The sequence below is a fragment of the Hungatella sp. genome (assembly GCF_046966825.1).
This window is the reverse complement of record NZ_JBKVCZ010000031.1, coordinates 422-55,508: the sequence shown is the minus strand read 5'-3', so window position 1 is coordinate 55,508 and position 55,087 is coordinate 422. Positions and strand designations below refer to the sequence as shown.

The 55,087-nt window shown below is 48.2% G+C and carries 63 protein-coding genes and 2 pseudogenes; 4 read left to right on the top strand and 61 right to left on the bottom strand.

Annotation, left to right across the window (positions count from 1 at the left end; translation table 11 throughout):
* The 45 genes and pseudogenes from rpsI to ACLTD4_RS12000 all read right to left on the bottom strand — a co-directional run.
* Positions 1–388: 30S ribosomal protein S9 (rpsI, locus tag ACLTD4_RS12220; protein ID WP_412331333.1), on the bottom strand; the 388-nt coding region annotated here is incomplete at its 3' end.
* Between the two features lie 27 nt (positions 389–415).
* Positions 416–850 (bottom strand): 50S ribosomal protein L13, encoded by a 435-nt coding sequence (gene rplM, locus ACLTD4_RS12215; protein WP_002604666.1) that lies wholly within the window; start codon positions 848–850, stop codon positions 416–418.
* A 205-nt stretch (positions 851–1,055) separates the two neighbouring features.
* Positions 1,056–3,056 (bottom strand): KUP/HAK/KT family potassium transporter, encoded by a 2,001-nt coding sequence (locus tag ACLTD4_RS12210; RefSeq protein WP_117622347.1) that lies wholly within the window; start codon positions 3,054–3,056, stop codon positions 1,056–1,058.
* A gap of 504 nt (positions 3,057–3,560) precedes the next feature.
* Positions 3,561–4,295, bottom strand: a pseudogene (truA, locus tag ACLTD4_RS12205) (tRNA pseudouridine(38-40) synthase TruA); the annotation flags it as partial.
* Between the two features lie 16 nt (positions 4,296–4,311).
* Positions 4,312–5,112 carry an energy-coupling factor transporter transmembrane component T family protein gene (locus tag ACLTD4_RS12200; protein WP_117622348.1) on the bottom strand — a complete coding sequence of 267 codons (801 nt, stop codon included), beginning with the start codon at positions 5,110–5,112 and terminating at the stop codon, positions 4,312–4,314.
* Positions 5,106–6,005, bottom strand: a complete 900-nt coding sequence (locus ACLTD4_RS12195) for an energy-coupling factor transporter ATPase (protein ID WP_025532236.1) — start codon at positions 6,003–6,005, stop codon at positions 5,106–5,108. Before ACLTD4_RS12195 ends, ACLTD4_RS12200 begins: the two co-directional genes overlap by 7 nt.
* Positions 5,995–6,898: pseudogene (locus ACLTD4_RS12190) on the bottom strand (energy-coupling factor transporter ATPase). The gene ACLTD4_RS12195 and the pseudogene ACLTD4_RS12190 overlap by 11 nt, the downstream one beginning before the upstream one ends.
* A 188-nt stretch (positions 6,899–7,086) precedes the next feature.
* Complete coding sequence (locus tag ACLTD4_RS12185; RefSeq protein ID WP_055653551.1) at positions 7,087–8,106, bottom strand: N-acetylmuramoyl-L-alanine amidase family protein; 1,020 nt, start codon at positions 8,104–8,106, stop codon at positions 7,087–7,089.
* A 27-nt stretch (positions 8,107–8,133) separates the two neighbouring features.
* Entirely contained in the window at positions 8,134–9,366 is a 1,233-nt protein-coding gene (locus ACLTD4_RS12180) for an N-acetylmuramoyl-L-alanine amidase family protein (protein ID WP_055653549.1), read from the bottom strand.
* 185 nt (positions 9,367–9,551) lie between these two features.
* Positions 9,552–10,619, bottom strand: a complete 1,068-nt coding sequence (locus ACLTD4_RS12175; protein ID WP_055653547.1) for a 5'-3' exonuclease — start codon at positions 10,617–10,619, stop codon at positions 9,552–9,554.
* A gap of 241 nt (positions 10,620–10,860) precedes the next feature.
* Positions 10,861–11,355 (bottom strand): macro domain-containing protein, encoded by a 495-nt coding sequence (locus tag ACLTD4_RS12170; protein WP_117622350.1) that lies wholly within the window; start codon positions 11,353–11,355, stop codon positions 10,861–10,863.
* Positions 11,356–11,682: 327 nt separating this feature from the next.
* On the bottom strand, positions 11,683–12,219 hold the full coding sequence (locus ACLTD4_RS12165) for a bL17 family ribosomal protein (protein WP_002604676.1): 537 nt from the start codon (positions 12,217–12,219) through the stop codon (positions 11,683–11,685).
* 94 nt (positions 12,220–12,313) lie between these two features.
* A complete protein-coding gene (locus ACLTD4_RS12160; protein ID WP_002604677.1) occupies positions 12,314–13,282 on the bottom strand; it encodes a DNA-directed RNA polymerase subunit alpha in 969 nt (322 codons plus the stop codon).
* 117 nt (positions 13,283–13,399) lie between these two features.
* Positions 13,400–13,993 (bottom strand): 30S ribosomal protein S4, encoded by a 594-nt coding sequence (gene rpsD / locus ACLTD4_RS12155; RefSeq protein WP_055653543.1) that lies wholly within the window; start codon positions 13,991–13,993, stop codon positions 13,400–13,402.
* A gap of 16 nt (positions 13,994–14,009) precedes the next feature.
* On the bottom strand, positions 14,010–14,411 hold the full coding sequence (gene rpsK / locus ACLTD4_RS12150; RefSeq protein ID WP_006771855.1) for a 30S ribosomal protein S11: 402 nt from the start codon (positions 14,409–14,411) through the stop codon (positions 14,010–14,012).
* A gap of 98 nt (positions 14,412–14,509) precedes the next feature.
* Positions 14,510–14,878, bottom strand: a complete 369-nt coding sequence (gene rpsM / locus ACLTD4_RS12145) for a 30S ribosomal protein S13 (protein ID WP_002604679.1) — start codon at positions 14,876–14,878, stop codon at positions 14,510–14,512.
* Between the two features lie 28 nt (positions 14,879–14,906).
* Positions 14,907–15,020, bottom strand: a complete 114-nt coding sequence (gene rpmJ, locus ACLTD4_RS12140; protein ID WP_003497809.1) for a 50S ribosomal protein L36 — start codon at positions 15,018–15,020, stop codon at positions 14,907–14,909.
* A 185-nt stretch (positions 15,021–15,205) separates the two neighbouring features.
* Complete coding sequence (gene infA / locus ACLTD4_RS12135) at positions 15,206–15,424, bottom strand: translation initiation factor IF-1 (RefSeq protein WP_002604680.1); 219 nt, start codon at positions 15,422–15,424, stop codon at positions 15,206–15,208.
* A gap of 75 nt (positions 15,425–15,499) precedes the next feature.
* Positions 15,500–16,972: a transposase gene (locus ACLTD4_RS12130; RefSeq protein ID WP_148511015.1), complete on the bottom strand. Its 1,473-nt coding sequence runs from the start codon at positions 16,970–16,972 to the stop codon at positions 15,500–15,502.
* Between the two features lie 99 nt (positions 16,973–17,071).
* Positions 17,072–17,344: a hypothetical protein gene (locus ACLTD4_RS12125; protein ID WP_412331332.1), complete on the bottom strand. Its 273-nt coding sequence runs from the start codon at positions 17,342–17,344 to the stop codon at positions 17,072–17,074.
* A 20-nt stretch (positions 17,345–17,364) separates the two neighbouring features.
* The gene (gene map / locus ACLTD4_RS12120) at positions 17,365–18,129 is read right to left on the bottom strand and encodes a type I methionyl aminopeptidase (RefSeq protein WP_002604682.1); all 765 of its coding nucleotides are present in this window, start codon (positions 18,127–18,129) and stop codon (positions 17,365–17,367) included.
* A 3-nt stretch (positions 18,130–18,132) separates the two neighbouring features.
* Positions 18,133–18,777, bottom strand: coding sequence for an adenylate kinase (locus ACLTD4_RS12115; RefSeq protein ID WP_055653541.1), 645 nt, complete (start codon positions 18,775–18,777; stop codon positions 18,133–18,135).
* An 83-nt stretch (positions 18,778–18,860) separates the two neighbouring features.
* On the bottom strand, positions 18,861–20,183 hold the full coding sequence (gene secY / locus ACLTD4_RS12110; protein WP_055653538.1) for a preprotein translocase subunit SecY: 1,323 nt from the start codon (positions 20,181–20,183) through the stop codon (positions 18,861–18,863).
* Position 20,184: 1 nt separating this feature from the next.
* The gene (gene rplO / locus ACLTD4_RS12105; RefSeq protein ID WP_002604685.1) at positions 20,185–20,625 is read right to left on the bottom strand and encodes a 50S ribosomal protein L15; all 441 of its coding nucleotides are present in this window, start codon (positions 20,623–20,625) and stop codon (positions 20,185–20,187) included.
* 25 nt (positions 20,626–20,650) lie between these two features.
* Entirely contained in the window at positions 20,651–20,833 is a 183-nt protein-coding gene (gene rpmD, locus ACLTD4_RS12100; protein WP_002604686.1) for a 50S ribosomal protein L30, read from the bottom strand.
* Between the two features lie 13 nt (positions 20,834–20,846).
* The gene (gene rpsE / locus ACLTD4_RS12095; protein ID WP_055653535.1) at positions 20,847–21,356 is read right to left on the bottom strand and encodes a 30S ribosomal protein S5; all 510 of its coding nucleotides are present in this window, start codon (positions 21,354–21,356) and stop codon (positions 20,847–20,849) included.
* 19 nt (positions 21,357–21,375) lie between these two features.
* The gene (gene rplR, locus ACLTD4_RS12090) at positions 21,376–21,744 is read right to left on the bottom strand and encodes a 50S ribosomal protein L18 (protein ID WP_055653533.1); all 369 of its coding nucleotides are present in this window, start codon (positions 21,742–21,744) and stop codon (positions 21,376–21,378) included.
* A gap of 18 nt (positions 21,745–21,762) precedes the next feature.
* A complete protein-coding gene (gene rplF, locus ACLTD4_RS12085) occupies positions 21,763–22,305 on the bottom strand; it encodes a 50S ribosomal protein L6 (protein WP_002604689.1) in 543 nt (180 codons plus the stop codon).
* 66 nt (positions 22,306–22,371) lie between these two features.
* Positions 22,372–22,773: a 30S ribosomal protein S8 gene (rpsH, locus tag ACLTD4_RS12080; protein WP_022031107.1), complete on the bottom strand. Its 402-nt coding sequence runs from the start codon at positions 22,771–22,773 to the stop codon at positions 22,372–22,374.
* A 23-nt stretch (positions 22,774–22,796) separates the two neighbouring features.
* Positions 22,797–22,982 carry a type Z 30S ribosomal protein S14 gene (locus ACLTD4_RS12075; RefSeq protein WP_002604691.1) on the bottom strand — a complete coding sequence of 62 codons (186 nt, stop codon included), beginning with the start codon at positions 22,980–22,982 and terminating at the stop codon, positions 22,797–22,799.
* Between the two features lie 15 nt (positions 22,983–22,997).
* A complete protein-coding gene (gene rplE / locus ACLTD4_RS12070) occupies positions 22,998–23,537 on the bottom strand; it encodes a 50S ribosomal protein L5 (protein WP_002604692.1) in 540 nt (179 codons plus the stop codon).
* Positions 23,538–23,558: 21 nt separating this feature from the next.
* Entirely contained in the window at positions 23,559–23,864 is a 306-nt protein-coding gene (rplX, locus tag ACLTD4_RS12065) for a 50S ribosomal protein L24 (RefSeq protein ID WP_002604693.1), read from the bottom strand.
* 13 nt (positions 23,865–23,877) lie between these two features.
* A complete protein-coding gene (gene rplN / locus ACLTD4_RS12060; protein WP_002604694.1) occupies positions 23,878–24,246 on the bottom strand; it encodes a 50S ribosomal protein L14 in 369 nt (122 codons plus the stop codon).
* Positions 24,247–24,272: 26 nt separating this feature from the next.
* Positions 24,273–24,527, bottom strand: a complete 255-nt coding sequence (rpsQ, locus tag ACLTD4_RS12055; protein ID WP_002604695.1) for a 30S ribosomal protein S17 — start codon at positions 24,525–24,527, stop codon at positions 24,273–24,275.
* 65 nt (positions 24,528–24,592) lie between these two features.
* Positions 24,593–24,799, bottom strand: a complete 207-nt coding sequence (gene rpmC / locus ACLTD4_RS12050) for a 50S ribosomal protein L29 (RefSeq protein ID WP_006771873.1) — start codon at positions 24,797–24,799, stop codon at positions 24,593–24,595.
* The gene (gene rplP / locus ACLTD4_RS12045) at positions 24,789–25,226 is read right to left on the bottom strand and encodes a 50S ribosomal protein L16 (RefSeq protein ID WP_006771874.1); all 438 of its coding nucleotides are present in this window, start codon (positions 25,224–25,226) and stop codon (positions 24,789–24,791) included. The genes rpmC and rplP overlap by 11 nt, the downstream gene beginning before the upstream one ends.
* Complete coding sequence (gene rpsC, locus ACLTD4_RS12040) at positions 25,226–25,882, bottom strand: 30S ribosomal protein S3 (protein WP_055653532.1); 657 nt, start codon at positions 25,880–25,882, stop codon at positions 25,226–25,228. Before rpsC ends, rplP begins: the two co-directional genes overlap by 1 nt.
* Positions 25,883–25,893: 11 nt before the next feature.
* Positions 25,894–26,280, bottom strand: a complete 387-nt coding sequence (gene rplV, locus ACLTD4_RS12035) for a 50S ribosomal protein L22 (protein ID WP_002604699.1) — start codon at positions 26,278–26,280, stop codon at positions 25,894–25,896.
* Positions 26,281–26,311: 31 nt separating this feature from the next.
* Positions 26,312–26,593, bottom strand: coding sequence for a 30S ribosomal protein S19 (rpsS, locus tag ACLTD4_RS12030; RefSeq protein WP_002604700.1), 282 nt, complete (start codon positions 26,591–26,593; stop codon positions 26,312–26,314).
* Between the two features lie 19 nt (positions 26,594–26,612).
* Positions 26,613–27,461 carry a 50S ribosomal protein L2 gene (gene rplB / locus ACLTD4_RS12025; RefSeq protein WP_055653530.1) on the bottom strand — a complete coding sequence of 283 codons (849 nt, stop codon included), beginning with the start codon at positions 27,459–27,461 and terminating at the stop codon, positions 26,613–26,615.
* A gap of 152 nt (positions 27,462–27,613) precedes the next feature.
* On the bottom strand, positions 27,614–27,913 hold the full coding sequence (gene rplW, locus ACLTD4_RS12020) for a 50S ribosomal protein L23 (RefSeq protein ID WP_002604702.1): 300 nt from the start codon (positions 27,911–27,913) through the stop codon (positions 27,614–27,616).
* Positions 27,913–28,533 (bottom strand): 50S ribosomal protein L4, encoded by a 621-nt coding sequence (rplD, locus tag ACLTD4_RS12015; RefSeq protein WP_002604703.1) that lies wholly within the window; start codon positions 28,531–28,533, stop codon positions 27,913–27,915. The genes rplW and rplD overlap by 1 nt, the downstream gene beginning before the upstream one ends.
* 29 nt (positions 28,534–28,562) lie before the next feature.
* Entirely contained in the window at positions 28,563–29,198 is a 636-nt protein-coding gene (gene rplC / locus ACLTD4_RS12010; RefSeq protein WP_055653528.1) for a 50S ribosomal protein L3, read from the bottom strand.
* 189 nt (positions 29,199–29,387) lie between these two features.
* Positions 29,388–29,705, bottom strand: a complete 318-nt coding sequence (gene rpsJ / locus ACLTD4_RS12005) for a 30S ribosomal protein S10 (RefSeq protein WP_002604705.1) — start codon at positions 29,703–29,705, stop codon at positions 29,388–29,390.
* Between the two features lie 455 nt (positions 29,706–30,160).
* Positions 30,161–31,519, bottom strand: a complete 1,359-nt coding sequence (locus ACLTD4_RS12000) for a cell wall-binding protein (protein ID WP_055653523.1) — start codon at positions 31,517–31,519, stop codon at positions 30,161–30,163.
* Between the two features lie 257 nt (positions 31,520–31,776).
* Here ACLTD4_RS12000 and ACLTD4_RS11995 point away from each other — a divergent pair, with 257 nt between their 5' ends.
* Positions 31,777–32,646 carry a class I SAM-dependent methyltransferase gene (locus tag ACLTD4_RS11995; protein WP_055653521.1) on the top strand — a complete coding sequence of 290 codons (870 nt, stop codon included), beginning with the start codon at positions 31,777–31,779 and terminating at the stop codon, positions 32,644–32,646.
* Here ACLTD4_RS11995 and ACLTD4_RS11990 read toward each other — a convergent pair.
* From ACLTD4_RS11990 to ACLTD4_RS11930, 13 genes are all read right to left on the bottom strand, one after another.
* Positions 32,629–33,666, bottom strand: coding sequence for an acyltransferase family protein (locus tag ACLTD4_RS11990; RefSeq protein WP_117622351.1), 1,038 nt, complete (start codon positions 33,664–33,666; stop codon positions 32,629–32,631). The genes ACLTD4_RS11995 and ACLTD4_RS11990 overlap by 18 nt on opposite strands.
* A 296-nt stretch (positions 33,667–33,962) precedes the next feature.
* Positions 33,963–34,847: a carbohydrate ABC transporter permease gene (locus ACLTD4_RS11985; RefSeq protein WP_002604711.1), complete on the bottom strand. Its 885-nt coding sequence runs from the start codon at positions 34,845–34,847 to the stop codon at positions 33,963–33,965.
* Between the two features lie 14 nt (positions 34,848–34,861).
* The gene (locus ACLTD4_RS11980; protein ID WP_002604712.1) at positions 34,862–35,818 is read right to left on the bottom strand and encodes a carbohydrate ABC transporter permease; all 957 of its coding nucleotides are present in this window, start codon (positions 35,816–35,818) and stop codon (positions 34,862–34,864) included.
* Between the two features lie 97 nt (positions 35,819–35,915).
* The gene (locus tag ACLTD4_RS11975; RefSeq protein WP_002604713.1) at positions 35,916–37,250 is read right to left on the bottom strand and encodes an ABC transporter substrate-binding protein; all 1,335 of its coding nucleotides are present in this window, start codon (positions 37,248–37,250) and stop codon (positions 35,916–35,918) included.
* 177 nt (positions 37,251–37,427) lie between these two features.
* The gene (locus tag ACLTD4_RS11970) at positions 37,428–38,282 is read right to left on the bottom strand and encodes a MurR/RpiR family transcriptional regulator (protein ID WP_055653517.1); all 855 of its coding nucleotides are present in this window, start codon (positions 38,280–38,282) and stop codon (positions 37,428–37,430) included.
* Positions 38,283–38,511: 229 nt separating this feature from the next.
* Positions 38,512–40,140 carry an FAD-binding protein gene (locus tag ACLTD4_RS11965; RefSeq protein WP_117622352.1) on the bottom strand — a complete coding sequence of 543 codons (1,629 nt, stop codon included), beginning with the start codon at positions 40,138–40,140 and terminating at the stop codon, positions 38,512–38,514.
* Positions 40,112–41,164 (bottom strand): ABC transporter ATP-binding protein, encoded by a 1,053-nt coding sequence (locus ACLTD4_RS11960; protein WP_055653513.1) that lies wholly within the window; start codon positions 41,162–41,164, stop codon positions 40,112–40,114. Before ACLTD4_RS11960 ends, ACLTD4_RS11965 begins: the two co-directional genes overlap by 29 nt.
* The gene (locus tag ACLTD4_RS11955) at positions 41,154–42,173 is read right to left on the bottom strand and encodes an ABC transporter ATP-binding protein (RefSeq protein WP_002604717.1); all 1,020 of its coding nucleotides are present in this window, start codon (positions 42,171–42,173) and stop codon (positions 41,154–41,156) included. The genes ACLTD4_RS11960 and ACLTD4_RS11955 overlap by 11 nt, the downstream gene beginning before the upstream one ends.
* 10 nt (positions 42,174–42,183) lie before the next feature.
* On the bottom strand, positions 42,184–43,113 hold the full coding sequence (locus ACLTD4_RS11950) for an ABC transporter permease (RefSeq protein ID WP_002604718.1): 930 nt from the start codon (positions 43,111–43,113) through the stop codon (positions 42,184–42,186).
* Between the two features lie 12 nt (positions 43,114–43,125).
* Entirely contained in the window at positions 43,126–44,088 is a 963-nt protein-coding gene (locus tag ACLTD4_RS11945; RefSeq protein WP_025530777.1) for an ABC transporter permease, read from the bottom strand.
* Positions 44,089–44,157: 69 nt separating this feature from the next.
* On the bottom strand, positions 44,158–45,864 hold the full coding sequence (locus ACLTD4_RS11940; protein ID WP_055653511.1) for an ABC transporter substrate-binding protein: 1,707 nt from the start codon (positions 45,862–45,864) through the stop codon (positions 44,158–44,160).
* A 306-nt stretch (positions 45,865–46,170) separates the two neighbouring features.
* Positions 46,171–47,073: an ROK family protein gene (locus tag ACLTD4_RS11935; RefSeq protein WP_242353352.1), complete on the bottom strand. Its 903-nt coding sequence runs from the start codon at positions 47,071–47,073 to the stop codon at positions 46,171–46,173.
* A gap of 77 nt (positions 47,074–47,150) precedes the next feature.
* On the bottom strand, positions 47,151–47,834 hold the full coding sequence (locus ACLTD4_RS11930; protein ID WP_002604722.1) for an N-acetylmannosamine-6-phosphate 2-epimerase: 684 nt from the start codon (positions 47,832–47,834) through the stop codon (positions 47,151–47,153).
* Positions 47,835–48,034: 200 nt separating this feature from the next.
* On the opposite strand from ACLTD4_RS11930, the gene ACLTD4_RS11925 reads away from it, so the two are divergent.
* The 3 genes from ACLTD4_RS11925 (at position 48,035) to ACLTD4_RS11915 (ending at position 51,187) form a co-directional block, all read left to right on the top strand.
* The gene (locus ACLTD4_RS11925; RefSeq protein ID WP_002604723.1) at positions 48,035–48,952 is read left to right on the top strand and encodes a dihydrodipicolinate synthase family protein; all 918 of its coding nucleotides are present in this window, start codon (positions 48,035–48,037) and stop codon (positions 48,950–48,952) included.
* A gap of 147 nt (positions 48,953–49,099) precedes the next feature.
* Positions 49,100–49,750: an SGNH/GDSL hydrolase family protein gene (locus tag ACLTD4_RS11920; protein WP_181988670.1), complete on the top strand. Its 651-nt coding sequence runs from the start codon at positions 49,100–49,102 to the stop codon at positions 49,748–49,750.
* Between the two features lie 99 nt (positions 49,751–49,849).
* Positions 49,850–51,187 carry a S8 family peptidase gene (locus ACLTD4_RS11915; protein ID WP_117622354.1) on the top strand — a complete coding sequence of 446 codons (1,338 nt, stop codon included), beginning with the start codon at positions 49,850–49,852 and terminating at the stop codon, positions 51,185–51,187.
* Positions 51,188–51,515: 328 nt separating this feature from the next.
* Here the strand turns inward: ACLTD4_RS11915 and ACLTD4_RS11910 are convergent, their stop codons facing one another.
* From ACLTD4_RS11910 to ACLTD4_RS11900, 3 genes are all read right to left on the bottom strand, one after another.
* Positions 51,516–52,130 carry a GNAT family N-acetyltransferase gene (locus ACLTD4_RS11910; protein WP_117622355.1) on the bottom strand — a complete coding sequence of 205 codons (615 nt, stop codon included), beginning with the start codon at positions 52,128–52,130 and terminating at the stop codon, positions 51,516–51,518.
* Positions 52,131–52,222: 92 nt separating this feature from the next.
* Positions 52,223–53,923 (bottom strand): DUF5722 domain-containing protein, encoded by a 1,701-nt coding sequence (locus tag ACLTD4_RS11905; RefSeq protein WP_055653500.1) that lies wholly within the window; start codon positions 53,921–53,923, stop codon positions 52,223–52,225.
* 169 nt (positions 53,924–54,092) lie between these two features.
* Positions 54,093–54,899, bottom strand: a complete 807-nt coding sequence (locus ACLTD4_RS11900; protein WP_117622356.1) for a M55 family metallopeptidase — start codon at positions 54,897–54,899, stop codon at positions 54,093–54,095.
* Positions 54,900–55,087: the final 188 nt, after the last annotated feature.

The window sequence follows — 55,087 nt, the reverse complement described above, 5'->3', positions numbered from 1 at the left end:
GCTTGCTGAACTGCGGAGCGCGACGAGCTGCTTTGAGACCGTACTTCTTTCTTTCTTTCATTCTCGGGTCTCTTGTTAAGAAACCAGCTTTCTTGAGGATCGGACGGTAATCAGCGTCTGCCTGAAGAAGAGCTCTGGAGATACCGTGTCTTACAGCACCTGCCTGTCCTGTAAAACCACCACCATGAACGTTAACCAGTACGTCAAACTTATCGTTGGTCTCTGTAGCAACTAACGGCTGACGAACAACAACTTTTAATGTTTCAAGACCGAAGTACTCATCGATGTCTCTCTTATTAACTGTGATCTTACCTGTACCCGGTACTAAATATACTCTGGCGATAGATTTTTTTCTTCTGCCTGTTCCATAAAATTTTGCATTAGCCATGATAACTTCCTCCTTTCAGTACCTTAATTAAAATTTGATTTCTAAAACTTCTGGTTTCTGAGCCGCATTATCATGTTCCGGTCCAGCGTAAACGTGAAGTTTTGTCATCATGCTTCTTCCTAAAGGTCCTTTCGGAAGCATACCCTTAACTGCTAATTCCATAACCTTCTCTGGCTTCTTAGCCATCATTTCCCTTAAGGTTGTTTCCTTCATTCCGCCTACATAATCAGAGTGATTGTAGTAAATCTTCTGGTCTAATTTCTTTCCAGATACGTTCACCTTATCTGCATTTACGATAATTACATAATCGCCGCAATCCATGTGTGGTGTGAAGATCGGTTTATTCTTTCCTCTTAATACTTTAGCTACTTCTGAAGCCAAGCGTCCTAATGTATGTCCTGTAGCGTCAACTACGTACCATTTTCTCTCAATTGTTGCTGGACTAGCCATAAAAGTTTTCATTGGTTAACCTCCTGTTAAATTGCTGTTATTATTCATAACTATATCGTAAAATGCTCACTCCGGGGCTTTGGCTTAAGCATTTTCGTCTAACGTCACAGTTATACATTATATTACATTCAGCCGGGTGTGTCAACCTCTTTTTCCCATAAAATCAAGGTTTTTTCGATGTTTTTTACAAAATATTATTTTTCTTATTCCCCGTCTCTCATACCCTCGTGAGATGACTTACCGGCTTCATCTGGATAAAGAGCGGAACATACTCGATGATCAGGGACGAATTCTCCAGTCCATACCACCGGTCCGGTGTGCCTGCGAAATGGCGGATCGCGTATTTCAGCGATATCGCCGCCCGTTTAAAGGGACCGATATCGCTTTCCGGAACCAGAAGCTTTCGGATCATACAGAACTTAAAGGTCCCCACGACGCCGGGCTCATAGATGGAATACCGGCGCTTCTGAGACGGCAGCTCCCCGCTCTTCACCATCTCGTCCACGATCTGCCTCAAGTAGACATTCACCCGCTGATTTTCCCGAAAGCCCAGCCTGAGCTGCACACGGAACATGTAATTCGTCCCCATGCTGTCCACGCTGTATTCCCGGGTATAGGGCTCATCCGTGACGGTAATGCCCACAAACCAGTATGCATTGGCACGCTTTGGCTTCTTGTCAAAGATGGAATACAGAATATCTCTGTCCAGCTTATTTTTGTCGCTGTCCTTTGTGATGAAGACCAGATTGTCGGCCAGCAGCTCCTGGGAACTGTCATTTTTTAATTTTTCCAGCTGGGGCAGATATTTCCGCAGGGGCAGGAGCACCGCCTGGGAAGACTCAATGCCGGTCCCCTCATGCCATACGACCATGATCCCAAACAGAATCAAAGCCATAAAGAGCGCCACGTATCCCCCATGGCTGAACTTGCTTAAGCTGGATATGAAAAAGCTCCCCTCCAGACCGCCGAAAAAGGCCAGGAAAAGGAAAGGCACCACAGCCAGCTTCTTCACCTTCCGCAGATAGAGAAAGAGCAGCACCGTTGTCATCAGCATGGTCAGCGTAATCGCCAGCCCGTAAGCCGCTTCCATATGGGCGCTGGTCTGAAACAGAAGAACCACTCCGGTACAGGCAAACCACAGCACCTGATTCACCAGCGGAATGTAAATCTGCCCTTTTCGCTGGGATGGGTATGTAATCTGCATATGAGGCATTAAATCCAGCCGGCTCGCCTCCGATACCAGCGTAAAGGAACCGGAGATAAGCGCCTGGGACGCGATAATCGCAGCGGCCGCGCCGAGGAACACGGCAAAGGGCCGGATTCCTTCCGGCAGCATCTGAAAAAATGGATTCATATCCGGTATCGCCGCCAGCGCCCCATTGGATTTACAGGCCATCAGCCAGGCCCCCTGCCCGAGATAATTGATAATCAGGCAGATCTTGACGAAAGGCCAGCTCAGGAAAATATTGTTCTTTCCCACGTGCCCCATATCCGAGTACAGCGCCTCCGCGCCGGTTGTCGCCAGAAATACGCTGCCTAAGATCATAATCCCCGCATCATTGGCCGGACTGGTCAGGATCTTCACCGCGTAGACCGGATTAAAGGCTTTCAGTACCGCCGCATTCCCGCCTATGTTCCCCAGCCCCGCCGCGGCCAGAAACAGAAACCAGACTGCCATAACAGGGCCAAAGGCCCTTCCGATGGAACTGGTGCCCGCTCTCTGAACCAGGAACAGCAGCGCAATAATTGTAATCGTTATAATAATGATCTTATTCTGCCCGTCTCCCAGCAGCTCCCCCATGGAAGAGATGCTTCTAAGACCCTCGATCGCCGTCGTCACCGTCACTGCCGGTGTCATCACGCCATCCGCCAGCAGGGCCGCTCCGCCGATCATGGCCGGAAAGATAAGCCATTTTCCAAAATGCTTTACCAGACTGTACAGGGAGAAAATACCGCCCTCACCGTGGTTATCCGCCTGCATGGCCACCACCACATATTTCATCGTTGTCAGCAGGGTGATGGTCCAGATGACCAGGGAGAGCGCGCCTAAGATCAGTTCGTCGCTGACTCCTCCCAATCCTCCGTTGCCGGCCACGATTGACTTCATTACGTACATGGGAGAAGTCCCGATATCCCCGTACACCACACCCATCGTGATCAATACAGCACCGGCGCTCGTCGGTATCTCATGTGTCTTTTTTGTTCTGTCCGCCGTCATATCAAAACCTCTTTTTCGGCAGTGCCCTTATCTCCCTGCGCATTCAAAGGCCCGCCGCAGAATATTCATTTGCACGAAAAAAGACGGCTGTATCACAACCGTCCCGGCATTCCTGCCATGGAGATTTTAGCAAGTATATCAAAAACCTCCGCCGTATACAAGTAACAATTCCGTTAAAAATCAGGTCTCCTCCCCGCTCTTTCCCCAGACTCGCGTGTCGTGGGTCACATACCATCCGCCCTTCTCTTCCGAAGGCAAAAACACGTAATAGCCGTATGCCTTGCCTGTTTCGATCCGCCCAGCGGCTTCCTGATCGTTTACATAAACCGTCTCCGCTCCGTTCCTGACGGCCTGGTGCACCACCCGGAACAGGAGGCGTTCAAACTCCTCAGGGACGCACCGCTCTATGGTAAGAAACGACTGCTTCTCTTTTGCCGTCTTCGTCTGATCCAGAGTATATTTCCACTCCTTATTTTCAGCCGCTATGACAGGGCGAAGCTCCGTCTCTTCCTCCAGACTGATTAGCGTCAGTCCCCGGGCCACCGCGGTAGGGCCTGCTGCCGCCCGGTTTCTGGCATCCAGAATCTCCTCCACATGCTCCGGCGGATAGACTCCCAGCCCCACCTTCATCAGTGTCCCCGCGATGATGCGGACCATATTATAGAGGAACCCGCTTCCGCTGACCCGTATCGTAATCATATCGCCCGTCTTCACGACGTCCAGGCTGTAGATGGTACGCACCATGTCCTCCGCCTGAGTCCTCGGTGCGCAGAAGCTGGTAAAATCGTGTTCACCCACCAGATACGCCGCCGCCTGCTTCATCTTCTCTGCATCGAGGGGAAAGTAACAGAAATAGGCGTACAGCCGCAGCGTCGGTATCTCGATCTTCCGGTTCAAAATTCTATATTCGTACGTCTTTACGCAGTTGCATTTTCTGGGATGCCACGTTAAGGGAACCTCCTCCGATGCAAGGACCCGGATGTCCTCCGGCAGTCTCTGGTTGAGTGCAAAACAGACCTTATCCGCCGGCATCCGGCTCTCCGTATCGAACACAGCCACATTACCTTCGGAGTGGACGCCGGAATCCGTCCGGCTGGCCCCGATTACCGCCACCTTCTCGTGAAACAGGGCGGTCAGCGCCTCGTTTAAGACTTCTTCTATGGTCCGCCCGTTGTTCTGTATCTGCCATCCGCAGTAATTTGTGCCGTCGTAGGCCACTATCAGCTTAATCCGTTTCATCTTCTCAAAAACCGCCTTATATCAGGATTCTTAAAACAACTATCACAGCCAGGTAAAAGACGTAAACCAGATACGTCACACCGTCCCGCTTTGCATAGTGAAGCGGCTTCATCTTCGTTCTTCCCTCGCCGCCGCGGTAGCATCTCGCCTCCATGGCCATAGCCAGATCCGTAGCCCGCCGGAACGCGGAGATAAACAGAGGCACGAGGAGCGGAATCATGTTCTTCGCTCTCTGAATAATATTACCGCTTTCAAAATCAGCGCCTCTCGCCATCTGCGCCTTCATGATCTTATCCGTCTCCTCTACCAGAATCGGGATAAAACGAAGTGCGATGGACATCATCATGGATACCTCATGTACCGGCAGTCCTATCTTCTTTAAAAATCCAAGGCTCTTTTCCAGTCCGTCTGTCAGCTCATTGGGCGTGGTCGTCAGCGTCATAACCGACGATCCCACCACCAGATAGATGAGCCTGACTCCCATGAATCCGGCCGTCATTAAGCCCTCCTTCGTCACCCTTAAAAACCACAGCCTAAAGACCACTTCACCCGGGGTCAGAAATAAGTTAAAGCTGACACTGATTAAGAGCAGGAAGATGATGGCCTTAAGGCCCCGCACCATGAACTTAAACGGAACGTGGCTCAGTCTGATCGCCATGGCCAGAAAAAGCGTGGCCACCAGATAAGCCCAGATGCTGTCTGCGACAAACAGGGAAATAATAAATACCATGGTTCCGAACAGCTTTGTCCTCGGGTCCATCCGGTGAAGTACGGAATCCACCGGATAATACTGCCCCAGTGTAATATCTCTTAACATAATGTCTCCTGTCCGCGGCTTCCGTCACCGCAGGCCGCCTGTCCTTCCTTTTTTAACAGCGCAAGGATCTCGTCTCTCGCTTCCTCCACCGTCGTAATATTATTGTCAATAGGAACTCCATGATCCCGCAGCGTATGCACCACATAGGTGATCTGCGGTGCGGCCAGACCGATGGCCTCCAGTTCCCTGTAATGCTTAAATACTTCCTTCGGCGTGTCGTCAAACACCTTCTCCCCGTGGTTCATCACGAGAATCCGGTCCACGTATTTTGCGATGTCCTCCATGCTGTGGGATACCAGGATGATCGTCATCTTTTTCTCATGATGAAGACGTTCAATCTGATCCAGGATCTCATCGCGTCCCCTCGGGTCCAGTCCCGCCGTAGGCTCGTCCAGAATCAGCACCTCCGGCTCCATGGCCAGCACACCGGCAATGGCCACCCGGCGCTTCTGGCCGCCCGACAGTTCAAAGGGCGACTGCTTATAAAAGCTCTCATCGAGCCCTACCATCGTAAGCGCTTCCCTTGCCCGGCTCTGCGTCTCCTCCTTCGACAGTCCCTGGTTCTTCGGCCCGAAGCAGACATCGGTAAACACATCGATCTCAAACAGCTGGTGCTCCGGATACTGAAATACCAGTCCCACACGGCTTCGCAGCGCCCGCATGTCATAGCCGTCGTCATATATATTCTTTCCATTATAATAGATCGCACCGTCCGTCGCCCTGATCAGCCCGTTTAAATGCTGGATCAGCGTGGACTTCCCGGAACCGGTATGGCCGATCAGTCCGATAAACTGCCCATCCTGGATCTCCAGATTCACGTCCTTAAGCGCCTGCTGTTCAAACGCGGTGCCCTGTCCGTAAACGTAATTTAAATGTTCTATCTTAATTGCCATTGCATCCTCCATCTCCCAGAGTCACTCTGTCCGGGTAACGCTCCGCAAATATGGGGAGCAGATATTTCATCAGCTCCTCCAGAGTCAGAATCCCATCCGGTAAATCCACGCCGTTCTTCTGAAGCTCATAAGCCAGCTCCGTCACCTGCGGCACATCCAGTCGGTAAGACTTGAGTTCTTCCACCCTGGAAAATATCTCCCTGGGCGCTCCGTCCATCACCACCCGTCCGTCGTCCATGACGATAACCCGGTCGGCATGAATGACTTCTTCCATATAATGAGTAATGAGCACCACGGTGATCCCTTCCTGGCGGTTTAACTCATGGACGGTCTTCACCACTTCCTGGCGCCCGTTGGGATCCAGCATGGCGGTAGGCTCGTCCAGAACGATGCACTGGGGTCTCATGGCCATGACACCTGCGATGGCCACCCGCTGCTTCTGGCCACCCGAAAGCTTGTTGGGCGACTTCATGCGGTATGCCGTCATGCCCACCGCCTCCAGGCTCTCGTCAACCCGTTTCCAGATCTCGTCGGTCGGAATCCCCATATTCTCCGGTCCGAATCCCACGTCCTCCTCGACAATATTACCGATAATCTGGTTATCGGGATTCTGGAATACCATCCCCGTTTTCTTTCGAACCTCCCACAGATTCTCCTCTTTGGAGGTATCCAGCCCTTGGATCCACACCGTCCCATCCGTCGGAAGCAGAATCGCGTCCAGCTGCTTGGCAAAGGTGGACTTTCCGGAGCCGTTGTGGCCTAAGACCGCCACAAACTCGCCCTCCTTAATCTCGATGCTGACGTCGTCGATGGCACGGTTTACTTCTTCTATATTTCTTTTCATCTCTTCTGATATAATCGAAAATCAGCTTTGATGTCTTTATAATTCCCATGGCTTACCTTTCTGCGATAAACGCGGACAATGTCACGTCATATACTGTCTTTATATGTCACATAATTTTAGATGAAATTTGCTTAACAGTCAAGCCGGATTTCATAATCAGCCCGATTCTTCTTCGTCAGACAGGAAAAAAGAAAGACATGGCGCCTTTCACCATGTCTTTCCTGAATTACGAATCCCTTACGGCACCCACTGTCCAGACGCATCTACCCGGTACGTACCGTCGATCACTGTGTCCGCAGCCATGCTGCCGTCTTCATACAGGTAATACCATTTCCCAGGCTCTGCCTGAAGCCAGCCCGTAGCCATGTCGCCGCCCGTGTTGAAATAGTACCATTTGCCGCCGATCTGCTGCCATCCGGTCACCATCTCTGCGTTATCATTCATATAATACCATTTGCCGTTCAGATTCTGCCATCCGGTCAGCGCGTAGCTGTCCTGATTGAAATAATACCACTTGCCGCTTATCATCTTCCAGCAGTTCGCCGCATAATTTCCATTCTCATCACGGTACCGTTTGCCGTTCTGTGTGTTGGACCACCGGCCCGATGTGTCTCCCAGCTCCTGAACCACGGAATCATTGGAAACGGTAAATTCACCGTCTTTTAGATACTTCTCCTCGGAGCTGTCCTTCGCAATGGCTCTTACCTCATAGTAATAGCTGTAGCCATCCTGTAAATACTCCAGTAAATCGATGGAGGTAGAACTGGTGGTCAGCGTCTTGATCCACTGATCTTCCCGGTAAAGGCGAAGCTGATACTTCGAAGCGTGAGCAACCTTTTTCCAGGAAGCCTTCGTCTTCGCGGCATCGCTCCATCCGGCAGATTCCGGCGCTCCCAGCTGTGCAACCGGTACGTAGGTGGCCTTGATGGTCGTCTCGCCGTCCAAAGCCTTGGCGGAGACCAGTTCGCCGCCGTACACGCTGCAGTTGCTCTTCACATAGTCCCCGGAGATCGTGAAGGTAGCAGTCACCTTCTTTCCAGGAACCCAGTCCTCAGGAGTCTTGCTCCACTCCGGTGATACTTCATCGTAATTGACCGTGACCTTCGGTACCTTGATATCTTCCGTCCATTCACTTCTCGTATCATTATCAAATCGAATCTTAACACTTTTCGCCGCCATGGACGTCATGGCGGTACCGAGCGTCAACACCGCTCCCAGAAGTATCAGCCATCTGCCCTTTCCCTTTATTCCTCGCATTCGTGTCATCTTCCTTTCCTGATGATTTTACTTATGCCACACGCCGTTGCCGTCAACCGGGAAACCATCGATGGTGGTATTCACGGCCTTGGAGCCTTCACCTGGATAGAAGTAGTACCAGCTGCCGTCTACCTCGCGCCATCCCTCAAGCATCGCGCCGGAAGCGTCCGTGCAGTACCACTTATTGTTGTAGGCGATCCAGCCTGTAAGCATCGCGCCTTCTACACCTGTAGTCGTGGAAGGATTTAAATAATACCACTTGTTGTTCGATACGACCCAGCCGGTTACCATGGCTCCCTGGTCGTTCAAATAGTACCATAAATTATTTCTCTGCTGCCATCCGGTGAGCATCGCACCGTTGGAATCAAATAAATACCATTTCTCATTGATCTTGGCCCAGTTGTTCTTCTGGTAAGTTCCGTCCGGATACTTGAAATACCAGTTATTTCCGTCCTTAATCCATCCAACCTGACCGGTGGTTCCAGGCGTTCCGCTTTCCTGTCCCGAGCCGTCAGATACCTTCTCCTCCGGCAGATAAACCTCATCGGATTCTGTCCAGTCGCTCTTCTTTCCGTACTTCTTCTCACTCTCGGTATATGGAACCGTGCGTACCTTGAAGGAATACGTGCCGGCCTTCGTCATGTAAGGATAGAAGTTATAGGACGTAGCCTTAAGCCCCTCAACCTTCTTCACAACCGTACTTCCGCGGTATAAATAGACGTCATAGGCGTCAGACGCATTGTCAACCTTACTCCAGCGGGCGCCGCCGTAGCCGGAATCCTTCCAGTAGGCATCATCCGGGGAGCTGTACGTACCCTTGATCGGTTTGAACTTGAATGTCACGTATAAGGTGTCGCTGCCGGAACGGCTGGCTGACACATAGGTTCCGCCCTTCACCGTCACGTTGCTGGACTGATAGCCGCCTTTAAACGCATACTCGTCAGAATCGGTGGCATGCAGTTCCACTTTCATCTTGGGCTCATATCCGATCGTCATCTCTTTCGACCCAGAGGTAATCCACTCTACACTGCTGACCTCGTATCTGCTGTTGTTGGTATATACATAGTTGCCCTTGGAATTTTCCTTAAGTTCAAAGGCCGTCTCCTCCGGAAGATTCTCTCCGGATTCCAATTCCTCAAGCCCCGCATAGATCGTTACCGATGATATCGTCTTCGACGCGGCAAATGACTGAAATGGTATACTCACGCCCAACACACTCACAATTGCGGTCAAAGCCAATAGTTTCCCAAACCGTTTCATAAAAATACCTCCCACTCTTTATAATCAATCCTCATTTTCCTTTTTCTACTATTATTATAGCCCCTGGGGTAATTCACCGTCAACTTACGATATTCTTTCTTTATTCTTGCGTTTGGGAAAAATTGAGTAATTAATTTGCAAGAATGGCAATTTTTACCAGAAATTCTTGCCGGAGCTGAGATGGCTCAGCCGAATACAGAGGTCTCCTTGATATCCAGTTTCTTACACCATTTGCGCAGAACCTTCTCCTTGTACTGTTCCACGGAAAAATCAGCGAGTTCCAGATCCAGCGGAATATCCGTCTTAATGGTAGCCAGACGCTTCGACAGCAGGGCCGCGGCTTCCCCGCACAGTTCGCCGTCCTCCCCTGTCTTCGTCAGCGCTTTGTAGGGAGTTCTGGATATCCCCAGCTTCTCCTTCCAAAAATCCTGGAGCTCCTTCAGCTGTTTTTTGTCCGTCTCTGCGTCGTGGATCGCCTCATACATCGCCTCCACAGTACCATACTCAGCCAGGAGAGGCGGCACCGCACTGCTCACGCCTTTTACTCCCGGAATATTATCCGAGGTGTCACCCTGAATTCCTTTTAAATCGGTAATCTGCTCCGGCCACACGCCTTCCTCGGCAAACACATGCTCTGAGGTAAACTCAAACGTCTTCTCCGGAAGGTTCACGTCTTTTTTCGTCAGGCCGTATGGGCCGTAGTATTTTTCGTACAGTTCGTCTGCCTTCTCCTGCTTCGCCTGCACCATCCAGGCCCTGACGTTGTATTCGTCATTGACCAGCTGCAGATAATCGTGATCCTTCGTCATGACCACCACAGGAAGCTGGCTGCGGAACTTCATAACCAGGGATCCCGCGTAATCATCAGCCTCGTAATCGTCGCTGTAGAGCACCCTAAATCCGGCTTCCTGAAGGATTGACTCAATCAGGACAAACTGCTGCTTCAAAGGCTCGGGAGTCGCCCCCCTCGTCCCCTTATATTCCGCGTACAGTTCCCGCCGGAACGTGTCTCTCGTCTTGTCAAACACAAAGGCGATATATCCGGGTTCCTGTTTCCTGATGAGAGACGCAACGGTCTTCAGCATGCCGAAGATCGCATTGGTGTATGTTCCGTCCGCGGCGTGCAGAATCTTTCCGTAGTGCTTCTGCTTTTCCTCTTCGGTTTTAGCGAACATGATTTCCCGCGGAAGCACGGCGTAGTAACAGGTGGACAGCATGGAAGAACCATCCACGATCACAAATTTATTTTTCATCCAATATCCTTTCTGATGCTGTAGATTTCCCCGGTTGGTGGTGTGGGGAACTGGGGTGTTATTTTTTACCAGGGGCCGGGCAGGAGGGGCGTTTTAACGGCTGTAGCGGGCCGTATGACGGGGAGAATGCGGGGCAGGCATAAAGTATGCCTGCGGGGCGGTAACGCCTTCTGTGGCCGGTATATGGGGGGTTATGGTGGTTGATGGGGAGTATGTATCGATATTTCTATTTTCCGTATTTTTATTTTCCGTCGTATTTCCAGATCTGTACTTCTCCTGGGTAATCTTCAAATACCCGCTTGATGATGGATTCTACAATCTGCCAGTCACCGCCCGCAAAACCGCAGCCGATTCCCTGCGGGAATGCGGCTGTCTCGTTTCTGCCGCGTACCGTCAGAAACTCGCGGATCTCTTCCATGGCTTTTTCTAAAGCCTCGTAATCAGTGTAGACTCCGCCTTTTCCATAGTCGTCCTGGCCGTAGAGGTTCGCAATCAGGAACCAACGGCCGTCTTTCTCTACCGGCTGGGCCGATACCCGCCCCAGCAACGCCGACGTCTTGCCTCGCGCTTCTTCTGTCCACTGCTTTGTCAGAATTTTATAGGACTTTTCTACCTCCGGAAATAACTTCTTTACCTGACCCGCCATTCCACGACCAAACGCACCCTGGCAGTTTACCTGGTGGCAGATGATGTCCGCACTGGAGTTGAATATGTCGCCTTCGTAGTATTTTATCATTGTAACCGCCCTCTTTCTTTTTTCAATTGCTCTTTGTCGTTCTTCTGTATCATAACACATTTGGGGGGATGGGGGAATATGTTGGGGGGAGAAAAATGTGGTGGTGGGGGAGGAGGAGGATGGGGGGGGAATTGGGACGACTCGCTTGCGCATCGTTGGGAGATTCGTTAGTCGTTCTCGGCCGGTACCCCGCAGTGCACACCTCACTTCCGCTGCGCTCCAGTTCGGTGTGGGGCGTTCGCCCTACAAAAAAAGCCAGGAGAAAATTTTCTTATGTGCTAGCACAACGAAAATTTTCTCCTGACTTTTTTTGACACTGCTCAGTGCTTAGACAAGCTCTAACACCACTTCCATCGCTGCATCGCCTTTACGCTGGCCAATCTTTACGATTCTTGTATATCCACCATTTCGGGATACATACTTCGGTGCGATTTCCTCAAATAATTTCTTCGGGAGATCTACGCTCTTTGTATTTTTCTTCTTTCCAGCAGCTGCCTGCGGTACTTCTGTTACATCGTACAGTACCTTTAACATCTGTCTTCTTGCGTGAAGTCTGGAAGGAAGATCCTTCTTGATTTCTTTTTCTACTTCGTCGTATACGGTAACTTTCTTGCCGTTCACCACTTCTTTGACTCTCTTGCCGTCTTTGTCCTTGCGGGCAACCTTAGCGGTTACTTTAACGGTTTCGAAATTGTCTTTCTCTTTTACGGCCAGAGCAATCAGTCCTTCTGCTACTTTACGGATCTCTTTTGCTCTCGCTTCTGTTGTAACGATCTTGCCATTGTGTAATAATGCTGTTACCTGGCTTCTGATCAGTGCTTTTCTCTGGCTGGAAGTTCTTCCCAGCTTTCTATATCCTGCCATGTCTTATTTCCCTCCATTTGTGGAACGCCGGCGCATGCTTCTTCGGTCTTACTGCATCCTGCGCTTAATCTCCATAAATTCCTGTAACGAGTAATTAGCTGTTCGCGTCATCACTCGGGTTAAGCTGTAAGCCTAACTCCTTTAACTTTGCCAGCACTTCTTCTAAAGACTTGCGGCCTAAGTTACGAACCTTCATCATATCCTCAGAAGTTCTGTTGCACAGCTCTTCTACTGTATTGATTCCGGCTCTCTTTAAACAGTTGTATGAACGTACGGAAAGTTCCAGTTCGTCGATATTCATCTCCAGAACCTTTTCTTTCTCATTATCCTCTTTCTCTACCATGACTTCTGCAGTCTTGGCATTCTCGGATAAGTCGATGAACAGATTTAAATGTTCACTTAACACCTTCGCAGCAAGGCTGACTGCCTCGTCTGGTGCCAGTGTTCCGTTTGTAAATACATCTAATGTCAGCTTATCGAAATCGGTAACCTGACCTACTCGGGTGTTCTGTACCGTCATGTTGACGCGCTCTACTGGTGTATAGATGGAATCAACGGCAATCACGCCAATCGGTAAATCTTCACTCTTGTTTTTGTCTGCGCTTACATAGCCGCGGCCCTTTGTGATAGTCAGCTCCATGTAGAACTTACTGTCTGTGCCGCCGCTGAGTGTCGCGATCACCTGGTCCGGATTCATGATTTCAATATCCGGGTCCGCCTGAATGTCAGCAGCCGTTACCACACCTTCGCCTTCAAACTCGATGTATGCAACCTTTGCTTCATTGGTGTCGCTGTTATTTTTGATTGCTAAGCTTTTGATGTTCATAATGATCTCAGTTACATCCTCTTTAACGCCTGGGATAGAACTGAATTCATGCAAAACGCCGTCGATTTTTACCTGACTGACTGCGGCTCCCGGTAAAGAAGAAAGCATGATTCTTCTCAAGGAATTGCCTAAAGTCGTACCGTAACCTCTTTCAAGCGGTTCAACTACAAACTTGCCATATTTCTTGTCCTCAGAGATTTCAGCAATCTCAATGTTTGGTTTTTCAAAATCGAACACTAATAGCCCCTCCTTTTGGGTAATTTGTATCGAGGGTCTTATACTCAAATCCTTGCCCGGAGTACAGTTTCCCATACTCCGGGCGAAAGTTGTTGTTTCTCTTTAACAGACTTTCAATTATTTGGAGTACAACTCGACGATAAGCATTTCATTCACTGGAACATCAATCTCATCTCTTGTTGGTAACTCTTTAACAGTACCACGTAAATTCTCATGGTCAACGTCAACCCAGGCCGGAGTTAAACGTCCTGCTGTGGTCTCTACTACATCTTTAAATCTGGCGTTTCCTTTGCATTTCTCTTTTACTTCGATTACGTCGCCAGCTTTAACTAAGTAAGACGGAATGTTTACACACTTGCCGTTTACTAAGATGCTCTTATGGTCAACCATCTGTCTGGTCTCTCTTCTTGTTCTTCCAAAGCCCATACGGAACACTACGTTGTCAAGTCTTCTTTCCAGAAGGATCATCAGGTTTTCACCGACCATACCATTCATCTTTTCAGCCTTTGCATAGTAGTTACGGAACGGTTTCTCAAGAACGCCGTAGATGAATTTGGCTTTCTGCTTTTCTCTTAACTGAAGGCCGTACTCACTCATCTTTCTGTTAGCTCTTTTTAATTCTCTGTTGGATTTTTTATCTATTCCTAAATAGATTGGATCAAGACCAAGGGATCTACATCTTTTAAGAACAGGAACTCTATCTACTGCCACTGTAATTACCTCCTAATTAGACTCTTCTACGTTTTGGCGGACGACATCCGTTATGTGGAACCGGAGTAACATCCTTGATACTGGTTACTTCTAAACCGCATGCCTGAAGTGCACGAATAGCTGCTTCACGGCCTGAACCAGGACCCTTTACCATAACGTCTACTGATTTTAAACCATGTACAAGAGCTGCTTTAGTAGCAGTTTCTGCCGCCATCTGAGCTGCATATGGAGTAGATTTTCTTGAACCTCTAAATCCCAGACCACCAGCACTTGCCCAAGATAAGGCATTACCCTGAGTATCTGTTAACGTCACGATTGTGTTATTAAAAGATGACTGGATATGTGCTTGTCCGCGTTCAACGTTTTTCTTTACGCGCTTTTTTGTCACTTTTTTAGTAGTGGACACTTTTTTAGCCATTTTAAACTAACCTACTTTCTTCATTTCTTGAATCCTGTTATTCCTGTTTTTAAAACATGTAACGTGATTCACTGTTTTAGTTTCATTAAGTTTAATGCTTATTTCTTCTTGTTTGCTACGGTCTTTCTCGGGCCCTTGCGAGTTCTTGCATTGGTCTTTGTCTTCTGACCACGAACCGGCAGGCTCTTTCTGTGACGAATTCCACGATAGCAGCCAATTTCCTGAAGTCTCTTGATGTTCATAGCGATCTCTCTACGTAAATCACCTTCAACAGTCTGACTGTCAGCAATTACAACTGATATTCTCTTTACTTCGTCATCGGTTAAGTCCTTAACACGAGTGTCAGGATTAACGCCAGCTTCTTTAAGAATGCGGTTTGCACTTGTTCTACCGATACCGTAGACATAAGTTAAGCCGATCTCAACACGTTTTTCTCTTGGTAAATCAACACCTGAAATACGAGCCATTTGTGTAGTACACCTCCATTAATAATTTTTAACCTTGTCTCTGCTTATGCTTAGGATTTTCACAGATTACTCTGATACTGCCTTTTCTCTTAATGATTTTGCATTTTTCGCAAATCGGTTTGACTGATGATCTAACCTTCACAGCAATTCTCCTTTCCGTTATGCGTCCCCAAAATGAGGACATCCAGGTATACCCGCAATGTGTTTTATATAAAACCAACCAGTGCTGCCGTTTGGGCATAATACACCCGGTATTTCAACAAAGTCGCTATAGCATTATAACACTTTCCATATACGAATGCAAGCATTTTTTCCTTGTTTTTACTTTTATTTATCTCTCCAGATAATTCTTCCCTTAGACAAATCGTAAGGGGATAACTCAATGGTTACCTTATCACCCGGTAAAATACGGATATAGTTCATACGAAGTTTTCCGCTGATGTGTGCAAGCACCTGATGGCCGTTCTCCAGTTCTACCTGGAACATGGCGTTCGGAAGCTTTTCAACAACGGTTCCTTCAATTTCAATAACATCTGCTTTCGACATAAAATCTTACCTCCTGACAACCTGTGTCTTTACTCACTACTTTAATCTTTTCTTGAGAGTATAAAGTTTGTACCACTAAGAAGCCAGTGAATCCCAGTAGATTCCTGACTCATCCTGTTGTTCTTGAATTATTCGCGTTATACGCAATTCCGGCGTTTGCCCTATAAGGCGGAAAAAATGTTTTCGGAAATATTGCATGAGGGCACCTTCCGATACACGGTCCCTTGAAGGGGTTCTCTGGTAACGGAGCTGATTGGATTTGATCTTCCCCATAAAGAGGATGGAAAGACTCTGAAGGATCCCCATTGCTATGCAGGACAAGGCGATATGCATTTCAGTGGCGCGTACCGCTCCCAGGATTCTTTTACGGGCCTTCTCACTTTCAACTTGATCCAAGGGGGCTGGTTCCTCTTTTTTCCTGTAGTAGCTCAGCTTTGGCATATACTTTGACCAGAAATGGTAGCAAAATGCCCCTGTTTGCTGTTTTAACTCCCTGAACATACATTCGATCCGGAACCGATAGCTGTAAAGACGGATGATTGCCAGCGGATCCAGGTTCAGGCTGGTGCTGGCCAGTATGCTTTGGACTCCTCCCATTTCCACCAGCACAAACCGCAGCTCCTGGTACAGTTTTTGCCCCCAAAGCAGGTCAATGCTGTAGTAGCGTATAGTTTCCTGTTTCCCATAAAGTTCCATTTTTGTTTCCCGGAACTGATCTTTATGGGAAATAAACAGTTCCTTCAGGTGGACGGCTGCCCCCTTTTTTGGCGGCCGTCCCCTGCCTGGTTTGCGGGGGGCCGGTTTTTCAAACGCGGTACAGGATTTTTTTGCCTTAGTGATGATTTCCATGCGGGCCGCTGTGCCGCGGTTCAGGCATTCCAGTTTTACCAGCGCGGGCACTGTGAGGAAATACCGGTCCAGAAGAAGCAGGCAATCCCCAAAGACTTCACAGGCACGGTACGCATCCTCCACCATCTGGACAACGTGGGAGGAACTGGAAACCGATGCGCCTGCCCACTCACTGGCACCCTGAAGGCCGTCATGGAGCCGGATACCCAAAGGGATGCAGGCCCAACTGTGGATGCGGCCTGCCAGGATGCCAAGGCCGCCAAACATATGTCCATGGATGTACTTGGGTTTTGCGGAATTTTCAGATTCCTGAAAGAGCTTTTTAACCCCGGGCATCCGGCGTCCTTCCTTAGACTGCTTGACCCCGTCCCCGACCAGGACGTGGAAATCCCCTTCCTGATAGAGGGGAGCGTACTCCCTGACGCAAGAGAACCAACGCAGGCGTATCTCATCTAGGGACCAGGAGGAAGCCCGGAAAAAGTGAAGCATGGAAAGGTAACAGTCCGGGCAGAGAGCCAGGTCACGAATAACCGAGGTGACACCAAGTTTGTCGGAACGCAGCATAAGCCCGACGGTAATAGTAACAAACCAACGGAAAGCGGCTTTACGTGAGAAGCATGATTCAAAATAGCATAAAACTTTATCAATATAATTTATCATAATCGTATGGTCAGCCACGAAAAAGTATGGTAAACTCATACACGGAATAGCTTTTTCGGTGGCTTGTATCTTTCTTAAGTCTGGAAACTTAAAGATACCATAACTCCATTCGAAAAAGCTATTCTTTTATTGAAAACTTTATACTCTCAAGAATCTTTTGATACATTTGATGAAACGAGCGATCTCTTCATCGGTGACTCTCTGGTTTTCCCTGATCTTTTTACCCGGACCGTCCATTTCGCAGGAAACAGTCTCCACATGCTTTCTGTTTTTCTTCTTCGGCTTGTCGAGCGTCCGGTATTTTCCGTCCACCAGATAAACATATTCGCCTTCTTCTCTTAATATGAAGAAAACCTCTTCTTTATCGTGTCCGGCCAGGCTTTTTACAATCGTTCCTGTCGTGATCTCCATACTGTCCTCACTCAAATTCCCTAATGGGCTTCCGAAACCAGGCTTAGAAGCTCCGGTTCGCCTTCTGTAATCAGGACCGTATTCTCATAGTGGGCTGATAACGCTCCGTCCTCTGTTACAACCGTCCAGTCATCATCGAGCCATACCACTTCCGGCGTTCCCGCATTAATCATCGGTTCAATGGCGAGTGTCATGCCTGGCCTCAGTTTTAGGCCGCGCCGCCTTCCGGCGAAATTGGGCACCTCCGGGTCTTCATGGAGATGACTTCCGATTCCATGTCCTACCAGATCCCGTACCACGCCAAAGCCAAAGCTTTCCGCATAGGCCTGGATCGCAGAAGATATATCATTCAGATGATTGCCAGCTTTTGCAAATTTAATCCCTTCAAAGAAACTTTGTTTTGTCACCTCGATGAGTCTGCCTGCTTCGGGGGAGATTTCACCGATCCCGTACGTCCTTGCCGCATCGGAATGGTATCCCTTGTAGATCACGCCGGCATCCAGGCTCACAATGTCGCCTTCCTCTATGAAATGCTTCCTGCTGGGAATTCCGTGAACCACCTCGTCGTTCACCGATACACAGATAGAAGCCGGATAGCCGTTGTAATTTTTAAAGGAAGGGATGCAGCCGTAGCTTCTGATGATCTCTTCTCCCAAATGGTCGATATCCCAGGTTGTCATACCGGGCTTTAAGGCTTTCGCCAGCTCCTCGTGGGTCTTCGCGAGGATTTTCCCGGCCTCTCTCATAAGTTCTATTTCTCTTGCAGATTTAATCGTAACTGACATACATTACGCTCCCAGAACAGCGACAATATCGGAGAACACTTTTTCCATATCCTGTGTTCCGTCAACATTTGCCAGTACGCCGGCTTCCTTATAATAGTCAATCAGAGGCTGTGTCTGATCATGATACACGGACAGACGCTTCTTAACGGTTTCCGGCTTATCGTCATCTCTTAAGACAAGCTTATCACCGCAGACATCACAGATGCCTTCCACTTTGCTGGGTTTATAGACAATATGATATGTAGCACCGCAGCTTAAGCAGGCGCGGCGTCCTGACATACGATTCACGATATTCTCGTCCGGAACATCCACATTCACGGCGTAGTCGATCTTCTGTCCTCTCTCATTAAGAGCGTTCGTAAGGCTCTCCGCCTGCGGAATCGTCCTTGGGAAACCGTCTAATACGTAACCATTCTGACAGTCTTCCTTCTGAATGCGGTCCATCAGCATGCCGATCGTCAGCTCATCCGGTACTAAGCCGCCCTGATCCATATATGCCTTTGCCTTCATTCCAAGCTCGGTTCCCTCTTTGATGTTGAAACGGAAAATATCGCCTGTGGAAATGTGTGGAATCTGATACTTCTCAGCAATCTTCTTTGCCTGGGTACCTTTACCGGCACCTGGGGCACCTAACATGATAATCTTCATCAGCAGTCCCTCCCTGCAATATGTTCATATAGCACAAAGACCAAGAGAAACACGCCATAATGTGTTCCTCTTGGATTTGTCCATTAGTCATTCAAAAATCCCTTATAATAACGTACAAGCATCTGAGATTCGATTGCCTTGATTGTCTCTAAGACAACGCTGACAATGATGATTAAGGATGTACCACCAAATGACAGGCGGCTTACATTGAAGAGGCCGGATACCATAATCGGGATAATACATACAATCGTCAGACCACATGCACCGATAAATACTACGTAGTTCAAAATGGAATTGAGGTAATCGCTGGTTGGCTTGCCTGGGCGGATACCCGGGATAAAGCCGCCTGACTTCTTCATGTTGTTCGCTACTTCCAGCGGATTAAAGGTAATCGATGTGTAGAAGTAAGCAAACACGATGATCAGGGCGATATAAACCACCATACCGATCGAATAGACCGGACGCTCCGGCTTGAACCAGTTAGAAGAATTCAGCATCAGAAGGATATGTCCGCCAATGCTGTCATAGTTGATCCGGCTGCCGAAGAACTGGGCGATAACTACCGGGAATGACATGATGGAGGAAGCAAAGATAACCGGGATAACACCGGCTGTATTTACTTTTAACGGGATGTTGGAGGACTGGCCGCCAACCATCTTACGTCCCTGCATCTTTTTGGAATACTGGACTGGAATTCTTCTCTCGCCATCCTGAAGGACAACGACAAATACCACGATTGCAATCACGATGGCCACGATGATGATGGCGGCTACCGCTGACACTGCAACCGACTTGCCAGACATGAATCTGGTATAAAGTGTAGATGCGTCAGAGGGCAAACTGGAAATGATGTTAAATAACAGGACGATGGAGATACCATTTCCCACACCATTCTCAGTGATACGCTCACCAATCCACATCAGAAGCGCACTACCTGCAGTCATAGTAACTACGGCGATAATGACGCTGATTGCGTTGAACTCGCTTAACAGTCCCTGGCCGCCAAATCCAACTGCCATAGCAATGGATTCAATTAAAGCCAGAGCAACTGTTACGTAACGGGTGTATTCTGCTATCTTTTTTCTGCCGTCTTCACCATCTCTCTGCATCTCTTCCAGCTTCGGAATCGCAATGGTCAGAAGCTGCATGATAATGGAAGAAGTGATGTACGGGGTAATACTCAGCGCGAACACGGACATATTGGTAAAGGAGCTACCTGTCATGGCGTTAAAAAATCCGAACGCATCGTTATTCTGCTGAGCGAAAAAATCTTTGAAAAATGCTGTTTCTACTCCAGGAATCGGCAGCTGTGAGCCAATTCTAATAACCACCAGCATCGCGAACGTATACAGAAGTTTCTTTCTGATGTCCTTGATCTTGAATGCATTACGGAGCGTTTTTAACATATTAGTTCACCTCGCAGGTTCCACCTAAAGCCTCGATTTTGGTCTTAGCGCCTTCGCTGAAAGCATCTACCTTTACTGTAAGCTTTTTGGTTAATTCTCCGTTTCCAAGGATCTTAACACCATCGCGCGGATTCTTAACAATGCCGCTCTCCAACAGAGTCTCAACTGTAACAACAGTATCGTTTTCGAACTGCTCTAAAGCACTAACATTGATTCCAATGATAGTCTTGGTATTTCTGTTTGTGAAGCCTCTCTTCGGAATACGTCTGTATAAAGGCATCTGACCGCCTTCAAACCCTGGTCTCGGAGCACCAGAACGAGCTTTCTGTCCTTTATGGCCCTTACCTGCAGTCTTACCGTTTCCTGAACCATGGCCACGGCCTCTTCTGAAGCTATCGCTGTGTTTGGATCCTAATGCAGGCTGTAAATTTGATAATTCCATCGTTTGCACCTCCTTACTGTTTTCCTTAAATTTCTTCAACTTTTACTAAATGTCTAACGTTCTGGATCATGCCTCTTACAGCACCGTTATCCGGCATCTCAACTGTCTTATGAAGCTTCTTTAAGCCTAAAGCTTCAACGGTTGCTTTCTGCTTCGGAACTGCGCCGATCGGGGATTTCACCAATGTGATTTTTAATTTATCTGCCATTTTCTTATCCTCCTTAGCCTAAAATCTCTTCTACAGATTTGCCGCGAAGCTTTGCAACTTCCTCAGGAGTCTTTATCTGAGTCAATCCTTCGATTGTAGCCAAAACTACGTTTGTCTTGTTGTTGGATCCTAAAGATTTTGTACGGATATTCTTAATTCCCGCAAGCTCCACTACTGCACGGGCAGGACCGCCTGCGATGATACCGGTACCTTCCGGAGCTCTCTTAAGAAGTACAGCTGCGCTTCCGAATTTTCCGATTAAATCATGAGGAATACTGTTGTTCTCGTCAATCGGTACAGTTACCATATTCTTAACTGCAGCCTCTTTACCCTTACGGATTGCTTCCGGAACTTCGCCTGCTTTGCCAAGGCCCGCACCTACGTGGCCATTGCCATCGCCTACGACTACTAAAGCAGAGAATCTCATAGTACGTCCGCCTTTTACGGTTTTCGATACTCGCTTGATAGCAACTACTTTGTCGTTTAATTCTAACTGACTTGCATCAATAATTGTATGTTTCAACGCCCTATTCTCCTCTCTACTAGAATTCCAGACCAGCTTCTCTGGCTGCGTCTGCTAATGCCTGAATCTTGCCCTGATATATGAAGCCGCCTCTGTCAAATACAACTTCCTTGATTCCCTTTTCGAGAGCCCTCTTGGCAACTACTGTACCTACATATGCTGCAGCATCAACGTTGTTAGTTTTCTCTAATTCAGCCTTTACTTCCTTATCAACTGTAGAAGCTGAGACTAAAGTTTTACCAACTGTATCGTCAATAATTTGAGCATACATATGATTATTACTTCTGAACACAGCTAAACGCGGTCTTTCTGCAGTGCCTGCAAAACGATTACGTAATCTGGTGTGCTTCTTCACGCGAACTTCGCTTCTTGACTGTTTGCTAACCATTTTTACACTCTCCTTAAATTATTTCTTACCAGTCTTACCAACTTTACGTCTGATAACTTCATCAGCATATTTGATACCTTTGCCCTTATACGGCTCAGGTCTTCTCTTGTCTCTGATTTCAGCAGCGTACTGGCCTACTTTTTCTTTATCGATACCTTTTACAATGATGACGTTCTGGCCTTCCATTGTGGATTCCAGACCTTCCGGATCTTCCATCTCAACCGGATGAGAATAACCGAGGGAAAGAACAAGCTTCTTACCCTGCTTCTGAGCTCTGTAACCTACACCATTGATTTCCAGTTTCTTCTCGTAACCAGCGGTTACGCCAACGATCATGTTGTTGATCAGTGTTCTTGTCAGACCGTGTAAAGATTTCATCTTCTTTAAATCACTGGGTCTTGTAACGATGATCTGGCCATCTTCTTCTTTGATGGACATCTCAGCCGGTAATACTCTTTCCAGAGTTCCCTTTGGACCTTTTACAGTCACTTTATTATTTTCTGCGATTGTGACAGTAACGCCTGCCGGAATCGCGATAGGCATTCTTCCTATACGTGACATGCCGTGTACCTCCTTAAATTTTCGGAAAAAGCGTCTGCGCCTCTTCTGTTTTCAGTAGTTCTTAAATTACCAAACAAATGCCAGCACTTCTCCGCCTACGCCGAGTTCGCGTGCTTCCTTGTCGGTTACAACGCCCTGGTTGGTGGAGATGATAGCTGTTCCTAAACCACCCAGAACCTTCGGTAACTCTTCCTTGTTTGCGTATACACGTAAACCAGGCTTGGAGATTCTCTTGATACCTGTGATGATTTTTTCGTTCTTATCTTTGCCGTATTTTAAGGTGATTCTGATTGTCTGGAATGCACCGTCTTCTACGAGATCATATTTCTTAATGTAGCCCTCTTTTACAAGGATATCAGCAATAGCTAATTTCATCTTGGATGAAGGTACATCTACTGTATCGTGTTTGGCAGTATTTGCATTACGAATTCTTGTAAGCATATCTGCGATTGGATCGCTCATTGTCATTTTGAATTGCCTCCTTCCTTATTTTACCAGCTTGCTTTCTTAACGCCTGGGATCTGACCCTTGTATGCTAATTCACGGAAGCAGATTCTGCAGATACCGTATTTTCTTAAATAAGCATGTGGACGTCCACAGATTCTGCAACGGTTGTATTCTCTGCTGGAGAATTTTGCAGGTCTCTGCTGTTTAATCTTCATTGAAGTCTTTGCCATGGAATATTCCTCCTGTTATTTTGCAAATGGCATATTGAATAATGTCAAAAGTTCACGGGCTTCTTCATCGGTCTTAGCGGTAGTAACGAAAATAATGTCCATACCTCTGACCTTGTCAACTTTATCGTACTCAATTTCAGGGAAAATAAGCTGTTCCTTGATACCAAGGGCATAGTTTCCTCTGCCGTCAAAAGCGTTAGGATTAACACCCCTGAAGTCACGTACACGAGGTAATGCAAGGTTGATCAGACGATCTGCAAACTCATACATTCTCTCACCGCGTAATGTAACCTTACAGCCGATTGGCATGCCTTCTCTGAGCTTGAAGTTAGCAATAGATTTCTTTGCCTTTGTTAAAACTGCCTTCTGTCCGGAGATGATTTCTAAGTCTCTGACTGCAGAGTCTAAAACCTTGGCATTTTCCTTTGCTTCGCCAACACCCATGTTGATGACGATCTTATCTAACTTCGGCACTTCCATGATATTCTTATAACCGAATTTCTTAATCATAGCTTCTACGATTTCGCTCTGATATGTTTCTTTTAATCTAGCCAATTTTTATTCCTCCTCTCCGAATTAGTCAATCGCTTTTCCGGTTGTTTTGGCAACACGGACTTTTTTGCCGTCTTTTACTTCGAAGCCGACTCTGGTTGCTTTTCCGTCTACAACAAGCATTACGTTGGAGATATCAAGCGCAGCTTCTTTCTGAACAATACCACCCTGTGGGTTGCCAGGGCCTGGCTTTACATGCTTTGTAATCATGTTGCAGCCTTCAACCAGAACTTTGTTGTTCTTTGTATCTACATGAAGAACTTTGCCCTGTTTATCTCTATCTTTTCCTGCGATAACCTTTACCAGGTCATCTCTCTTAATTTTATGCACAGTCGACACCTCCCTATAATACTTCTGGAGCTAAAGAAACAATCTTCATGAACTGTTTCTCTCTTAATTCTCTTGCAACCGGTCCAAAGATACGAGTTCCTCTCGGAGTCTTGTCATCTTTGATTATTACTGCAGCGTTCTCATCGAACCTGATATAAGAACCGTCTTTGCGGCGGGCACCTTTTACAGTACGCACAACAACGGCCTTTACTACGTCACCTTTCTTTACAACACCGCCTGGTGTTGCATCCTTAACGGTAGCGACGATAATATCACCAATATTAGCATATCTTCTTGTAGAGCCGCCCATAACACGGATACACAGTAATTCTTTCGCACCGGTATTGTCGGCAACCTTTAACCTGGTCTCCTGCTGAATCATGCCTGTTACTCCTTCCTGGAAATAATTTATTTCGCTTTCTCGATAATCTCAACAAGTCTCCATCTCTTGTCCTTGGACAGCGGTCTTGTTTCCATTACTTTTACTGTATCGCCCATGTTGCATTCGTTGTTTTCGTCATGAGCTTTTAATTTATACGTTCTCTTTACGATCTTGCCGTATAAAGGATGTTTTACATGGTCTACGATAGCCACAACAATAGTCTTATCCATCTTATTGCTGACTACCTTGCCCGTACGGGTTTTTCTTAAATTTCTTTCCACGCTACGTTACTCCTTTCAATGTTACACACGGTCGTGTGTGTCATACTGAGATGAAAAATATCTGCTTAAGCCAGTTTAGCCTTTTCTGTCATAACAGTCTGGATTCTGGCAATGTTCTTACGAACTTCTTTGATTCTACTGGTGTTATCCAGCTGATTCGTTGCGTTCTGGAATCTTAAGTTAAAGAGTTCCTTCTTCGCAGCTACTAATTCTTCGTTCAGTTCTGTGACTGATTTTGCCTTTAATTCTTCTACATATTTATTAATTTTCACTGTTATCACCGCCTTCTAAATCCGCTTTAGCAGCAATCTTACATCTGCATGGTAACTTGTGCATAGCAAGACGTAAAGCTTCACGAGCTGTTTCTTCAGGTACTCCAGCGATTTCAAATAATACACGGCCTGGTTTAACTACTGCTACCCAGTATTCCAGAGCGCCCTTACCGGAACCCATACGGGTTTCTGCTGGCTTTGCTGTTACAGGTTTATCCGGGAAAATCTTGATCCAGACTTTACCACCACGCTTGATGTAACGGGTCATGGCAACACGGGCTGCCTCGATCTGGTTCGATTTGATCCAACATGGCTCTAAAGCGACTAAACCGTATTCACCATTGCTGATTGTATTGCCTCTTAAAGCCTTACCAGCCATGGAACCACGGAACTGTTTACGACGTTTAACTCTCTTAGGCATTAACATTATTTATCGCTCCCTTCCCTATTTCCTTTAGTTGGAAGTATCTCGCCTTTGTAGATCCATACCTTAACGCCAACTTTGCCGTAGGTAGTATCTGCTTCAGCGAAACCATAGTCAATATCTGCTCTTAATGTCTGTAACGGAATGGTTCCCTCGCTGTAGAACTCTGTACGAGCCATATCAGCGCCGCCAAGACGTCCTGCAACTGCAGTCTTGATACCCTTAACGCCAGCCTTCATGGAACGGCCCATGGTGGACTTCATGGCACGACGGAAGGAAACACGGTTCTCTAACTGCTGTGCGATGGATTCAGCTACTAACTGAGCGTCTTTGTCAGGTCTCTTAACTTCTTTGATGTCAACAAATAATTTCTTATCTGTCATCTTCTGAACTTCTGCTTTTAACTTCTCAATTTCAGAACCACCCTTACCGATAACGACACCCGGTTTTGCAGTGTGGATAATAATTTTAACACGGTCAGACGCTCTTTCAATCTCGATATCAGATACGCCGGCACTGTATAATCTCTTCTTCAGGTATGTTCTGATCTTGTAGTCTTCTACTAAATTGTCTGCAAAGTCAGCTTCTGCATACCACTTGGAATCCCAGTCTTTAATAACACCGACTCTTAAGCCGTGTGGATTAACTTTCTGTCCCATTATTTGCCTCCTTATCTTTCATTAAGCACGATGGTGATGTGGCTCATTCTCTTCTCGATTCTATAAGCGCGGCCCTGTGCCCTCGGTTTTACTCTCTTCATTGTCGGTCCTTTGTTTGCGTAGCATTCTTCTACGTAAAGTTTGGACGGATCCATACCGTTGTTATTCTCAGCATTCGCAATCGCTGATTTTAATAACTTTTCTATTAAAGTAGAAGCATATCTGGGATTGTAAGTTACAATACCAAGTGCTGCCTGTGCATCTTTGCCTCTGATGGCGTCTAATACGAAGCATGCCTTCTGAACAGAAACTCTGGCATAAGATAACTTTGCTGACGGTCTTGTGTCCTTCTGAGCATTTCTTTCTCTCTTAATTTGGGTTCTATGTCCCTTAGCCATTGGTGAAGCCTCCTTTCAACTAATCAATCTATTATTTACGTCCGGATTTCTTCTCGTCTTTTCCATGACCTCTGTAGGTTCTGGTTGCAACGAATTCACCGAGTTTATGTCCAACCATATCTTCTGTAACATATACCGGCACATGTTTTCTTCCATCATGAACTGCAATTGTATGTCCAACCATCTGTGGGAAGATGGTAGAACGACGGGACCAGGTCTTAATTACCTGATGCTGTCCTGCTGTGTTCATAGCATCAATTTTTTTCAGTAAAGACGCATCCGCGAATGGTCCTTTTTTCAGTGAGCGAGCCATAGGTTCTAACCTCCTTCAATTATTTAATGGTCTTTCCATCTCTTCTTCTAACGATTAACTTGTTAGACTGCTTGTTTTTCTTTCTGGTCTTTAAACCAAGAGCAGGTTTGCCCCATGGTGTACACGGACCTGGACGGCCGATACCGGTCTTTCCTTCACCACCACCGTGTGGATGGTCGTTCGGGTTCATAACGGAACCACGTACAGTAGGTCTGAAGCCCATATGGCGCTTTCTACCAGCTTTACCAATGTTGATAAGGGAGTGATCTCCGTTGCCTACAACGCCGATTGTAGCTCTGCAGTTGATCGGAACCATTCTCATCTCGCCTGAAGGTAATCTTAAGGTTGCATATTTGCCTTCTTTAGCCATTAACTGAGCAGAGTTTCCAGCGGAACGAACCAGCTGACCGCCCTTGCCCGGATAAAGTTCGATGTTGTGTACCTGTGTACCAACCGGGATCTGGCCTAATGGTAAACAGTTACCAATTCTTGCCTCTGCATTCTCGCCGCTCATGATCTTCATGCCGTCTGTCAATCCAGCCGGCGCGAGGATATAAGACTTTGTACCATCTGCGTAGCAGATTAAAGCGATGTTAGCAGTTCTATTCGGATCGTACTCGATGCCGATTACAGTTGCCGGAATACCATCTTTGGAGTTTCTCTTGAAATCGATGATTCTATATTTTCTCTTAGCACCGCCGCCGCGATGTCTAACAGTGATCTTACCCTGATTGTTACGACCAGCCTGCTTGTTCATTGTAGCGCTGATTAAGGACTTCTCTGGAGTTGTCTTTGTAATCTCGCTGAAATCAGAACCAGTCATATGTCTTCTGGAAGGGGTATATGGGTTATACTTTTTGATTCCCATGTTGTAACTCTCCTTTCTTGCTAAAAGCACTTATACATGAGCCTCTGTTATCATGGCCCGCAAATGCTTCAACGCCGCCTGGCGTTTCATTTTATCGTGATATAATGTTCATCACATAGTTTAGGACCAATACTGCCGTAACGGCGAATATCCTACAGTCCTTCGAAGATTTCGATATCCTTGCTGTCAGCAGTAAGCTGAACGATCGCTTTCTTCGTCTTAGCTGTCTTACCGAAGGTCATTCCTCTTCTCTTGGTCTTTCCTTCTAAGTTCATGGTGTTCACGCTGGCAACCTTGGTTCCCGGGAACATCTTCTCGACAGCTTCTTTGATCATGGCCTTGTTTGCATCCGGATGAACAGTGAAAGTATATTTCTTGGACGCCATAGCGTTCATGCTCTTCTCGGTTACGATCGGCTTCTGGATTACGTCAAAATATTTAATATCTGCCATTATGCGTACACCTCCTCGATTGCTGCAACAGCAGTCTTGGTAGCAACAACTGTGTTATACTTTAAGATATCGTATACATTGATCGTGTTAACAAAAGCAGTCTTAACAGCCGGAATATTCCTTGCGGACTTCACTGCGTTTGCGCTGTCATCGCCAACAACAACAAGTGCTCTGGATACCTTTAAATTATTCAATACGTTCTGGAACTTCTTTGTCTTGATTTCGTCAAACTTTAACTCGTCAACAACGATGAACTTGTTCTCGTTCACTCTGCTTGTAAGGGCAGACTTTAACGCAAGCTTTCTTTCCTTCTTGTTCAGTTTGATCGTGTAATCTCTTGGTGTTGGAGCAAATACTACTCCGCCGCCTGTCCACTGTGGAGATCTTGTTGAACCCTGTCTTGCATGACCGGTTCCTTTCTGCTTCCACGGTTTTCTTCCGCCGCCGGATACTTCAGAGCGAGTTTTCGCTTTCTGTGTGCCCTGGCGCTTATTAGCAAGCTGGCTGACAACTGCTAAGTGTACAAGGTGCTCGTTTACATTCACACCAAACACAGCATCGTTTAACTCTAATGTGCCAACTTCATTACCTTCCATATTGTAAACAGATACGTTTGCCATCTGTGTGTTCCTCCTTTCTTATAAAAGCATTAAACTGCTGCTTTTACTGTTTCCTTGATTGTTACTAAGGACTTCTTCGGTCCTGGTACAGCGCCCTTAACCAGAATTAAGTTGTTCTCTGCGTCGATCTTAACGATCTCGAGATTCTGGATAGTTACACGCTTGTTACCCATCTGTCCAGGCATCTTTTTGCCTTTGAATACCTTGCTCGGGTCAGAACAGGAACCGTTGGAACCTGCATGACGATGGAACTTGGAACCGTGAGCCATAGGTCCTCTGGACTGTCCGTGTCTCTTAATAGCACCCTGGAAACCTTTACCTTTGGAGATTGCGGTTACGTCGATCTTATCGCCTGTAGCGAAGATGTCTGCTTTGATTTCGTCCTTAACGGAATACTCGGAAGCATTCTCGAACTTGAACTCTCTTACGTATCTCTTGTAAGATACACCGGCCTTATCAAAATGGCCCTTAAGTGGCTTGCTTACAAGCTTTGCTCTCTTGTCAACAAAACCAACCTGTACTGCATTGTAACCATCGTTCTCAGCTGTCTTAACCTGTGTTACTACACACGGGCCGGCTAAAAGAACCGTTACTGGAGTTAATACTCCGTCCTCATTGAAGATCTGTGTCATTCCGACTTTGGTAGCTAATATACCCTTCTTCATGTTTTTACCTCCTGTTTGTTAATTCTACAGCGGATTGCCGGGATTAAAGATCCCTTCTGCAATCATCCTAGAACAGTCCAATATAAGTGGAACACTATGAGTCCCTCTCACCGAGGTCCGGCGGAATGGTGTGTTGCTTCTATATCTAAACCCTTCAGGATATTACCTTAATTGATGCGATGAAGAAAATTATTTGTTCTTCATCTTGATATCAATGTATACACCGGCCGGCATTTCCAGTCTGGATAATGCGTCCACAGTCTTCTGACTTGGTGTAATGATATCGATGAGTCTCTTGTGCGTTCTCTGCTCGAACTGCTCTCTGGAATCTTTGTACTTGTGAACTGCACGTAAGATAGTTACCACTTCTTTCTTCGTTGGTAACGGCACCGGTCCGCTCACCTGTGATCCTGTTTTTTTCACAGTGTCGATGATTTTGCTTGCAGACTGATCAACTAACTGATGATCGTACGCCTTTAATGTGATTCTCATTACTTGACTTGCCATAAAAAAAGTCGCCTCCTTTTCGCACTTAGTAGAAGTACGACAAGCGGTGACTGTACACGTTCCCGTGTGTGTCCTCCAGGACCCCACACTGATTTTCCGTTTTTTTGAAACAGAATTCTTTAATTGTACAGTGACTTGTCGCCAGTTTCCTAACTTGACATTCGCTCCACGGAAAACCTGCCTCTTGGGCAGCAACCTCACGCTTCACAGCTATCATGCCACAGCCTTTACAGGATAGCACACTTTTTTTTACATTGCAAGCATTTTTTTCTTTATTTCTTAATTTTTTTTATTTGATGGCTGATCTGCCGCTTTCGAGGGGTTTTACAGTGTTTCTTCCTATTAGTAATAGCTGTCTTACAATCGTTGTGAGGAGGCAGCGAAGAATACAAAAGCAGGATCGAAACCATCCCTTCGGCTCCAATCCTGCTTCCCTGTCATTCTTATTAAAAATTTTATTCTTTCCAAACCGGTTCAATCGGATCCCGGTAGCTTCCGGAGGCGTCTTCGTCATCCACCTTCGTAAGCGATCCGCTGCTGCTCGTCTTGTACTTCACACCGTCCGCGTTCTTGACCGTCGTGTTCTTAGCCACCTTGCCCGATGCATTCACCACATAGGTCGTGTAGCTGTTTCCGGCCGGGATAGTAATCGGCTCATATCTGACGCCGTCCTCCGCCCGCTGCAGCTTGCCCATGTAATAGAGGTATCCGTCTTTAACGCCGGTATAGCCGCGGCCGCTGTCGCTGAAGTAATACGTCTCTTCACCGCCGTCGCCCTCGGTAACCTTGATCTTTCCCTTCTGCATGGTACTCGTCTTCTTGTCACCAAAATAATAGGAGGTATACTCCGAAGTACTTCCAATCCGAACCTTCTGAAGACCGTAGACCGGATTCCCTCTGTCATTGAACAGATACGTCTTTCCGTTGATCTTTGTTAAGTTCTGTGTTGTGGCCTCTCCTTCCTTCGGTCCCGCCTTTGGCGTTCCGTTGCTGGAAAAATAAAACCATTCTACATCACCTTCGTATCCGCTTAAATCCTCCGGCGGTTCGATCGAATACCAGCCGGTCCTTAACTTTCCGCTGGAATCGTAATACTTGTAATTCTGAATGTCATAATCTGCGTTATCAACCCCGACGTTCTTCCAGCCCGTCTGAAGCGCGCCGTCCGAATCGAAGCAGTATGCTACGCCGTCAATCTTATAAGTACCGTAGTCTCCGCTGGTTTCCTTCGGCATATACTTTTTGCCGCTGTCGCTGAAATAATACCAGCGCTTTCCGTCGTCATCCTCGTCTCCAGGAGACATACGGTCCGGATCGTAATCACTGTCCGGCGGAAACAGCTTCTGCCAGCCTGTCCTCATTACTCCATCCGTACCACAGTAGTACATGTTATCCAGAACCCATCCGGTCTGCATCTCACCGTTAGAATCGAAATAATACCATTTATTATTAATCTTGGACCAGTTGTCCATAATCGCTTTTCCGCTGCTTCCGAAGTAATACCACTTATACTCGGAGCTGCCGGACTCCTGAAACTTCATCCACTTATCCGTTACCAGAATCCCGTTAGAATCCATATAATAAGTATTATCTACCCATGTATTGACGGCCATCTCGCCATTGCCGTTCAAATATCTCCATAAGTTGTCCGCGCCTTTTTTCCACACATTGGTCACTTTATATCCGTTGGAATCATAGTATGACCAGGTGTTTCCGGACTGCGCCCATCCCTCCGCTGCCCATGCGCTCATGGTGGCAGTTCCTAATGTCAGTACCGCAGCAACTGCCAGCACAACGAAACCTTTTTTCTTCATATTGTCACTCCTTACAGGATTCTCCTTTTTACACTATTCATTGTAGCAATTTATCTGAAATTATTCAACTATTATTATCTTTCAATTCTATTACAATTTTTACGTAAATTATGGATAATGCACCGCTCCGTAACTATGTAAAAAAACGTCTGCCGTTCAGAACGCTGTTCCCTTGACGCTTTTCCCCTTATCCAGTATAATCATAGAATCATAGAACGCATTATACGGTAAATACAGAAAGGTCAGGGATAAGTGGCATGTGGATTGCAGACGGTTGGAAGGATTATGAAGTGATAGACTGTTCAGAGGGAGAAAAACTGGAGCGTTGGGGTAACTACACGCTGGTTCGCCCGGACCCGCAGGTCATCTGGTCTACCCCAAAGACGGAGAAGGGCTGGAAACACAGGAATGGACATTACCACCGCAGCGCTAAGGGGGGCGGAGAATGGGAATTCTTCGATCTGCCTCAGCAGTGGAGTATTCAATATAAGGAGCTGACATTTCAGCTGAAGCCCTTCAGTTTCAAACATACCGGACTGTTTCCGGAGCAGGCGGCCAACTGGGACTGGTTCGGAAGTAAGATCCGGGAGGCGGGACGGCCAGTCAGAGTCTTAAACCTGTTTGCCTACACGGGCGGAGCCACACTGGCAGCCGCAGCCGCCGGCGCCTCGGTCACCCATGTGGACGCCTCCAAGGGCATGGTGGGCTGGGCCAAGGAAAATGCCAGGTCCTCCGGTCTCGAATCGGCGCCTATCCGCTGGATCGTGGACGACTGTGTCAAGTTCGTGGAGCGGGAAATCCGGCGCGGGAATCACTATGACGGAATCATTATGGATCCGCCCTCCTATGGCCGCGGTCCTAAAGGGGAGATCTGGAAGATTGAGGAATCCATTCATCCGCTGGTCAGGCTCTGTGCCCAGCTTCTCTCGGATGATCCGCTCTTCTATCTCATCAACTCCTACACCACGGGACTGGCTCCCGCCGTCTTAACCTACATGCTGTCCATCGAGGTGGCCAGCAAACACGGCGGCTTCGTTCAGTCGGAGGAGGTGGGTCTTCCGGTTACCAGGACCGGCCTTGTACTTCCGTGCGGAGCCTCAGGCCGGTGGTCATCGACCCCCGTTTAACAGCCTCCATACGGCAGGCGCAAAGCGCCGGATCAGACGGCTTGCCAGCCAGCTGATGACAACGGCGAACAGAGGCATTAAAAAGAACAGAAGAAAAGCAAGAACTGGTACAGGCGGGAGCAGCAATGCTCCCGTTTTGTTGATCAGACGGACAAGTGCAAAGTGAACCGCATATAAAAAAAAGTTATTCTTCATAAAATCTCTGGCTTCGAAAAGCCTCTCCTCCGGCACCATGAGCCACAGGCCGACCGGGACCAGAAGCCGGTAGACCACCGTAACCGACGCGGTCTCTCCCAGGCTGCTGCCGGGCAGATCCGTCCGCAGGGAGATGCAGCCGGCCGCCAGAAGCACCAGACCCGCAATCAGGCGTTTCCGTGACCAGACGCCTTCCACCACCGCTTTTTCGTGTACCGCCGCGAAGGCCGCAAAGGAGTAGTAAAACAGCGCGTCCAGGTTCAGAAACGGCAGATCGATCCCCAGATAGACCCCTGTCAGCAGGATCGCCAGAAACACGATTCCGGGCCAGACCCGTTTTACCGCGAGATAGATGAGGGGAGCCAGGAGAATGAGAAGAATCAACTGGTAGAGATACCAGAACACATAATTATAGGTATAATTCAGAATCGCATCAACCGTTTCCAAAAGGCCAAACGGAATCTTCCCCTTACCGATCACATCAGAAATACAGGGAAGCCTGCTTCCGATCACATAGCCGAAATAGTACAGACTGTTCCACACGATATACGGAACCAGAACGCTCCTGATCCGGGAGTTCCATTTGCGCATTAAAATCTCCGGTTTATACCCACGGAAAAAGAGATAAGAAGAAATCATAAAGAAGCCGGGAACCGCGATTTGAGCGATTTTGTCGCCGAAGAAGCGCTCCAGCCGCACCAGAGAGGCCGCCGCCCCGGTATTTCCCAGGAACAGTACGGCGTTATAGGAGTGGACCCAGATAACCAGCACGCTGAACAGGAAGGTAAACCAGTATATTTTATTTCTGAATGTTTTCTCTGTCATGGAAACCGCACCTCCCTCTCCGTCCTGATACTTATTTTATTCTATCACACCCGGAAAAGAACAGGCAATATATTTAGTATAATCCACACAGCAAACCTCCAGACCGTTACTGTTTCCTCCCAGCCCGGGACTCTGCCGTCTGGTTTGACTCTGCTGTCAAAAAAAGAAGAGGCGGCCGAATTTATTCCGGTCAGCCTCTCCTTATTATATGAAGAAGTTTTATTTCAATCCACACGCAATCCTTTTACAGCGTAAAGCTGCACCCGATATAAATGTGCGGCTTGTTTCCGGCACACTTAACCTTTTACCGCTCCCATCGTAATTCCCTGCGTAAAGTATCTCTGGAAGCAGAGGAACACAATGATAATCGGAACGGAAGCCAGAGCCGCACCTGCCATAATTAATCCGAAATCGTTGGACATTTCGCTCAGCTTACTGGCAATACCTAAAGCAATGGTCTTAGATTCATTCTGAGTCAGCATAACCAACTGCAGCGGATATTCATTCCAGGAGTTAATGAATGTGAAGATCGCCAGCGCACCAAACCCAGGTTTGATAATTGGAAATGCCACATTCACAAAGGTTGTCAGCTCTCCTGCCCCGTCAATACGGCAGGCTTCCAGAAGAGAGGTCGGAATATTCTCAGAGAACTGCTTCATCATGAATACACCGAATGGCCATCCGACAACCGGGAAGATTACTGCAAACATGGAGCCCCATACAGATTTCAAAAATCCCATGGCTGACATCTGTCTCATCAAAGGAATCAGAATAACCTGCTTCGGGAGTGCCATGGCACATACGAACAGACCGAAGATCAGGCTCTTGCCCCAGAAACGTTTCTTCGCCAGTGCGTATCCCGCCAGAGAAGAGGTAATACAGGTAAGTCCCATCGCCACTACGGAGATGAACACACTGTTAAACAGCCAGCGGATTGCCATCGGCATGCCTATGCCGAAAAGCTTCGTCCCGCTCTTAAAGAGCCGGCTGTAGTTATCCCATGTAATCGTTGTAGGAAACCACTTTACCATTTCACCGGACTTTATAATAATGTCGCTCTTCTCCTTCACGGAACCGGTGATAATCCAGTACAGAGGAAAGAGAAAGAACACGGCCATAGCCGCCAGGAGGATAAGTGTAATCACATAATACGGACTTATTGCTTTCTTTTTATTTCCCATATCTTTCGCCCCTCCTATTCTGATGTTCCACCATTCATGACCTTAAACTGCAAGGCACTGAACAGCGCAATTACAATTGCCAGAACCACACCCATGGCGTTGGCATAACCAAACTCCTTGGTGGTCTTAAATGCGATCTCATACAGCAGGTACATAACCGTACTGGTGCTGTAATTCGGACCGCCGGAGGTCAGAAGCTGGATCAGCGCAAAACACTGGAAGCTGTTGATGGTGGTAATAACCGCCACATACAGTGTCGTCGGCATGATAGACGGCCACTTAATATTCCAGAACACCTGGAAATTATTGGCTCCATCTACCTTGGCCGCCTCCTCCATTGAGGCATCCACATTGCCCAACGCTGCTACGTAAAGAACGATCGGCTGACCGATGGAGGTCGTAAACAGGATCAGAATAATACACCACAGGGCCATGGACTCACCGGAAGTCCAGGGAAGCGGCTGCCCGCCAAAGCTCCTGATGATATAGTTAAAAAGGCCGTCATACTTATCGAACATCCATTTCCATACTACAACAACTGCGACGGAACCGGTTACTACCGGAAGATAGAATACACAGCGGAAAAAGGAACGGATACCGGAACGCATCTTATAGATGGCTGTTCCGACCCACAGGGAGAATGCGGTTACAACAGGAACCGATACCACCACGATAATAACGGTATTCACCGCCGATTTTAAGAATATTTTATCCTGAAAAAGCCGTATGTAATTGGCAAATCCTACGGCAGTTCCCTTCGGATCTGAAAAACTGGCATTGGTAAAGCTGGTGATAACCCCTGACGCCATAGGGAAAATAACAAAGCCTACAAAGAAAATCAGCGCCGGAAGCAGGAACATATATGAAACAAATGTCTCTCTGCGCTGAAGCACCTTACTGCGTGCAGGCATTTTTTCTTTCTTGTTTTTTGGACGCCCGGGTTTCTGTGTGGAAACAGTTGTATTTGCCATGTGTTTTACACTCCCTCCCTAAAGATTGGCTTCCTCCCTCTGCACTCGGCAGAAGAAGGAAGCCATGTAAATGTTGCTGTTCATAAATTAGTGTTTATTAGTTGCTGTTTGCACTCGCGTTGAACTCGTCAGCAGCGGCCTGTGGGTCGGTACCGTTGAATACCTGCTGAAGCATATTGAACCACAGCGGACGCATGGCTGCAAAGCCTGCACGTGTATTGTAGTATGGGCCATAGTACTGGCTCCAGGAAGCCAGCATCGCTTTGTGCTCATCTCCAGGATACAGATCGCCAAAGGAAGTACGTACCGGGAATGCATTGGTCTTAACAACGCTCTTCGGACCCCATTCTGCATCATCACAGATAAATTTCACGAACTTTTTCGATGCCTCAGCGCGTGCTTCATCTTTGTTGTCAAAAATAGCGAAGCCATTAACCAGATACTCTAAGGAAGGTTTGCCGCTCTCTGATGGGAATGGAACGGAAAGCTGTGTAAAGTCATCTGATGCATATGTAATTTCACTGGAAGTACCAAAGCAGAATGTCATCGCTGCAGTCTCCTGCTGGAACTTCTGAAGCTCATCTGCTGCTGCCATGTCAAAGCCTGCATCGATTGCCTTGCTGTCATACATGCTCTTTAACAGAGTGAGAGCTTTTACGCCATTTTCGCTGATATTCCATTTGCCGTCATCGCCGACGATGGAAGCGCCATATAAGTTATTTACAAGAGCACGAGTACCCTGATCGCCGCCCTGTCCTCCGCAGTATACAATGCCGGGAACCTGTGTGGGAGCTGCGTCGCGAAGCGCTTCACACATCTTTACGAAATTCTCGGTCGTCCATGTACGGTCGCCTTCCAGGTTTACATACTGGAGTGCATCTGCCTTTTCCAGAGCCTCTTTGTTCAGACCCATATAGAATGGAGAGGAGGAAATCGGATACATCCAGGCAGTACCGTCTGCGCCTACGCAGGTTTCAATCAGAGACTGGCTGGTTAAATCGCTCTTCAGTTCGTCTAACATATCATCTAAAGGAACCAGATAGCCGGCTTCTCCAAACTCAATGATACGGCCTGGTGCATCGAAGAGAATGTCAGGTGCTGTACCGGAAGTCAGAGCTGCTGTCAGCTTATCCGGGCCGGACGTAAAGTCGATGTACTCTACCTTGACGTTAATGTCAGGATTTTTCGCAGTAAATGCATCAACGACTTCCTGCTCGTATCCAGTGTCTACGCCGAATGTCGGGAATGCCCACCATACGATATCCGTGGTACCACCTGCTGCGGTTGTTTCCGGTGCCTTGCTTGCATCTGTTGCCGCCGCTGTCGTCGTCTCTGGAGCTGCCGTCGTCTCTGCCGGTTTGTTTCCACCACATCCTGCCAGCGTACCAACTACCATAGCCGTTGCCAAACCAAGAGATAAAATTTTCTTCATTACTACTCCTCCTTATAATAAGTCAATTTAACGCCAAAGGCATTTGGTCAATCTGTATACTTTTTGCAATTAAGCGCCTTTCTCGTTTATGAATTTATTATATATCGGAATTTTCTTTTTGTCAATCTGAAATAAAAAAATTTTTCTTTTTTTATTTTTTTTAGGAATAATCTTTGGTCAGTAAAGTTTTTCAATGACCGACGAAGAAGTCTTTTCGTTATTTTTGCTGCATTTTTCAAAATATCGACGATAGTATTCTGTATACATTAAATCAATCAGGAACAGCTGGCTGATCTCCGCCGAAGTCGAACCGCCCTGAAGCGGCCCTTCATTGGCTCCACACAGAAGCGTCACATCGGAAAACGATGTCAGCGGTGATTTGACGAATCTGGTCACGCAGATCACCGTCGCCCCGGCACGTTTGGCCAGTTCCGCCACATGGATGGTGTCCTTTGTGGCTCCGGAATAGGAAAAGACCACCGCCACCTCATTCGCTCTCATCATGGAAGCTACCATGGCCTGCATATGAGAATCCTGGACACAGTACACCTTCGGCTCGATGCGCAGAAACTTATTGGCCGCCTTCATGGCCGTAAGCATACTGGCACCCACTCCATAGAAGCAGATCCTGTCCGCATCATGAAGGTATCTGATCACCTTATCGAAGTTCTCCTCATTCAGCAGAGAAAAGGTCTCCTTCAGCGCGTTTACATTCGTGTTCAGCACCTTCTGAGCCATCTCTGAGAAGCTGTCCTCCTGGCTGATGTCGCCATCCAGCTGACCAAGCCCCGATTTCCCATCGTGAAGGCTTAAGGACAGCATCATCTTAAACTCCTGATATCCCTTCAAATTCATGGTCTTACAAAAGCGGAATACGCTCGTATCTCCAACCTCACATACCTCTGCCAGATCCGTAATTGACATAAAAAGCACTTCTCTCGGATTCTGCAGGATATAATCGGCCACCTTCTTTTCCGCCTTCGTAAATTGATTGTACTCTGCTCTGATTTTTGTTAAAAAGTCTCCTTGCATGTTTAATCCCCCTTTATGTTTCCACCGGCAATCCTACGACGAAGCCCATGCATGATGCACGGGTCACCGTAATAAGAAAAGGCACGCCGGAAACGGCACCGCATCATGCCGTTTCCGTCGCGCCTACGCCGCCTCTGCTACTAGAATATACCAGGGAACAGTCGTTTGTCAATTAATAAAAAAAAGTTTTTTTATTATATAATTTAAAATTTTCTTTTTAACTGACAAATTATTCCCAGCCTGTTTTCACCCCATCATCCCACACCGATAAAATTCTTTTGGAGAAATTTTCTTTTTTCTCCGGGTAATCCCAGCGATAATGGGAACCACGGCTTTCCTTTCGCAGCAGAATCGCCTTCATCAGACACTCGGATAAATGCAGCGCCGCGGTAAGACGGCAGGATACCGCAAGCCCCGCCGTGTCGTCTCCCGTTTCCAGGTATCCCGCTTCACATCTGCACAGCTCCCTGATCCGTTCCAATCGGTTTAATGCAAGCTCCGCCCGCGCGCCATTGCGAATCACCATGGCGCATTCGAAATTCATTTCCTGAATCTGTTTTAAATAGGAAGCGGCATTGGGAATGACAGAGAGCAGTACCTCCGCCCATTCCTCCTCCGGTCCGGAGATGCTGCTCCAGCCGGCCGCGGCTTTCCCCGCGATCTCTCCGAACACCAGGCCATTAGCCGTCGATAAGCCGCCCAGCCGGTCCGCCCCATGCATTCCTCCCGTCGCCTCCCCGCAGGCATACAGGCCGGGAACTCCCGTGCTTCCGTCCGGTCCGATCCTGATTCCCCCGTTGGACGCGTGGGCAAAAATCCCCAGCTGGATGGGATCGTCGATCGTCAAATGCTTCTCTTCTTTCAGCCATTCAAAGTAGGTCCTGATGAATTCCGGCTGATTTTCCCTTAAGGATTCCCGGTACGTCACCGTGACGCCTCTGGGATTCCTCAAAAATTCCGTGAACAGCCTGATATCTACCGGCGCGGACGGAAGCCTGGTGGTAAACGGACCGTGGGTAGAACGCACCTCCATCCGCTCTTCCAAATCCTCCTTCCGCCAGTCCTCAAAGATGGAACGCCCCGTCTCCTGACGGCAGAAATTGCTGTATTTGAACACCTTTTCGTTATAGATCGTCTTCGGCGCCGGAGACAGATACCCTGGCATCATCTGCATGAACTCAATATTTACCAGCTTCGCACCGGCACGGAGAGCCAGATACTGGCCGCATCCGGTGACGTCATCCGTGTTCAGACGGTACTGGAACAGTCCGCCCAGTCCTCCGGAAGCCACCACCAGACTTTTGCAGGAGAAAGCGGTCAGTCCGCCTTTCTCTGTCAAGGCCGCCGCGCCGCTTACTCGTCCGTCCGTCATGATAAACTGCAGGATATGGGTGCACGGAAAGCTTCTGACCCCCAGTTCCTCTAACCGGTCCAGGAACACCTCCCGGGCGCTGTCTTTTACAATCCCGTGCCAGTCTCTGTTTTTATAATCAAAACAGGGGATGAACTCCTTCTCCCCTTTGTTTTCAGCTTCCTTCAGCTGGATTCCAAATGCCTTTAACCGATCCGTACCCCTGCGGATATGGCTGACCAGGACGGAGACCAGCTCCGGGTCTGCCATGCCTTCACCGACCTTTAAAATCACGGACTTTAAGTCTTCCTCATCCGCTTCACTTTCGGGTCCCACGAGCCCCAGGCCCCATGTCCCCGGATAAAAACTGGAGCCGGAGCAGATGCGCGTACCGCTTACGATACAGACATCTGCCCCCGCTTCGGCGGCTGAGATCGCAGCCATAATGCCCGCGATCCCGGCCCCCATGACAAGCACATCACATTTTATTTCGTTTTTCAGCCGCATGTTTGATATTTTCCTCTGCAAAATGGCAGGCGACGTAGTGTTCACGCCCGTCAATGTCATATTTCTTAAGTTCCGGCCTCTGGTTCTTACAGATTTCCTGACACTGGCTGCACCTTCCGTGGAAATGGCAGCCGCTGGGCGGATTCATTGGGGAAGGCACATCGCCCTCCAGAATGATCCTCTTTTTCTTATGATGAATATCCGCAACCGGAATCGCAGAGAGAAGAGCCTGGGTGTATGGATGAACGGTATTGCGGTACAGCTCATCCGCCTCAGCCAGCTCCACGATTCTGCCAAGATACATGACTGCGATTCTGTCGCTGATATACTCCACCACGCTCAAATCGTGGGTGATGAAGATATAGGTCAGATTGCGCTCTTCCTTCAGTTTCTTTAACAGGTTTAATACCTGAGCCTGAATGGATACGTCGAGCGCGCTGACCGCCTCGTCACAGATCACAAGCTCAGGGTTGATGCACAGCGCCCTGGCGATGCCGATACGCTGTCTCTGGCCGCCGGAGAACTCATGGGGATAACGGTCCATGTATTCCCGCCGCATATTTACGGCTTCCAGCAGATCGCCGATGATCTTCCTTCTCTCCTCCTTCGTCTTGATGCCGAATTTCTTCAGCGGATCGGACAGGGACTGGTAGATCGTAAAGGACGGGTTTAAGGAAGACTGAGGATCCTGAAAAACGATCTGAATCTTCTTTCTGGCCTCATCCATCTCCTTACTGGTCAGCTTCTCCAGATTGCGGGGGCCGTTCTCAAATTCGTAGACCATCTCTCCTTCGGTCGGCTTATAGAGCTGAAGGATGGTTTTGCCCAGCGTCGTCTTTCCGCATCCGGACTCTCCTACCAGCCCCAGGGTCTCCCCTTTATAGATGGTCAAATCAATATCGTTGACAGCCTGGACGTAGCTCTGGGTCTTTCCCATGAAGCCGCCCTTGACCGGAAAATACGTTTTTAAGCCTTTGATTGTAAGCAGCGCTTCTTTTTTCTTATCATGATTCTTATCTGCCATCGTTTGTCACCTCCTGATACCGTGCGCATCGTACCATGTGAGTTCCGCCAAGCTGTACCTCTTCAGGCATGCATTTGTCGCATTCCGGGCAGGCGTAGTCGCACCGCGGCGCGAACTGGCATCCGGGCGGCCTGTTGTACGGATCCGGCGTGGAACCCTTGATCGGGTTGATATCCTGCTCGGCGCCCCTTCCCAGAACAGGGATGGACTTTAACAGCGCTCTTGTGTACGGATGCGTGGGGTGATCCAGCACCTCCTCCGCAGAGCCGCTTTCGATGATATTACCCATGTACATGACGGCGACATCGTCGGCCAGCTCGCAGACCACTCCCATGTCGTGGGTAATCAGCATGATAGCCGTGTTGTAATTCTTCTTTAAATGATCCATCAGTTCGAAAATCTGGGCCTGTATGGTCACATCGAGAGCCGTAGTCGGTTCATCGGCAATCAGGACCTTCGGATTACAGCTCATGGCCATGGCGATCATGGCACGCTGTCTCATACCGCCGGAGAATTCGTGGGGATACTGGTCGATTCTCTTCTGAGGATTGGGGATTCCCATGTCGGTCAGAAGCTTTAAGGCTGTTTCCCTGGCCTCCTTCTTGGATACGTTCTTGTTATGGGAGCGGATCATCTCCTCAATCTGCCATCCGATCGTGTAGACCGGGTTCAGCGCCGTCATGGGATCCTGGAAAATCATGGCGATATCCTTGCCGCGGATATCCCTCATCTCTTTTCCGTTTCTTTCCAGTTCGTGGATCTTAATATCACCGCGCTTGTCTCCGCTGTGATAGATGATTTCTCCTTCCTCGATCCTGGAAAGCTTGGGAAGCAGCTGCATGATGGAAGTAGCCGTCACGCTCTTGCCGCAGCCCGACTCTCCTACGATACAGAGTGTCTTGCCGCTTTTAATATCCATGGAAACGCCGTTGATCGCCCTGTTGCAGCGCTCATTTGTATAGAAATACGTCTTTAAATTTTTAACGGAAATTACTGCATTATCGCTCATATCCTGCCTCCTAGCCCTGCTGTGTCGGATCTGTGGTATCTCTGATGCCGTCGCCCATGAAGTTGATGCTCATGACGAATAAGGAAACCACAATACCGGTTGGGAGCCACATCCACCAGTTATTCTGAAGAGTGAACATATCCTGAGCCGCATTTAAAATATTGCCCCAGGTCGGGACCTCCAACGGAACGCCCAGGCCTAAGAAACTTAAGGAAGCCTCCTCCAGGATAAACATGGCTGTACTCAGTGTAACATTTACAATAATCGGGCTTAACGCATTCGGTAAAATATGCTTGTAGCAGATGATAAACGGATTGAGTCCGAACACCTTTAAGGACTGTACGTATTCCTCTTCTCTTATGGAGAGCACCTGGGATCTGGCCATACGGAAACAGGAACCCCAGCCGCAGATGATGAAGATAATCACGATGTTCTTCGCGCTCTGTCCCATGATCGCAACCAGCATCATAACGAGAATCAGCTGTGGAATGGACATGAACACCTCGGAGATCCTGACCATAAGGCTGTCGAACCAGCCGCCTCGGTATCCGCTGTAGCATCCTAAGAGTACGCCGATAAACGCACAGCCCAGGGCGCTTCCGAATCCGATCGCGATGGACATGCGGCCGCCGTACAGGACTCGCGCAAATACATCCCGGCCGATCTTATCCGTCCCAAACCAGTGCTCACCTGACGGCGGCTTCAGAATGGATTTCATATCCACGGCCTTCGGCGAATAGCCGGTTAAAAGCGGTGCGAAGATACAGGCCAGAAGAATGATCAGGAAAATTACGCCGCCCACGATGGCAAGACGGTTGTTCAAAAGCTTTCGTAACGCCCGGTTGCCGGACTTCTTGTTCTTCAGTTCTCCGGATTCCTCCATCTGTCGGATCTGGTCAAACTTCCGGTTTAAATGCAGCTGTTTTGATTTTATACTCATCTTCCGTCCCTCCTATCGTTCCAGCTTAATACGCGGGTCTAACGCGGCAGTCAGGATGTCGACCAGCGTACTGGCAAACAGTGTCATGAAGACGAATAACAGCGCCAGCATCATGACCAGATTGTAGTTCTGCGAACGAACCGCCGTATTGAATGCACTTCCGATTCCAGGCCACTGGAATACGGTCTCGATAACTACGGAACCTGCGATCAGGGTCGGAAGGCGGAAGCCCACCAGTACAATAACAGGAGTCAGCGATACACGGAAGCCGTGTACTAAATTCACTCTGAATTCAGAGAGCCCTTTGCTGCGGGCCGTCTTTATGTAGTCCTTGTTCATGGTATCCAGCATGCTGCTTCGGGCGTAACGCATGACACCTGCCGTCATGGAGATTCCCAGAACGAGAGCCGGCATAACGAGATACTTGATTCGCCCTGCAAAATTGACCACGGTCGGATCCGTTCGGCCGCCAACCGGCAGCCATCCTAAATTTAATGCGAAGATTAAGATTGCACAGACACCGAAGAAGAACTGAGGGATGGATACGCCGATCATACCGGCTACGGTCAGAACGTTGTCGCCGATGGTTCCCTTGTAGATTGCGCCGAGAACACCGAGAACACTTCCTAATACGGTGGAGATGCAGAGTGCCGCCACGGCCAGTTCAAGAGTGGCCGGAAGCCGTTCCGCCATAATCTGGATTACGGGCACACCGCTGGAAGAACTGTAGCCAAAGTCTCCGGTCAGCAGGCGTCCCAGCCATTTAAAATAGCGGACAAAAAAAGGATCATCAAGTCCATACTGTGCGCGCAGCGCCGCTACCTGCTCGGCGGTCAGCCTCGCAAGCGCCTCCGGGTCCATCAGGTACGAAACGGGATCGCCTGGTGTCAAATCCAGAAGCCAGTAAATGATAAACGTAATGATCAACAGCATGGGAATCATACCAAGAATTTTTTTAATTGTGTATTTTGCCATTTTATCACCTTTCTTAAAAGTTAAGGGACTGTACATGATATACAATCCCTTAACAGCACCTCCTAAGTGTTACTTGATTTCCCAGTTCTGAATATCCCAGTTATAGTTAAACTGCGGGTTGCCAAGCTTTGCACCCTTTACAATCTTGTCGCTCTGAAGCAGGAAGATTGGCTGATAGTAAAGCGGAAGCTCGAATAATGTCTCATTCTCATACTTCTGTAATTCAAAGAATGCTTTTCTCTGTACCTCTGCATCTACGGAAGCATTGGTGGCCGCGATGAGTTCGTCTAACTTCGGATCGCTCGGTGTATGAGAGTTGATGGAATAACCGGTCTGATATCTGTCATAGTACTCGTGTAAGGACAATGCCGCATTGGCTGCGTAGCACATATCCCAGTCAACTGCGCTCGGTCCGTTGACCGGATCTTCCGGAGCTTTCCAGAGAATGGTTGCCAGATCGCCTTCTACCAGTCTTGCGTTCATCTTAATGCCTACTTCTGCAAGGTACTGCTGAATGATAGCCATAAGATCCTGTGTCATCTGATCCGTATAGTAATAAACAACATCAAGCTCTGTATTCGGATCCCAGTTTGCTTCCTTTAACAGTTCTTTTGCTTTTTCCGGATTGTAGTCGTAATTGTTCAGTCCGTCTACCTTGTCCGCTCCATCTGGTGTCAGGCTGTTTGCAGGAAGTGCTGCTCCCTCGAAAACGCCGTCTAAGATGGATTTCATATCAAGTGCATAAGCGATGGCCTGGCGTACTTTCTCATCTGCCAGAGGCGCCTTTTTGCCGTCCTTTTTGTCAAACTTGTTTAAATACAGAAGACGGGTATAACGCACATTTACAGTGTCGATGGTAAGTCCAGGTGTTCCCTCCAGCGCCTTGACATCGGCAATGTTCTTGGTGTAAGCGTAATCCAGCTTGCCTGCCTTCGCATTCGTTACGAAGTTCGCATCGCTGTCGCCTGCACTCGGATTTAAGTGAATGGTGAAGTTCGCGGTTCCGCCGTAGTACTTGTCAAACGGCTTCAATGTGGTGTAGTTGTTCATCTGAACTTCATCTACCATGAATGGGCCGGAACCGATCGGGCTCTGGAAATACTTGGCCTGCTGTAAGGAGATCGGATCTGTATCCGCCAAATACTTCTTAGGCAGAGGAGCAAACTGCGTAAATGTCAGCAGTGCATCCGGTGCGACTTTCTCAAAGGTCAGTGTAATCTTGCTACCGTCCACGGCAATTCCTTCGATGTGCTCGGCGCTGCCGTCCTCATAGGCAGCCGCACCCTTTAATGCTTCAAATGTGGAACGGAATACGGAGTTTAACACCGTTGTCTTAAGCGCATACTCAATACTCCACTGAATATCGTCTGCTGTAATCGCTTCGCCGTCGTGCCAGAAAATATTATCTCTTAACTCAAAGGTCAGTGTCATTCCATCGTCGGACATCTCGTAAGATTTAGCCAGATCGCCTTCACCGGTTACCGGCGCCAGGTTCTCATCGGCAAAGATCAGATGTGCGTACAGGGTTTTGTTATATGTGTATGTACCAGGATTGAGCCACGGTGTCTCGAAAAACTCAGTAGGGCCGCCGTTGCTGTAGAGAACACCCGATTCCCCCGCTGCTGCCGGCTCTGCCGGTGCGGCTGTCGTATCTGCCTGTCCCCCCGCGGTGGCAGCTGTAGTGGAACTCGTTGGGTTACCGGATCCACAGCCAGCCAGCAAAGATGCCGTCATCGCCGCAGCCAGTCCTAAAGAAAAGATTTTTTTCAATTTCATGCAATACTTCCTCCTTTTTTAAAATAAAAAGGCGCGATGGATCATTTGTCCTTCATCCGTCACGCCCTTGTTGTTGATAAACACATTATATTACCGAAAATTTATTTTGTCAACATTGAATAGAAAAAAATTTTTTCCATTTTTTATTTTATGTATTTTTTATCCTGTTTGCAAATATCCGAAGGATTCCTTCGTGATATTGTATACAGTTTTGCAGTATTGCATTTGTTTTCGAAACAATTATGTTTATTTCGCTTTTGCTTACATCAGTTCTGCTGATTGTACTTTTGCTTACATCAGTTCTGCTTATTGCACTTCAGTCCGGCCGTTCTTTTCTAAGAGTGCACCGGCCAGATACGCCGCGCCCATCAACCCGGCACGGTTGCCCAGTTCCGCCTGGCGCAGTTCCACATTGCGGAAGCTGCTCATGATTCTCGCAGAAGCCTTCTGCTTCACCTCTTTCAGAATATAGGGCTGCGCCATGACACCGCCCCCTAAGACGATACAGGACGGGTTAAAAATATGAATAACGGAAATCAGCCCGTACACGATCTCATCGATCCAGCTGTTCACAATGTCTCTCACCTTCGGATCGTCCAGTCTGGCAAATATCTTTCTCCCATTGTCCAGGTCCCGGTTATAGGCCATGGCTTTCCGTACCAGCGCCGTGGTGGAAGCGTATTTCTCGTAGCAGCCACAGAAAGGTTCCCCGTATACGCTGTCCTCCGGATGGATCATAATACCGCCGAACTCTCCCGCCGAGCAGGCACTTCCCGTATAGATTCCCTTATTCAGGACAATGGCGCCGCCGACTCCGGTCCCGTAGGTAATACAGAGAAAATCCTCAAAGTCTCTTCCCGCTCCAAACTGGCCTTCCCCGATAGCTGCCGCGTTGACGTCATTCTCTACAGCGACAGGCACATGAAACTCGCGCTCCATGATCTCCCGCACCTTCATCCCCGTATAACCGGGTATGTTTTCATTGGCGTAACGAATATAGCCTTCCGCAGAATTCACCTGGCCGGCAGTGCTGATCCCGATGGCCTCAAAGTCATCGTACTGACGGAGAATCTCCACAGCCCGCTCCATCACATACCTTCCGCCGTTCCTGGCATTGGTGGCATGCTCCTTCACCCCCACAATGTCCTGTCCGTTCCAGATTCCAGACTTGATGGAGGTGCCCCCGATATCCAGTGCCGCAATCCTCATAACAATCTCCTCCTGATAGAAAAAGGACAAAGAAACTAACTTTTCTGGCCTCTTTGTCCGTCATACCTAACTATTCTTTACTGTATCGCAGCCACAAAGTGTCTTGTGATATCCCTCGGTCTCGTTATAGCGGTACCTACAACTGCCGCCAGCACACCGGTATCGAGAGCCGCCTTTAACTGCTCCGGCGTCCAGATTCCGCCTTCCGCGATAACCGGCTTGCCGCAGGTCTCAACGAGATGCTTCATCAAATCAAAATCAGGAAGCTTGGCTCCCTTTGTATAATCCGTATAGCCGTTCATCGTTGTACCAACCAGATCAAGTCCAATCTGTGCGGCATGAAGACCTTCTTCATAACAGGAACAGTCTGCCATAAAAAGCTGATCCGGGTATTTGGCGCGTACTTCTGCGAAGAACTCGTCCAGAGTCTTTCCATCCGGTCTGATGCGGTTGGTGCAGTCCGTGGCAATAATATCCACGCCGCACTCCACAAGCGCGTCAACTTCCTTCATGGTCGGTGTGATATATACGTCACAGTCCCCGTAAACTTCCTTAATAATGCCGATTACCGGAAGATCTACCGTTTTCTTAATTTCCACAATATCTGCGACGGTGTTAGCTCTGATGCCGACCGCGCCGCCCTCTTTGGCCGCATATGCCATTCTGGACATAATGTAAGAACTGTACAGCGGTTCTTCCTTTAATGCCTGGCAGGATACGATCAGACCGCCTCTGACCCGTTCCAGTACTGAATAATCCATATTAGATACCCCCTCTTGTATTTTTTACTGATTTTTGGGATTTTTAACTGTTTTAATCATAGCACGTATAAAAAATATTTTCAATACAAACATTAAATAAAAAAAAGTTTTTATTTTTATTGATTTCTGCCAGTAATGATGATATGATACACACAGATACTGTTGAATTATTATAATAATTGAAAAGGCAGGTATGTATTATGTCCAAGTATGATGTCAACAAATTCAAAAACGTTACTGTTGCGCTCAACACTCCGTTCGACAAAAACGGCGATGTTGATTTAGAGGCGACAAAGGCCGTTGTAAACTATTTCTGTAACAAAGGTATCAAGCAGATGTATGTCTGCGGCAGTACAGGCGAAGGCTTCCTTCTGGATACGGAAGAAAGAAAGGCCGTGACGGAGACTGTTGTAAAGGAAGCGGCAGGACGCATGAATATCATCGTCCATGTAGGCTGTCCTGATACGAGACATTCCGCCGAACTCGCCAAACATGCGGAGGCTGTAGGCGCCGATGCTACATCCGCGGTTCCCTGTGTATATTACCACATGGGCGAGGAAAGTGTATACCAGCACTGGACAAAAATTACCGAGGCTGCCGATCTTCCTTTCTTCATTTATAATATCCCGCAGCTGACCGGATTCAATCTGTCCATGGGGCTGTTCGGCCGCATGCTGGAAAACGAGCGCGTTGCCGGCGTAAAATGCTCCTCCGACCCGGCACAGGATATCCTGCGCTTTAAGCTGGCCGGCGGCAAGGATTTCATCGTATTCAACGGACCGGACGAGCAGTTCATCGCAGGACGCCTGATGGGCGCTGATGCCGGTATCGGCGGTACATACGGTGCCATGCCTGAGTTATACTTAAAGATGGATGAACTGGTTAACCGCGGCGAATGGGAAAAGGCCAGAGAAGTGCAGAATCTGGTTACCCCGCTTATTTACCGTCTCTGCTCCTTCCCGTCCATGCACGGTGCAGTAAAGGGAATCATCTCCTTGGACGGCTGTCCGATGGGCGATCCGAGACTTCCATTCCTTCCGGTTGCACTGGATGATCCGAAGCTGGTAGAGCTTTACCACGATATCAGAAAAGCAGTCGAGGATACGAAAGATTTATAAAGACTTTAAAAATCAGTCTGAGAGGATGTACCTGCTTGCAGGCTGCATCCTCTCTTTTTATTTCCGGAGGCAGCGAGCCAGAAGCCATGCCTGCATGAGTATTTGGCGGCTGCAGCGGAATATTTAATCATTTAGGAGGAGGACATCATGAAAAAACACATTGTATGCTACGGAGATTCCAATACCCACGGGTACTGTGCTGCGAATGACGGCCGTTTCGATGAAAATGAGCGCTGGCCGCGTCTCCTGGAACAGAAGCTGGGGGAAGATTATCTCGTTCTCGAGGAAGGCCTGTCTGGCCGGACCACCTGTTTTAACGATCCGATCCACGAGGGCTTGTCCGGGCTGGATTATATTTACCCATGCCTCATGAGCCACGAACCCGTAGATTTGCTGATCATCATGCTGGGAACCAATGATACTAAGGAACGTTTCGGCGCATCCGCCGCCTGCATTGCGCTGGGCCTCAAGCGTCTCATCGCAAAGGCCATCGCCACCACCGACTGCTGGCGGGATAAGAGGCCCAATATCCTTGTGGTCGCTCCCAAGAACATCGAAAAAGAGTACGAGGCCACAGCGGTAGGCGCTACGATGGGCCGCGGCTGTGCAGAAAAGTCAGAAGGCCTCGCCGAAGAGTACAGAAAAATCGCAGAGTTGATGGGCTGCCACTATTTCGACGCCAATACCGTCGTAAAAGAAAACAATAAAATCGATTATATGCACCTTACAAAAGAGGGCCACGAGGCGCTTGCCACCGCACTGGCCGGTCTGGTGAGGTTACAGTTCCCAGCCTGCTGAGAAAATATTAAGGGAATTTTCACATATTTTTCCACTCCTTTGCTCCGGGATTATGGTATACTAAAGAAAAATGTTCCTCGCATAAGGAGAATCATCAGAATGAAGAAAAGAACGCGCGCAGTCAGTCTTTCTTTAGCCCTTGCCATCGCCGTGTCTGCAGTGATCCCATGGACTTTTGCATCCACTTCCGATTCCGCTTCCGGATCCATTTCCGATTCGGGAAGTAATAGAACGGCCTCCTGGAAGGCGGCACAGGGAGACATGCTGTCCGTCAGCCAGAGCGGCCAGTCCCTGCAGACCTTCGCATTGGGGCCAGGCCTTGTCAATTTATCCCCAGCGGACCAGTTTGCCACCTATCAATGGGGATTAAAAAATGACGGAGAATTTCAGCTCGTCGAGATAAAAGCAAAGTTCCAGGCCGCTGACAATATCTATTCCGGCGGCAAAGGCGGTTTCGGCCTTCCGGGCCTTGGTCCCGGCGACTTCGAGTCCACGGTTACCGACGCGGTAACGGGTGTCGATATCAATATCCGCCCGGCCTGGGATCTCTATGACCAGTCGGAAAACAAGCGGTCCGTGGTTGTAGCCATCATCGACACAGGCGTCGATTATAACCATCAGGAATTTTCAGGCGCCATGTGGACGAATCCCGGAGAAATCCCCGGTGATGGAATTGACAACGACGGAAACGGTTACGTGGACGATGTTCACGGCTGGAACTTCTATTCCGGCAACAGCCAGATCTTTGTCGGCGAAGAAGACAGCCACGGCACCCACGCCGCAGGCACCATCGCCGCAGTCCGCGGTTCCTACGGAATCGCCGGCATCACCGACAACAATTACGTAAAGATTATGTCCTTAAAGGCATTAGGCGGCAGTGACGGAACGGGTTCGCCCGACTCTGTCATCCAGGCGATTCGCTACGCGGAAGCCAACGGCGCCGCCATCTGCAACTTAAGCATGGGAACCTCCGCTTATAACGAAGCGCTGGCCCAGACCATGCAGAATTCGAAGATGCTGTTCATCGTGGCCTGCGGCAACGGCGGCATTGCCGGAAAGGGATACGACACCGACATTTACCCGGTCTATCCCGCATCATTCCCATTTGATAACGTAATCTCCGTTGCCAACTTGTTATTCGACGGAAGCTTGAGCCGTGACTCCAACTACGGAGCCGCCAGCGTGGATATCGCGGCTCCAGGAACCTATATTGTCAGCACATTGCCGGGCAATAATTACGGTTTCATGAGCGGCACTTCCATGGCCGCCCCCATGGTGACCGGAGTCGCCGCCATGCTCTACTCCTACCGCCCAGAGATTTCACTGTCCGACGTGAAAAATATTCTGCTGAACTCCAGCCGAAAGTTGGACCAGTTAAGCGGGAAAATGGTGAGCGGCGGAATGCTGGATGCGTATGCGGCGCTGAGTTACCAGTAATAATAAGGTGGGGAGTCAGTGATGGGAGATGTTGGATTTCAGTATTCAGTGAGGAAATTGGATTTTAAGAACAATTATAGAAAGGACGTTCCTGTCAGGTCTTTGGCGGGAGCGTCCTTTTATGTTGGGGCAGGTTGGATTTTATGTGGGGAGGTTTGGGGAGGTGTGTGGAGTTTCGCGTTGGGCTTTATGTGGTTTTCGCATTAGGTTTTATGTTCGGTTTTATTTGAATTTCATGTTGTTTTTATGCTTTTTCCTACTATATTTTATAATGTATTTGATGAGACTTTCAAAAGGCCCATTTATAAACTACATGTTTTTATCGAACTTACTCCTCAATCTTCAAACGATCGATAGCCTCATTGCCTGATTCGCCTGCCGTTTTAGCCGTCAAACGCATGTATAACAGCGGATATGGATTTCCCTGCTCGTCCAGCTCCGTCCGTTTGAAACATTCAAATCCCATGTGCTCATAAAACCCTTTCGCCAGCGGATTCTGTTCATTTACACACAATTCACGTATCCCCAGCTCTTCTATACCATAGGTAAGAAGCCGCCTGCCCAAACCAGATCCACGCAATTCCGGTTCGAGGAAAAGCATCTCCAGACGCTCTCCCGCTGTACCCATGAAGGCAATGGGTTCACACTCTGCATTTATAGCAATCACCAGAGTGGGAACTTCAAGAAGCGCGGCCGGGACATACTTCTCTATTTCCCCGATTTCCTGATCAGACAGGAAAAGATGGGTCTTCTTGACGGAGCGCCTCCATACTTCTGTCAGGCGATCGATCAATTCATCGCTTCGCACTTCCTGCAAAATTATTTCTGCCTGGTTTACAATCTTTGGCAGAGTTTCCCGATGGATCTCCCGACTCTGTTGATTTTGGTTTCTCTGTATACAATTTCTTAGGGTTGATTCCCCCTGTTCTGATTGATTCTGCATAATCTGCTCCTGTCTTACCATTAAAATAACCCGGGAAGCACAAGTCTTCCCGGGTATCAATTCCACTTCTTATTCGTTCACTTACGTCGCTTCTACTCCATGGAACGCCATCTGAAATTCGGAATAAGATCAGACCACTTGTTGACACCGATAATCGGCTTTGCAAATTCCGTAGCTTCCAGCGTATACTTCTTCTTATCAATGTCACGGAACACCTGCCAGATCTTACGGCGCTTCGTGGCCACAATGGTATCGCCCTGGTTCATATCACACTCCCACAGGCCAAATGCCAATCCACTGCGCACCTCCAACGGCGCGTCCACCTGGCGGCTTAAGATATAGGCGTCGATATATGGATTACTGTCTACCAGGTAATAGGAATAGGCAAATGCCGCCGCCTGAATCTGAGGAATGTCTCCTCTTGTCGGGCTCTTCGCCGTAAATCCTTCCTCTGTAAGGATAATATGGCGGACATCTCCGGTCGGTGAACGGAATGCAGCCTGTGACATGTAATCGGTAAGAACATTTAAATTAGCAAAGTTGATGACAGGGGAATTAAAGTCATTAGAAATCCATCCAGTCTGCGCATCATCCCAGAATTCCGGTTCCGTCATAGGCGCCGGATATGGGTGGTAAGCCAGACCCCAGTCCATCTGCCCCTGAGCGTTGGCGATAGAATTAAATGTATCCATAATATTCTTTCCGCCGTATTTTAACTTGTTGTCGATCTCTGCATTCCAGTTATAATCAAGAGAAAAGTAGACCCTGTCGTTTGCACTGGTGCTCTTGATTGCCGTATAGAACACACGGAATGCATCCTGATACGCCTGAACGTAGCTGTTTAAATCCCAGGCTCCCGTGTAATTCCACTGCTGGTTATTAATCTCATTACCGATAATCCAGTTGGATATCTTGCCCTGATCCGGATTTGAACCGTTGTATCGCTCTGCAAGGAATGAAGCGATAGCCTTAGTCTGTTCAAAACCTGCCTCTGTTGCCGCGTTAAATAAATAATAAAATGCTTTTGAAGATTTCTTCGTACCGGGATAGATCAGATCCGGCGTGGCGTCATTCCATCCATTTAGGATGATAGCCGTAACCGTCATACCTTTACCGGAAAGCGCACTGATGGTTCTGTCGTAATCTTCAATAACCCGCTTGTCGAAATGATACGTCTTACCGTCATACTGGTAGTCAATACCCTGACCTAAAATCTGATGAAAGGCAATATTCGTTCCCACATGTTTGACACCCAGATCAAATGCATCTGCCAGCATGTTAAGCTCGATATTAAGCCCTTTTTTTGTCAAAGGATCGTTAAATGCTGCTGTGTTCGGAGCTACCGCCTCCGGATTTGTGATATAGTGCGGATCGCTGACCTCGATGTATTTCGTCCCATCCCAGACCGCTACCACAAATCTGCTGTATAACCGGTCCTCAGCGGTACCTTCATTCAACGGGAACTGATACGTTACCTCCGTTCCAAATGAAGCTGCCCCTGCGTAATCAAGGCGTCCTTCCAGATTCTTCTGATACGGCTTCTGTTCCACCAGATAGAGAACTCCGTCCGTACCGGTCATGTCTCCGCTGCTTGTGACCTTGACCGTCACACTTTTCTTATCCGGATTGATCAGGCAGGAGGTGATCGATGACTCCACCTTGGGCCCCTGTGTCTCAGCGTTTTCAGCGGTCTCAGTGTCCGCGCTGGCGAATGAAGCAAACACTCCGGTAAAACACAACAACACTGTAGCCAGAATGCCTGCCGCTCCTCTTCTTATCATCTTACTATCCATTCCTGTTTCCCTCCGTGATGTCTAACTTTATGTACTCTACCATGATACCCAATTGCCATACCATTTGCAATAAAGTTTTTATTACGGAATTCTAAATTTACTTACAATATTGGTACCATCTGGAACTTCACGAGCACCTCCATCAAACGCCGCTTTGTGGATATTATGGCTAATAAACGACAAAACTGTGGGCGGTAACAACCTCCATCCAGCATTTTGCTCTGAGACGGTTTGTAAAACGGTCCACCTGCTCCATACCTGGATAGAAAGACATCTGATACGCTTTCTTCCAGTCCTTGTAGGTCACTTCGTAAATAAACTCTTCCGGTAAATCCACAATAGGGATTGGTGATTTTCTCCTGTTTTCTACAGCGGTTTTGGCAGCCTCACAGAGACGTTCTATAGCGAGCTTCTGCGGAACGCAGAAGGTGGCACCTCCCACGCCGCGCTTGATCTCAGCAGTCGAAATATGCGGCGCAAGTTCTCTGGCATCCCGGCACACGGCTTCGTCACCAGAGAGAAAAAGCACTGGTATTCCGAGGGAGGAGGCGGTGTAGGTATTGAGCATAAACTCGCTCATATAGCGGCCATTGAGGCGAATATACTGGCTGTTTCCTGTAGAGGTGTGGCTGATGGCAAACTCCGGATTACCGGCAGCCGCATGGTACCCAAGAAAAAATACTCCGTCAAAGGTCTCGTCAAGGCCGAACATCATGTTATACGGATGTCCGCTCTTCCCCCGGATCAGCGTTACGTATTCCGGCATCGCGAGAGGGTTGATGTTGGAGGCGTCGCCATGGCCGTCCTTTACGACAATGGCGGTCGCTCCGGCGGCATGAGCCGCCTCGCAGACTGCGACGACTTCGTTTGTCATCTCCTCTGCATACCTCTGGTAAACAAACTCGTTTTTATGAGTCTCATCGGTGAAACTTAGTCCGGCGCAGCCTTCGATGTCTGCGCTGATGAATATTTTCATAGTGTTTCTCCTGTTCCGGGCTTTCGCCCTATAAAAATAAATGCAAAAGTGCCCAGCGAAGAGCAAGCTCTCCCTTGGCCTCCCGCTACTCCGCAGTGCATCTTCTTGTCCGCAAATTCGGCGGACAAGAAGCTCCGGGCTTTCGCCCTATAAAAATAAATGCAAAAGTGCCCAGCGAAGAGCAAGCT

Bases quoted from the DNA above. Each gene is read 5' to 3' on its own strand.
- rplM (WP_002604666.1), bottom strand. From the start codon at position 850: ATGAAAACTTTTATGGCTAGTCCAGCAACAATTGAGAGAAAATGGTAC.
- ACLTD4_RS12210 (WP_117622347.1), bottom strand. From the start codon at position 3,056: ATGACGGCGGACAGAACAAAAAAGACACATGAGATACCGACGAGCGCC.
- ACLTD4_RS12200 (WP_117622348.1), bottom strand. From the start codon at position 5,112: ATGTTAAGAGATATTACACTGGGGCAGTATTATCCGGTGGATTCCGTA.
- ACLTD4_RS12195 (WP_025532236.1), bottom strand. From the start codon at position 6,005: ATGGCAATTAAGATAGAACATTTAAATTACGTTTACGGACAGGGCACC.
- ACLTD4_RS12185 (WP_055653551.1), bottom strand. From the start codon at position 8,106: ATGCGAGGAATAAAGGGAAAGGGCAGATGGCTGATACTTCTGGGAGCG.
- ACLTD4_RS12180 (WP_055653549.1), bottom strand. From the start codon at position 9,366: ATGAAACGGTTTGGGAAACTATTGGCTTTGACCGCAATTGTGAGTGTG.
- ACLTD4_RS12175 (WP_055653547.1), bottom strand. From the start codon at position 10,619: ATGAAAAATAAATTTGTGATCGTGGATGGTTCTTCCATGCTGTCCACC.
- ACLTD4_RS12170 (WP_117622350.1), bottom strand. From the start codon at position 11,355: ATGATAAAATACTACGAAGGCGACATATTCAACTCCAGTGCGGACATC.
- ACLTD4_RS12165 (WP_002604676.1), bottom strand. From the start codon at position 12,219: ATGGCAGGATATAGAAAGCTGGGAAGAACTTCCAGCCAGAGAAAAGCA.
- rpsK (WP_006771855.1), bottom strand. From the start codon at position 14,411: ATGGCTAAAAAAGTGTCCACTACTAAAAAAGTGACAAAAAAGCGCGTA.
- rpsM (WP_002604679.1), bottom strand. From the start codon at position 14,878: ATGGCTCGTATTTCAGGTGTTGATTTACCAAGAGAAAAACGTGTTGAG.
- infA (WP_002604680.1), bottom strand. From the start codon at position 15,424: ATGTCGAAAGCAGATGTTATTGAAATTGAAGGAACCGTTGTTGAAAAG.
- ACLTD4_RS12130 (WP_148511015.1), bottom strand. From the start codon at position 16,972: ATGAGTTTACCATACTTTTTCGTGGCTGACCATACGATTATGATAAAT.
- ACLTD4_RS12125 (WP_412331332.1), bottom strand. From the start codon at position 17,344: ATGGAGATCACGACAGGAACGATTGTAAAAAGCCTGGCCGGACACGAT.
- map (WP_002604682.1), bottom strand. From the start codon at position 18,129: ATGTCAGTTACGATTAAATCTGCAAGAGAAATAGAACTTATGAGAGAG.
- ACLTD4_RS12115 (WP_055653541.1), bottom strand. From the start codon at position 18,777: ATGAAGATTATCATGTTAGGTGCCCCAGGTGCCGGTAAAGGTACCCAG.
- secY (WP_055653538.1), bottom strand. From the start codon at position 20,183: ATGTTAAAAACGCTCCGTAATGCATTCAAGATCAAGGACATCAGAAAG.
- rplO (WP_002604685.1), bottom strand. From the start codon at position 20,625: ATGGAATTATCAAATTTACAGCCTGCATTAGGATCCAAACACAGCGAT.
- rpmD (WP_002604686.1), bottom strand. From the start codon at position 20,833: ATGGCAGATAAATTAAAAATCACATTGGTGAAATCCCCGATCGGCGCA.
- rplR (WP_055653533.1), bottom strand. From the start codon at position 21,744: ATGGTTAGCAAACAGTCAAGAAGCGAAGTTCGCGTGAAGAAGCACACC.
- rplF (WP_002604689.1), bottom strand. From the start codon at position 22,305: ATGTCACGTATAGGAAGAATGCCTATCGCGATTCCGGCAGGCGTTACT.
- rpsH (WP_022031107.1), bottom strand. From the start codon at position 22,773: ATGACAATGAGCGATCCAATCGCAGATATGCTTACAAGAATTCGTAAT.
- ACLTD4_RS12075 (WP_002604691.1), bottom strand. From the start codon at position 22,982: ATGGCAAAGACTTCAATGAAGATTAAACAGCAGAGACCTGCAAAATTC.
- rplN (WP_002604694.1), bottom strand. From the start codon at position 24,246: ATGATTCAGCAGGAGACCAGGTTAAAGGTTGCCGACAATACCGGTGCG.
- rplP (WP_006771874.1), bottom strand. From the start codon at position 25,226: ATGTTAATGCCTAAGAGAGTTAAACGTCGTAAACAGTTCCGTGGTTCC.
- rpsC (WP_055653532.1), bottom strand. From the start codon at position 25,882: ATGGGACAGAAAGTTAATCCACACGGCTTAAGAGTCGGTGTTATTAAA.
- rplV (WP_002604699.1), bottom strand. From the start codon at position 26,280: ATGGCTAAGGGACATAGAACCCAAATTAAGAGAGAAAGAAATGCTCAG.
- rpsS (WP_002604700.1), bottom strand. From the start codon at position 26,593: ATGGCTCGCTCACTGAAAAAAGGACCATTCGCGGATGCGTCTTTACTG.
- rplB (WP_055653530.1), bottom strand. From the start codon at position 27,461: ATGGGAATCAAAAAGTATAACCCATATACCCCTTCCAGAAGACATATG.
- rplW (WP_002604702.1), bottom strand. From the start codon at position 27,913: ATGGCAGATATTAAATATTTTGACGTAATCCAGAAGCCGATCGTAACC.
- rplD (WP_002604703.1), bottom strand. From the start codon at position 28,533: ATGGCAAACGTATCTGTTTACAATATGGAAGGTAATGAAGTTGGCACA.
- rplC (WP_055653528.1), bottom strand. From the start codon at position 29,198: ATGAAGAAGGGTATATTAGCTACCAAAGTCGGAATGACACAGATCTTC.
- rpsJ (WP_002604705.1), bottom strand. From the start codon at position 29,705: ATGGCAAGTCAAGTAATGAGAATCACATTAAAGGCGTACGATCATCAG.
- ACLTD4_RS12000 (WP_055653523.1), bottom strand. From the start codon at position 31,519: ATGAAGAAAAAAGGTTTCGTTGTGCTGGCAGTTGCTGCGGTACTGACA.
- ACLTD4_RS11995 (WP_055653521.1), top strand. From the start codon at position 31,777: ATGTGGATTGCAGACGGTTGGAAGGATTATGAAGTGATAGACTGTTCA.
- ACLTD4_RS11990 (WP_117622351.1), bottom strand. From the start codon at position 33,666: ATGACAGAGAAAACATTCAGAAATAAAATATACTGGTTTACCTTCCTG.
- ACLTD4_RS11985 (WP_002604711.1), bottom strand. From the start codon at position 34,847: ATGGGAAATAAAAAGAAAGCAATAAGTCCGTATTATGTGATTACACTT.
- ACLTD4_RS11980 (WP_002604712.1), bottom strand. From the start codon at position 35,818: ATGGCAAATACAACTGTTTCCACACAGAAACCCGGGCGTCCAAAAAAC.
- ACLTD4_RS11975 (WP_002604713.1), bottom strand. From the start codon at position 37,250: ATGAAGAAAATTTTATCTCTTGGTTTGGCAACGGCTATGGTAGTTGGT.
- ACLTD4_RS11970 (WP_055653517.1), bottom strand. From the start codon at position 38,282: ATGCAAGGAGACTTTTTAACAAAAATCAGAGCAGAGTACAATCAATTT.
- ACLTD4_RS11965 (WP_117622352.1), bottom strand. From the start codon at position 40,140: ATGCGGCTGAAAAACGAAATAAAATGTGATGTGCTTGTCATGGGGGCC.
- ACLTD4_RS11960 (WP_055653513.1), bottom strand. From the start codon at position 41,164: ATGGCAGATAAGAATCATGATAAGAAAAAAGAAGCGCTGCTTACAATC.
- ACLTD4_RS11955 (WP_002604717.1), bottom strand. From the start codon at position 42,173: ATGAGCGATAATGCAGTAATTTCCGTTAAAAATTTAAAGACGTATTTC.
- ACLTD4_RS11950 (WP_002604718.1), bottom strand. From the start codon at position 43,113: ATGAGTATAAAATCAAAACAGCTGCATTTAAACCGGAAGTTTGACCAG.
- ACLTD4_RS11945 (WP_025530777.1), bottom strand. From the start codon at position 44,088: ATGGCAAAATACACAATTAAAAAAATTCTTGGTATGATTCCCATGCTG.
- ACLTD4_RS11940 (WP_055653511.1), bottom strand. From the start codon at position 45,864: ATGAAATTGAAAAAAATCTTTTCTTTAGGACTGGCTGCGGCGATGACG.
- ACLTD4_RS11935 (WP_242353352.1), bottom strand. From the start codon at position 47,073: ATGAGGATTGCGGCACTGGATATCGGGGGCACCTCCATCAAGTCTGGA.
- ACLTD4_RS11930 (WP_002604722.1), bottom strand. From the start codon at position 47,834: ATGGATTATTCAGTACTGGAACGGGTCAGAGGCGGTCTGATCGTATCC.
- ACLTD4_RS11925 (WP_002604723.1), top strand. From the start codon at position 48,035: ATGTCCAAGTATGATGTCAACAAATTCAAAAACGTTACTGTTGCGCTC.
- ACLTD4_RS11920 (WP_181988670.1), top strand. From the start codon at position 49,100: ATGAAAAAACACATTGTATGCTACGGAGATTCCAATACCCACGGGTAC.
- ACLTD4_RS11915 (WP_117622354.1), top strand. From the start codon at position 49,850: ATGAAGAAAAGAACGCGCGCAGTCAGTCTTTCTTTAGCCCTTGCCATC.
- ACLTD4_RS11910 (WP_117622355.1), bottom strand. From the start codon at position 52,130: ATGCAGAATCAATCAGAACAGGGGGAATCAACCCTAAGAAATTGTATA.
- ACLTD4_RS11905 (WP_055653500.1), bottom strand. From the start codon at position 53,923: ATGGATAGTAAGATGATAAGAAGAGGAGCGGCAGGCATTCTGGCTACA.
- ACLTD4_RS11900 (WP_117622356.1), bottom strand. From the start codon at position 54,899: ATGAAAATATTCATCAGCGCAGACATCGAAGGCTGCGCCGGACTAAGT.